We start from the raw sequence: 55192 nt of genomic DNA, 5'->3' as shown, positions 1-55192 counted from the left end.
TTGGACCAGCTTGGTCAGGTCGTACTCGATGAAGCGCTCGCGATCCGGCTGAAAGAACGCGATCGTCTGCTTGTCGTCGGTCGAGTTGGAGCCGGCGAGGCCGAAATAGACCTGCTCGCCGCCATCGTCCAGCGGCACGCCTTGGAGGCCGGCCGCGGTCGCCTGGTCCTCGACCTCGGAATAGGGTTGCGGATCAAGCAGTTCCAGGTTGATCTTGCCGTGCGCATCGGCGGCATATTCCTGCAACAGCTCGCGCACCCGCTGGGCATAGACGCCGAAGCTCGGCACCTGGTCGCCCAATTCCTTGGAGTAGAACAGCTTGAGCGTGATCGGCTCATCGATCTTGCTCAAGACCGCCTTGGTGCCGTCGGACAGCGTATAGAGATGCTGGTCGGTCAGATCAAACCGGTCGCCGCCGAAGAGCTTGCCCGACAGCGCGTTGATCGAGATCAGCAGGACCGCGGCGAGGCCCAGCCCCGCCAAGGTCATTCCGGTAGCGGAACGGCTCATGGAAGACCTCCTCAATCCGCTTTCTTGAGCTCGACCAGGACCGTGTTCGCAAACAGGAACAGGCCGATGACCGAGCCGAAGAAGATGACGTCGCGCAAGTCGACCACACCGCGCGTGATCGCCGCGAAATGCGACAGGAAGCTCATCGATGCGATGGTCTCGATCACGCCGCCCGGGACCCAGGCCGTGACCGGCCCCAGCACCAAGGGCGAACCGGACGCGGTGAAGAGGAAGCAGACGACGGCGCTCACGACGAAGGCGATGACCTGGTTCTTGGTCACGGCCGAGATCGCCGAGCCGATCGCGAGGAACGCGCCGGCCATCAGGAAGCTGCCGATGTAACTCGCCAGGATCACGCCATTGTCGGGCTGGCCCAGGTAGTTGACCGTGATCCAGAACGGAAAGGTCAGGGCGAGCGCGATGCCGGTGAAGGCCCAGGCTGCCAGGAACTTGCCCACGACCGCCTCGGCCGTGGTGATCGGCAGGGTCAGGAACAGCTCGATCGTGCCGGTCTTGCGCTCCTCCGCCCAGAGCCGCATGGAGAGCGCCGGGATCAGGAACAGGTAGAGCCAGGGATGGAAGTTGAAGAACACCTGGAGATCTGCCTGCCCGCGCTCGAAGAAGCCGCCGACGTAGAAGGTGAGCGCACCGGCCATCACCAGGAAGATCACGATGAAAACGTAGGCGAGCGGCGTTGCGAAGTAGCTGACCAGCTCACGACGGAACACGACACCGACAGTGCCCATAGGTTCAAGTCTCCCCGAACGCGTTTCTAGTTCTTGGCGGCGGTGATGTCGCGGAACACGCCGTCGAGCCGACCGCGCTCGAGCCGGAGTTCGGCAACGGGGATCCCGTGCTCGGCCATCGCCTCCCGCACGGCCGGCAACAGATCGGCGCCGTTCTGGGCCAGCACGTAGAGCCCGGCCGCATCGGATCGCCCACCCGGCTCGACCGCCGCGACGCCGGGCAATGCCGCGAGCGCGCCCACGATCCCGTCGCCGAATGGTGCTGCTCCCCTCACGAAGACCGCGTTGTGATAGCGTGAGCGCGCCTCGAGCTCGCCGGGCGTGCCGTCCGCCAGCACCGTGCCGTGTGCGATCACCATGGCGCGGGTGCATACCGCGTCGACCTCTTCCAGGATATGGGTCGAGATGATGATCGCCTTGTCGCGCGCCATGCCGTGGATCAGTTCGCGAACCTGGTGCTTCTGGTTCGGGTCGAGCCCGTCCGTCGGCTCGTCGAGGATCAGCACCTCGGGATCGTGCAGCAGCGCCTGGGCCAAGCCGACACGGCGCTTGAAGCCCTTCGAGAGCGTCTCGATCGGCTGGTACATGACGCCGCCGAGTTCCAGCCGCTCCGCCGCCTCTGCGACCCGCCGCCGCGCCTCGGCGCCGCGGTAGCCGCGCACCTGCGCGATGAAGGAGAGGAAGCCCGCAGTCGTCATGTCGGGATAGGCTGGTGCTCCCTCCGGCAGATAGCCGAGCTTGCGCTTGGCGGCGAGCGGCTCCTTCTCGACGTCGTGGCCGCAGATGATCGCCCGTCCGGCGCTGGGGGCGAGGAAGCCCGCCGCCATCTTCATGGTCGTCGATTTGCCGGCGCCGTTCGGGCCAAGGAAACCCAGGACCTCGCCACGATCGACCGTGAAACTGATGCCTTTGACCGCCTCGATTGGTCCGAAATTTTTGACGAGGCCATGAATTTCAATGAGATGAGTCACCGGCTCGACACCTCCCTCGACCTTGGGTAGCCGGGTTACCAGAAACCTTATGGCTTGGGAACCTCTCGCTTAAAGCGCTACCGCGCGACCGAAGGTCGCGAGATCGCAGCCGGTCGGCCGGGTCCTGCCGAGCCGGTGGCCGCGACCGGATGTGCATGATAGGTTCCGGCATGAAATGCCCCGCGCACGAGTCTTTTGGGGCGAGTCCTTTCCGGACATCTCTTGGATCAGCGCGAGGAAGCTCACCGGTGCTCACGCCGCAGCGCATTAACAAGGCGCGGCTCTCTAGCGGGCTCGTGCTGTTCACCTACGTCACGATCCACCTGATCAACCATTCGCTGGGCCTGATCTCGGTCGCGGCGATGCAGGCCATGCTCGACGTGGTCGAGAACATCTGGGAGAGCATTCCCGGCACCATCGTGCTCTACGGCGCGTTCCTGCTGCATATCGCGCTTGCCCTGTTCGCACTCTATCGCCGGCGTGCGCTGCGCATGCCGGGGCCCGAAGCTGCCCAGCTGTGCCTGGGCTTCCTCATCCCGTTCCTGCTCGCCCAGCATCTCGCCGCGACTCGCCTGCTCTACAGCCTCTACGACGGCGACGACACCTATCGGGCCGAACTGCTCCGGCTCTACACGCTCGCCCCGTCGCGGGGCATGCTACAGCTCATTCTGCTGGTCGCCGCCTGGATTCATGGCTCGATCGGGCTCAACTATTCGCTCCGGCTCCGGTCCTGGTATCCGACGCTGAAGCCGCTCCTGTTCGCAGTCGCCGTGCTGATTCCGATCCTGGCGATCCTGGGCTTTGTCGAGGGCGGCCGCGAGATCGCCGAGCTGGCGCGGGATCCCGACTGGCTGTCGCGCCAACTCGCCCATCATGCGATCACGCCCCAGGCCCAGGCACACCTTGACCGGTTGCGCGACTGGATGCGCGGCACCATGACGGTGCTCATCCTGCTGGTGCTGGCCCTCCGTCTCATCCGCAGGCAATGGGAACGGCGCCGCGGCACCTTCCGCGTGACCTATCCCGACGGCCGGCGGATCGAGGCGCTCAACGGCATGAGCGTGCTCGAGGTGAGCCGGCTCGCCCGCATCCCTCATGCCTCGGTCTGCGGCGGCCGCGGCCGCTGCTCGACCTGCCGCATCCGCGTCGTAGGCCCGGCGAGCGCGCTGCCGGACCTGTCCGATGCCGAGATGAAGGTGCTGCATCGGCTGTCGGCGCCGCCCAATGTGCGACTCGCCTGCCAGCTGCGCCCGACGGGCGACATCGCTGCGACGCCGCTGCTGCCGCCGACGATCGCGGCCAGCGACAAGCTCGTGCGCTCGACGCACATGACCGGCAGCGAACGCGAGATCGCGATCCTGTTCGCCGACATCCGCGCCTTCACCGAGCTCGCCGAGCACAAGCTGCCCTATGACGTCGTCTTCCTGCTCAATCGCTATTTCGAGGAGATGGGCCGCGCGATCGAGGGGGCCGGCGGCCAGGTCGACAAGTTCATCGGCGACGGCATCATGGCGCTGTTCGGCGTCGAGAGCAGCATCGAGGAGGGCTGCCGTGCCGCCCTTGCCGCCGCGGCCGCCATGTCCGAACGGCTCGTCCACCTGAACCAGATGCTGAGCGCCGACCTCGCCCGCCCGCTCAGGATCGGCATCGGCATCCATGCCGGCCCTACGATCATCGGCGAGATGGGCTTCGGCCGGACCGTGTCGGTGACCGCGATCGGCGATGCGGTCAACACCGCGAGCCGGCTCGAAGCCATGACCAAGGAAGCTGGCGTCGAACTGATCGTGTCCGAGATCGTGGCACGCCACGCGGCGACCGACCTCGACCGGTTCCCAGCCCTGGAGATCATGGTGCGCGGCCGCGCCCAGCCGCTGACCATCCGCAGCATTCCTTTGGGGAGCGATCTGGCCCAATAGGCTTTCGCCCTTGCCCCCGCGTGCGTCGCACGGCTAGCCTGACTTTGGTTGCAGTGGAAACGGAGCAAGCGACCGGATTGCGGCGGAGCGTACCTTGATCGAAACCGATCAGAGTTTTCAGAGCATCCCGTTCCGCCTGCCGCCGGTCTGGCCCCCGAACCTGCTCTCGCTGCTTGGCGGCGTCGTGATCGGCGCCTTCTTCGCCGTGTCGGCCATGTCAGAGTCATGGCCGCGCGGCTGGGACGTTCCGGCCAGTTTGGGCATCGCCCTTGCCGCCATCACCGTGCTCATGCTCGGGCGACAGGCCTATCACCGGGCAAAGGGCGGGCCGCCGCCGATTTCCTTCGAGCGGGACGGCCTGTCGGTCCCGCGCAACGTGAATTCGCACCGAAGCCTCAAGATCCCCTATGCGGACGTGCTCTCGGCCGTGATCGTCGGCAGGGGGCGGCGCGCCAGCGTGATCCTGGATACGCGGAGGCGCACCTACGTCTTTCCGGTGCGGGAATTTGCCGAGGCCGACGCGGTCCCTCGGCTGGTGAGGCTGGTGAGCGAACACGTCTCGAGGCAGAGCGACGGCGCGGTGCTCGTCGCCCGCATGGCCGCGCGCGAGGCCGTGGCGGTACAGTTCGGGCGCGCCAGGCCCCGGGCGACCCGGAGCCTGGTCGGCTTCCTGGTCCTGGTCTTCCTCGGCCAGTCGCTTTGGCTGAGCCAGGCCGACCCGCTGGGCATGCTCGACCTGGGCGCCAACGCCTCGTCGCTCGTGGTGCAGGGCGAATGGTTTCGCCTGATCACCGCCAACCTGCTGCATGCCAACGCCCTGCACCTCCTCAGCAACGGCTTCTTCGCCCTGGTCGTGGGCACGATCGTCGAGCGGCAGCTTGGCATCCGCCGGTTCATGATCCTGGTGCTCGCGACGGGCATTGTCAGCCAGGGGGCATCGGCGCTCGCGGCTGAGCTCGGCTGGCTTTCGAGCAACCTGATGTCGGTCGGTTTCTCCGGCGTCCTGTTCGGCATGCTGGGTGCCCAGGCCGTGCTGAACCGCCGGTTCGGCGCGCAGCTGCCGGGCGGCTACCGGTTTGCCCCGCGGGTGTGGTGGATCCTGCTGGGCGTGAATTTCGTCCTCCTGCCGCTCGTGATCCCGGCACTCGACGTCTCCGCCCATGTGGGCGGCCTGCTGTCGGGCATCGCCGTCGGCTGGCTGCTCGTGCGCGGCCAGGGCGACATCACCCGCCTGCCGCCGCGGAGCCTCGCCGGCAGCGGCGTGCTCGCCGCGCTGGGGATCGTCTGGCTCGCCGGCATCACGCTCGCCATTGTCCATAGCGCGGATACCGCCGCCAGGAGGGCCGACCGCGCCCTGCTGACCAAAGCCATCGCCGCCAGGACGCATACCCCGCCCGACATCGACAACGACCTCGCCTGGCTCGTCGCCATCTCGGCCACCCCGACGCCGGACGAGTTGGCCGATGCCGAGATCATGGCGCGCCGCGCGCTCGGCCGGACCATCCAGACCGAAGGGACTGCCAGCGGAAACAGCGTGCGGATCACCGACACGCTCGCAACAGTGCTCTATCGGCGCGGCGACGTTGCGGGGGCGATTGCGACTGAGCGGCCGGTGGCGAAGCGGGATGCGCTTTTCGCGAGCCAGCAGGCCCGTTTCATGGCCGCCGCGGTCGCCCAGCAGGGTGGCCGGCCGCTTGGCAACCCCGCACCATTGCCGACGGTGACGCTCGAGCCGGTTGAGGCCGCGGCTCCCAGCGTCGGCATCGCGCTGCAGCTGGCCGAACCGGTGCCCCTGGGTGCCGCGTTCACCGCCGTGCTCGAGCAGGACGGGAAGCCCCGGGCTGTCCTGCAGATCGACTTTCCGGCCGGGGCGCGGCAATCAGACCACGTCAACCTCCGTCTCACGCCGGCGAGCAAGCTCACGAGTGCGGATCTGCAGGACGCGACGGTACGCGTCCTGCAGTTCGACACCAGCGGCTGCGCCTGCACGGCCAAACGGACCTACGTCCGACTGTTCCCCTATGCCCCGCGGGTCGCAGGTCTGCCCTGAGGGCCTGCTCTACCCCCTCAGCGCCGCCTCGATCGCACCCACCAGTTCCGGCGCGTCCGGGGTCGTACGGGAGCCGAAGCTCGTGATCGCGCCGTCGCGGCCGACCAGGTACTTGTGGAAGTTCCACTTGGGCGCCGCATCGGCACCGAGCTCGGTGACCGCCCACTGGTAGAACGGGTGAGCCGCCGAGCCCACGACCGGCTCCTTGGCGGTCATCGGGAAGTCGACCGCGAAGCGGGTCGTGCAGAATTCCTGGATCTCGGCCTCGGTCCCCGGCTCCTGCGCGCCGAAATCGTTGGCCGGCACGCCGATCACGACGAGGCCCTGGTCGCGATATTGGCGCGACAGCGCCTCGAGCCCCTCGTACTGCGGCGTCAGCCCACAATAAGACGCGACATTCACGACCAGCAGCACCTTGCCGCGATATGCTGCGAGCGGCATCGGCCGGCCGTCGATCGAGATGAACGAGAAATCGAAGGCGCTCATGGCGCGGTTCTCCCTTGTTGCTTGAATGCTGCTTAGTCCGAATAGCGTTCCTCGGTCCAGGGATCGCCGTGGCCATGGTAGCCCCGCTCCTCCCAGAAGCCGGGGCGGTCCGCCGCGATGAATTCGATGCGGCTCAGCCATTTGGCGCTCTTCCACAGGTAAAGCTTCGGCACGAGCGCCCGCACGGGGCCGCCGTGCTCGCGCGTCAGCGGCTCGCCCTGCCACTGGTGGACCAGGAACACATCGTCATCGTCGAAATCGGCGAGCGGCAGGTTCGTCGTGTAGCCGTCATACGAGTGGAATACGACGAAGCGCGCCTCGGGCTTGGGCCGCACCACCGACAGCAAGTACTTCGCCGACACGCCGCGCCAACGGTTGTCGAAGCGCGACCAGGCGGTGACGCAATGCATGTCCGACACGTCGTCGCTCTGCGGCTGGGCCAGGAATTGCTGCCAGTCCCAGACGACCGGGTTCTCGACCAGGCCATAGACGCGCAGATGCCAGCGGTCGAGCCGCACGTCGGGCTGGACGCCCAGGTCCAGGACCGGCCAGTTCTTGACCTCGCGCTGGCCCGGCGGCAGCCTCTCCACGCCCGGCCGTGCGGTCCGGCCGGTCAGGAGCCGTCCCTCGTCGGCCCAGCGCTGCTTCGTCTCGATCAGCTTCTGCCGCGCGCCCTCGATCGGGCCTTCGCTGTCGTCCGCCATCCTGCCGCTCCGGAAATGACACCAGACGCAAGGAAATAGGATGGTGCGTACGGCCCCGCAACGCCGGGCCCGTGCAGAGCGGGTGTGACGAAACCCGCCGCCGGTTGTTGACAGCGGGCAGCCCCCCGCCTATGGCACGGGGTCGGCGGGTATCGTCGCGGGACGGCCCCTATCCTCCTTCATCGCCATCGGAGAGACGCAACATGGTCGCATACAAGACGCTGGATCAGCTCGACGTCGCGGGCAAGCGCGTGCTCGTGCGGGTCGATCTCAACGTCCCGATGCAGGACGGCAAGGTGACCGACGCGACCCGCATCGAGCGCCTGGTGCCGACCATCGAGCAGCTCGCCAAGGCCGGCGCCCGCGTCGTGCTGCTGTCCCATTTCGGCCGGCCCAAGGGCCGGCATGCGCCCGAGGCCTCGCTCGGGCAGCTGGCCGAGCCGCTGTCGGCGGCGCTCGGCGGCCGCAAGATCGCGTTCGGCGACGATTGCATCGGCCCCGAAGCCGAGCGCGTGGTTGACGCCCTGAAGGACGGCGAGGTCGCGCTGCTCGAGAACCTGCGCTTCCACCCGGGCGAGGAGACCAACGACCCGGCCTTCGCCTCGGCGCTGGCGAAGCTCGGCGACCTCTACGTCAACGACGCCTTCTCGGCGGCACACCGCGCCCATGCCTCGACCGAGGCGCTCGCCCATCTGCTGCCGTCGGCGGCCGGCCTCCTGATGCAGGCCGAGCTGGAGGCGCTCGGGGCGGCGCTCGAGCATCCCGAGCGGCCGGTCGCCGCCATCGTCGGCGGCTCCAAGGTCTCGACCAAGCTCGACCTCTTGAACTCGCTCGTCGGCAAGGTCGACCTGTTGGTCATCGGCGGCGCCATGGCCAACACCATGCTGCTGGCGCGCGGCGCGGAAGTCGGCACCTCGCTGGTCGAGCGCGACATGCTCGACACGGCGAGGGCGATCTTCGCCGCGGCCGACAAGGCCGGCTGCACCATCGTCCTGCCGGAGGACGCGGTGGTCGCGGCCAAGCTCACGGCCGGCCAGGCGACGGAGACCGTGGCGATCGACCGGGTACCGGCCGATCTCATGATCCTCGACGCCGGACCGAAGACGGTTGCGGCAATCGTCGCGAAGCTCGAAGGCGCCAAGACCCTGGTGTGGAACGGGCCGGTCGGCGCGTTCGAGTTCCCGCCGTTCGACGAAGGCACCAACGCGATTGCCCAGGAAGTGGCGCGCCTCGTCCAGGCGGGCAAGCTGCTCGCGGTTGCGGGCGGCGGCGACACGGTCTCAGCCATGGCGCATGCCGGCGTCATCGACAAGCTGAGCTACGTCTCGACCGCCGGCGGCGCGTTCCTCGAATGGCTCGAAGGCCGCGAGCTGCCGGGCGTGAAGGCGCTCGCGTCCTGAACTAACCGGATAGGGGCGGCTCCACGGCCGCCCCATCGTCCCACAGATCGAAACGCTCGGCCGGCAGCAGGATTGTGACGGTCGTGCCGCGGTCGAGCTCGCTCTCGATCCGGATCTCGCCGTTGTGCAGCTCGACCATGGCGCGGGTCAGCGGCAATCCCAGGCCCGTGCCCTCGTACTTGCGGCTCAGAGTGCCGTCGACCTGGCCGAACGGCTTCAAGGCGACCGCGATATCCTCGGACGCGATGCCGATGCCGGTATCGATCACGCTGAGGCGCAGGTCGCCGTCCGCCGTGCAGACGGCGTCGACATCGACGGAGCCGCCGGCCGGCGTGAACTTGACCGCGTTCGAGATCAGGTTGAGCAGGATCTGCCGGAGCTTGCGCGGATCCGCCCGGAACGGCGGCAGGCCGGGCGCCACGGTCGTGGAAAGGCGCAGGCCATTGCGCATCGCGCGCTCACGCATCAGGCGCACGACGCCGTCGATGAGGCTCTTCAGGTCCAGCGCTTCTTCGTTGAGGTCGAGCTGGCCCGCCTCGGCCTTGGCGAGATCGAGGATGTCGTTGATGACCTCGAGCAGATGGCGCCCGCTGTTCAGGACGTCCTGCAGATATTCCTTATAGGGCTTGGCGATCGGCCCCATGGTCTCGGCGATGATCAGCTCGGAAAAGCCGATGATCGCGTTCAGCGGGGTGCGGAGCTCGTGGCTGATATTGGCGAGGAATTCCGACTTGGCGCGGTTGGCGCTCTCGGCCACCTCCTTCGCCTCGAACAGCGCGTGCTCACGCCGCTTCAGCTCCGTGATGTCGGTGCGGATGCTGACGATCGATCCGTCGCCGGTCATGCGATCGGTCGCCCGGATCCAGCGCCCGTCCGCCAGCTCGTACTCGATCGAGCCAAGCGCCCGGGCCCGGTCGGTCAGCGTGATCGCCATGAGCCGGCGGGCCGCATCGCTGTCGGCCAGGTCGCCGCATTCGAACGAGGTCTCGACGATGGTCCGGAACGTCTCGCCGACATGGATGCGCTTGGCGCTCCGCGGATACATGGCGAGAAAGCGCTGATTGCACAGCAGCAGCCGCTCGTTGTTGTCGAACAGCGCGAAGCCGTCCGAGATGCTGTCGATCGCCTGGGTCAGCTGGGTGCGCGACTGTGCCACCATGCCGAGCGCCATCGCTTCCGCCGTCACGTCGCGGTTCGTCCCGCGGAAACCGTGGAACCGGCCGGTCTCGGGATCGAACACCGGCAGCCCGGCCATCCGGCAATGACGTTCGGACCCGTTCGCATGGCGCATCAGGAACGGCTTGTCGCGAAATGGTCGCGGCTGCAGCGCCTCGAGCGGGCTCAGCGCCGGCTCGCCCTGGTCGTCGACGAACCGGCCGAGATCGAGCAGATGCCGGCCGATGAGTTCGCGCGGATGAAAGCCCAGGAGCTCGTTGACCCGCGAGGAGACGGCGGTCAGCACCAGATCCGGCCCGGTCTCCCAGATCCAATCGGACACGAGCCGGGCGACGTCGTCGAGCCGGTCTTCCGCCGCGGCCAGCTGTTGCTTCAGCCGGCCGGTCAGGGACGATTCGCTGACCGCGGAAGCGATGCCGACGAGCGTGCCGTCGGCGCGGAAGGCACCCCAATGCTCGGAACAGATCGTCTCGCGACCGGTCGCGGTTTCGATCGCATCCTCACGCAGATGGGTGATCCCACGCGCGAGCCCGCGGATCACCTCGGCGAGCGGCCAGGGTGGCAGCACGGCGGCGTCTGCCCGCGGTACCAGGCGCTGGGCCAGGTCACGCCAGGCGAGGTTGCTCCATAGCACGCGGCCCATGGGATCGGTCACGAGGATGGCGCCGCCGCGCGCGAGGAAATCGAGCCCGACCAGATCGAGCACGTCCCGGCACGCCGCATCGAGCCTGTCCAGCGATTCGGCGGCGGCGGCCACCGGCTCGGCCGGTGCCCTCAGCGGCTTTTCTTCGGCGCGCGGCAAGGACGACACATCGGCACCCCTCGGTCGTCAGTGCCTGGTCGGCGCGCGCTGCGGCTGCTCGATCTGCCAGATGGCCCGCAGGAAGTTCGGATCGCGCTGCCACTTCTTCAGCAGCATGCCCGCCGCATCGTCCTTGATCCGGTCATAGAGGCCGAGGATGCCGGCCATGTCGGCCAGGTGATTGACCGAATCGCGCCCTCGCGCCTTGCGGGTCAGCACATAGATCGAGGCGAAGGTCGACTTGTCGATGCCGCTGCCTTTGCAGGCGATCGCCAGCCCTTCGCCGCCCGGCTCGAACAGCATGCGCTGGACCAGCTGCAGGCGGATGCCGGTGAACTTGCCGAAGAGGGCGGCGAACAACGCCACCTCGCCCTCGCGCAGCGTCTTTACGATCAGCGCGGGCGTGATCTCCTGGCGTGCCGCCAGCTCGTCGGCGAGCTCCACCGCCTTCGGCCGCTGCGCGCCCTCGTTCTCGGTCAGCGCCTTGACCGTCGATTCCATCGTCTCGTCGAGCTCGGCCGGATCGACCTCGTACCGCTCGAGAATATAGGAACGGAGTGCCGCGGAGACCCACCAGTACATGCGCTTGGCGAGCGTCGTCTCGAGATCGGGCCGGCGCAGCAGCGGATTCTGGTACGTGTCGACGCGCTGCGACTGTTCGACCAGATATTCCATCGTCCGCTGCGAGATCCGGGCGTTGTGATTCTCAAGCAGCGTCTTGATGACGTCGACGCTCTCCGTCGCGACCAGCGCGTCGGCAACCTCCTCCGAGAGCGACTTGCGGATACCGATGGCGAGCTGATGCTCGAGCGTACGGTTGCGGATGATCTCGATCAGCTCGAGATCCTGCAGCACGTCGCTGTTGACCAGCAGCGGGTGGGCGACCTCGATCTCGTCGTTCGCGAGCGCCACCACAAGATCGGACGGCGCCAGCGGCTGCTCCGCCAGGCGCTCGGCCAGCGCCCGACGCACCGAGACTTCCACGTCGTGAATCAGCTGCCGCAGGATCTCGGTCATGAGCGACCGCTCGCGGTCGGTCAGGACGTCATGTTGGGAAAAGAACAGATCGCCGATCGTCGCGACCAGCATCCGTCGCCCTGCGACGGTTTTGTCCCGCGCCAGCTCGAAAAGATATTCGAGATCGTCCCGCTCAACCTTCGACATTACGATACCCTGAAGGATTGCCCGTCGGTTCCGGCAATCCTGGAACGAACGTGAACACCAAGGCGACTAGGCCCGCGTAATTTATTCGGCATTCAATGCAATTCATCTGCGCCTATCATCAGTACAATATCCGATCCAGCGGCTTGAGAAAGTGTTAAACGAACGAAAATTGTCGTCCAATGACATAGTCGCCCCGTCCGCGAAACCCCGGTAGGGAGCGCCACTTCTCGTCGCAATCGATCGATGCTATGATCTCGTAGCCCTAACCTGGAACGTTCGATGTCGGTCGCCCTCGCCCATGCGATCCCGCCCCCTCCGCCACAGCCGACCGTGCTGCCGACGCAGGTTCAGGTCGCCCAGGGCTCGGCCGTGCCGGTTCCGGCCATCGCCGTGACCGCGAACGAAAAGGGTGGCAACGCCAAGGAAGCGAAGAACGAGACCGGCAGCAAACCGGAGCAGGACGACCGGCGCCGCGGCAAGCTCGTCGACCTTTACGCCTGACGCCCATCTGAGCACAGCAAATCACCCGTCATCCCCGGGCGTGACGATGCAGGGGCGTTCGCGGGAGAGCTACCCTTCCAATCCCACCAGGCTCCGCGCGAAGGCGGTCGCCTCGAACGGGCGCAGGTCCTCCGCCGTCTCGCCGACGCCGATCGCGTGGACCGGGATGCCGTAGCGCTCGGCGAGGCTGACGAGCACGCCGCCTCGCGCCGTGCCGTCGAGCTTGGTCATGACGATGCCGGTAACGCCGACCATGTCGCGGAACGTCTCGGCCTGGGCATGGGCGTTCTGGCCGACCGTCGCGTCCAGCACCAGGAGCACGCTGTGCGGCGCCGCCGGGTCGCCCTTCTTCAGGACGCGCACGATCTTCTGCAGCTCGGCCATGAGGTCCGTGCGATTCTGCAGCCGCCCGGCGGTGTCGATCAGCAGCAGGTCGGCGCCCTCAGCTTTCGCGGCATTGTAGGCGTCGAGTGCCAGGCCCGCGGCGTCGGCGCCGGTCGGCCGGGTCGTGATCGGGCAACCCGTGCGCTCGGCCCAAATCTTGAGCTGCTCGACCGCCGCGGCGCGGAAGGTGTCGCCGGCCGCCAGATGCACCTTGAGGCCGGCATCGCGATAGGACTTCGCGAACTTGCCGATCGTCGTCGTCTTGCCGCTGCCGTTGACGCCGACGACCAGCACGACGTGCGGCTTGAGCTTGGCATCGATCTTGAGCGGCTTTGCGATCGGGTCAATCAGCTCGACGATGACCTCGGCGAGTGCTGCCCGGATCTCCTCCGGCGTCACTTCCTGGCCGAATCGGGTCTTGCGCAGGCGCGTCGTCACCTCGTCGGCAATCGTGATGCCCATGTCGGCCTGGATCAGCAGTTCCTCGAGCTCGTCCAGCGTCTCGTCATCGAGGCGCCGCTTGGTGAAGATGCCGACGATCCCCTCGCTGAGCTTCGTCGAGGACCGGCCAAGGCCGCGCTTCAACCGTTGCAGCCAGCTGCCGCCTTCGCTCACTCGACTTCTCCCACCAACTGATCTCCATCGACCGCCGTCACCCGTGCCCGGAACAGGTGGCCCACCGCGACCGGCCGGTCGGGCCGGAGCGGCGCGTAGTGGGCGGTATGGCCGATCCCGCCCCGCTCCATCAAGACCTCCGCGACCGTGCCGACGGCACGCGCGAGAAAACCCGCCTGAACCTCGGCGCCCTTGGCGCGGAGCCGGGCCGCACGCTCACGGACCTGGTCGCCCGGCACCGGCGGCATGCGCGCGGCCGGCGTCTCGGCGCGGGCGCTGAACGGAAAGACGTGGAGGTGGGTCAGGCCCGCCTCGTCGACCAGATCGAGCGTGCGCTGGAACGCCGCCTCGCTCTCCGTCGGGAAGCCCGCGATCAGGTCGGCGCCGAGCGCCACACCCGGCCGCGACGCACGCGCCCGGTCGGCGACCTTGAGTACGTCAGCGCGGCCATGCCGGCGCTTCATCCGCTTCAGCACGAGATCGTCGCCGGCCTGGACCGACAGGTGCAGATGCGGCATCAGCCGCGGCTCCTCGGCGACGAGGCGCCACAGATCCTCGTCGATCTCGACCGGATCGAGCGAGGAGAGCCGGAGCCGCGGCAGCGCCGGCACCAGCGCCAGCAGGCGCCGGACCATCTGGCCCAGCGTCGGGCAGCCCGGCAGGTCGGCGCCATAGGCGGTGAGATCGACGCCGGTCAGCACCAGCTCGCGATAGCCGGCTTCGACCAGCGCCTGCGCCTGGGCCACGATCTGGCCGACCGGCACGGACCGGTTCGGCCCGCGCGCCAGCGGAATGATGCAGAAGGTGCAGCGGTGGTCGCAGCCCTGCTGCACCTGCAGGAAGGCGCGGGCATGGCCGTCGAACCCGTCAAGGAGATGGCTTGCCGTCTCGCTCAGCGCCTGGGCATCGCCGACCATCAGCGGCGCGGCACCGGGGTCCCAGGCGGCGGCCGTCAGCTTCTCGCCGTTGCCCAGCACGCGTGCGACCTCGGGCATGGCGGCGAAGCGGTCGGGATGCAGCTGGGCGGCGCAGCCGGTGACGATGATCGGCGCCTCCGGCCGGCGCCGGTGGGCGCGGCGGATCGCCTGGCGCGACTGGCGCTCCGCCTCGGCCGTCACGGCACAGGTGTTGACGATGACCGCATCGGCGAGGCCCGCCTCGCCGGCCAGCCGCCGCATGACCTCGGACTCGTAGATATTGAGCCGACAGCCGAAGGTCAGCAGTTCCAGCCCGGCCCCGGGCAAGCCAGACATGGACCGGTCAGACATGGGCGGATCAGTTGGTCCCGGCGAACAGCGCCGGGTCGAGCGTGCCGGTGAAGCTGGTCGCGACCGGCCCGGTCATCAGCACATGGCCGTCCTCGCGCCACTCGATGACGAGCCGCCCGTGCTTGACCAGGATCTCGGCCTTGCGGCCGGTCAAGCCCCGCCGCGCGGCGGCGACGAGGGTGGCGCAGGCGCCCGACCCACAGGCGAGCGTCAGGCCGGCGCCGCGCTCCCAGACCTGCAGGCGGATACGGCCCGGCGCCACGACTTGGGCGAAGCCGATATTGGCGCGCGCCGGGAACAGCCGGTGATGCTCGAGCTGCGGCCCGAGCCGCGCCATGTCGACGGCGTCGAGATCGGGCACGAAGAAGGTCGCGTGCGGATTGCCCATGGACGAGCACGTGGCATCGCCCAGCTCGGGCAGGCCGACCGGCACGGCAAGCGTGTCCATCGGCTCAGCCAAGGGCACGTCGCGCCAGTCGAGCCGGGCCGGGCCCATGTCGACCGTGATCTCGCCCATGGCCGCGCGCTCGGCCGGCAGCAGGCCCGAGATAGTCTCGATCACGATCCGCTCGCGCCCGCTTTCGCCTAGCACCTTGGAGACGACGCAGCGCGTGGCGTTGCCGCAGGCGCCGGCCTCGCTGCCGTCGGAATTCAAGATGCGCATGAAGACGTCCGCATCCGCGGACTGGGGCGGCTCGAGCACGATCAGCTGGTCGAACCCGACGCCGGTATGGCGATCACCGATCGCCTGCGCCGCCGCCTCGGACACACGGATCGGCCGCACGCGCCCGTCGATCACGACGAAGTCGTTGCCCAATCCGTGCATCTTGGCGAAGGGTACGGGTTCCATGCCCCTCATATAGGGCCGCGCCCAAGCCGCTGTCCACCCGCGCCCGGCGCGGAGCGGCTCCTACTTCAATACACAGGACAGTGTCGCTCGACAAAGCGGGCTTTGATCTAGGAGATTTCTCGCTTGCAAGCCAAAAGCATCATCGTACCAGCAAACAAAACAACCACCACAAGTTTCAAATAACTCCCAAGACGATCTTGTTTAACCTTTTTTAGATCCTGAGGCGACACTCCGCCCCTGACCGCTTGCCCCATTTTGAAGAAGAGGAAAAATCCAACCCCCATCATCAAAACCATCAATGACAGGAACAGAAAAGAACTCTCGACACCTAAGATTGTCAAGTCAATTGCCACAAGAACGGCAATCATCGCGACGTACAAGATCCTATAGTCAAATGGATCCATGCTTGTACTGGCTTCAATGCTTATGTTGCTTATCGAAGGCCGCCTGCTGCTCCGGCTTCGCCTGGCTCTGGTGCTTCGCCTTCCATTCCTCGTAGGGCATGCCGTAGACGATCTCGCGCGCCGCCGGATCGCTGATCGTGATGCCGCGGCTCTCGGCCGCCTCGCGGTACCAGCGCGACAGGCAGTTGCGGCAGAAACCCGCCAGATTCATCAGGTCGATGTTCTGCACGTCGGTGCGCTCCTGCAGGTGCTGCACCAGCCGGCGGAACGCCGCCGCCTCGAGCTCGGTCCTGGTCTTCTCGTCCATCATAGGTCCTTCGTAGTCCGGTCAGCGGAATATAGGCGTCCCGGTCCCGCAAAGTTAGGCCTCAGTCGCCCCGCCCCTTGGACAAAGGGCGGCAGAGGTTCATATTGGTTCAACATGAACCACATTGCAGAAGGCGAGCGATGAGCGCCTTTACCGTTCGACTGCCGGAAGATGTGACCGCCAAGCTCGACGCTCTCGCCGCCAAGCTCGACCGCTCACGTTCCTACGTCGCGGCCCAGGCCATCAGCGATTTCGTGGCGCGTGAGGCGGCGCATCTCGTGGAGATCGAAGCCGGGCTCGACGAGGCCCGGCACGGCGACTTCGCCACGACCGATGATGTCGCTACCGTCCTCGAGAAATACGGCGCCCTCGCTTCGAAGTGAGCGTCGACATTCGTTGGACGCGCCGGGCGCTGCGACGACTGGACGAGATCGGCACTTACATCGGCAAAGACAATCCGATGGCCGCCAACCACGTCGTGATGACGATCGTCGCCGGCGTCCTTCGCCTTCGGGATCGCCCGCTGACGGGCCGACTGGGCCGCGTCGCAGGAACGCGCGAACTGTCGATCGGCGGAACGAACTACATCGTCGCCTATCGCATCGTGCAGGATGACGTGGAGATCCTCACCATCCTGCACGCCGCCCAGGCGTGGCCGGACGTGCTTTAAAGGCTGCCACCGATCATGGCGCCGCCGTCGACGACGATCGTCTCGCCGGTCATGAAATAGCCGGCCTTGGACGCCAGGAACACCGCGGCGCCGGCGATGTCGCGCGGGTCGCCGATGCGGCCCAAGGGCGAGGTCGCCAGCACCTTCTTCAAGGTCGCCGGATCGTCCCAGAGGGCCTTCGCGAAGTCGGTCTTGACGAGGCCGGGCGCGATCGTGTTGACGCGGATGCCCTGCTTGCCCCAGTCGAGCGCCAGGTTGCGCGCCAAGTGCATGTCGGCCGCCTTGGACACGCCATAGGCGCCGATGACGGGCGAGCCCCTGAGGCCCGCGATCGAGCTCAGGAAGATGATCGAGCCCTCGCCCTTCTCGGCCATGCCGGGTGCCACCATCTGCGACAGCCACAGGTTCGAGCGCACGTTGGCGTTCATGATCTTGTCCCAGGCCTCGTCGCCGATGCCGGAGATCGGGCCGTAGTAGGGATTGACGGCCGCGTTGCACACCAGGATGTCGACAGCCCCATGCGCCTTGACCGTGCCGTCGACCAGCGCCTGCAGCTGCGCCTTGTCGTTGACGTTGGCGCCGATGGCGATCGCGGTGCCCCCCTCGGCCTCGATCTCGGCGACCACCTCGTGGCAGGCGTCGAGCTTGCGGCTCGACACGGTCACGCGCGCGCCGTGCCGGGCGAATTCGACGGCGATGGCACGGCCGATGCCGCGGGACGAGCCGGTGACGAGGGCGGTCTTGCCGCTGAGGTCGAAAAGTGAGGGAACGGGCATGGCGCGGGGCTTCCTTCGGAGTTTCCTGGGACCTGGTCGGCGGACGTATTGGACTCGTAAGGTCAACCGCCTGTTTGTTTGGTAATGCTAGCCTGACGCCCGCCGCGTGTGCAACAACACCCGGACTGAACCACCGGCTTCAGCCGTGCTGAGATTTCACCCGATCGACGTTTGACAGGCCGTGCCGGCCGCCCGATCATCGGAATAAGTACGCATTGCAGGGGGAGGAAAACCTGCCATGGTCGACACGAGCGAACGCACGATTCGGCGCGTTGCCTGCATCGGCGGCGGCACGATCGGGGCGAGCTGGGCCGCCTGCTTCATGGCGCGCGGCCTCGACGTCACCATCGCCGACCCGGCCCCCGGTGCCGCCGACGCGGCACGCCGGATCATCGATGGTGCCTGGGTCGCCCTCGAGCGTCTGGGCCTCGCCCCCGGCGCCTCGCCGGATCGCTGGCGCTTCTACAGCGACCCGGTGGCCGCGACCGACGGCGTCGATTTCGTGCAGGAGAGCGCGCCCGAGCGCTACGAGATCAAGCTCGACCTGTTGCGGCGCCTGTCGGCGGCGCTGGAGCGGGATGTGATCATCGCCTCGTCCTCGTCCGGCCTGCTCATCAGCCGCCTGCAGGAGGCTTGCAACTACCCCGAACGCTGCGTGATCGGCCATCCGTTCAACCCGCCGCACATCGTGCCGCTGGTCGAGGTCGTGGGCGGCCTGAAATCGGCGCGCTGGGCGGTCGACGCGGCGATGAATTTCTATCGCGCGATCGGCAAGCACCCGATCGAGATCCGCAAGGAGGTGCCGGGCCATCTCGCCAACCGGCTGCAGGCCGCTCTCTGGCGCGAGGCCATCCATCTGGTGGCCGAAGGTGTCGCGACCGTCGCGGACGTGGATGCGGCGATCAGCGAGGGCCCGGGCCTGCGCTGGGCCTTGATGGGGCCGCACCTGACCTTCCATCTGGCCGGCGGTACCGGCGGCATGGCCCACTACATGGAGCATCTGGCCCCGGCCATGACCGGCTGGTGGCCGCACCTGGGCAGCCCGACGCTGACGCCCGAGCTGCAGCGGCGCATCATCGACGGGCTGACCGAGGAGACCCGCGGCCGCTCGGTCGAGGAACTGGCCCGGCGGCGCGACGAATTCCTGATCCGCGTGCTCGAGGCGCGGCGCCAGGTCGACCCGCCCCCGGTCGACGAGCCGGGGCCGAGCGACGTGCCATCGGCGGACTGAACCGCCGACCGGACGCAAAAATAAAGAAAACATCCAAGGAGTCTTCATGCGCAGCCTGATTTTTCATCGCTTCGGCGAGCCTTCCGACGTGCTGGCGCTCGAAGAGGTGCCGACGCCTGAGCCTGGCCCGGGCGAGGTGCGCGTGCGCCTCGGCGCGCGCTCGATCAACCCTTCGGACGTGCTGACCGTGCGCGGCCAGTACGGCCGCAGGCCGAAGCTGCCGGCGACGCCGGGCTACGAGGGCGCCGGCACGATCGATGCGGTCGGACCAGACGTCACGCACTGGCGGGTCGGCCAGCGCGTCATCCCGCTCGGCGTCGAAGGAACCTGGCAGGAAGCGGTGATCGCGCCTGCAACCGCCGTGATGGCGACGCCCGAGGGCCTGCCCGATCAGATCGCATGCCAGCTCTTGGCCAATCCGCTCACCGCCTGGCTGCTGCTCGAGCTCCTGGATGCGAAGGCCGGCGATTGGGTGGTGCAGACCGCCGCCGGATCAACGCTCGGCCAGCTGATGATCCAGCTGGCGAAGCTCAACGGCATCAATCTCATCAACGTCATCCGCAGCCGGCGCGGCGTCGACGCGCTCAAGGCGGCCGGTGCCGAACATGTCGTCGTGACCGAGGACGAGGATGTCGGTCAGCGCTTTGCCGAGATCGCCGGGCGGACGCCAATCACCAAGGCGGTCGACGCGGTTGCAGGCGAGACCGGCGCCAAGGTTGCGAATGCGCTGGGCTACGGCGCGACGCTCGTCGTCTATGGCGCGCTCTCGATGCAGCCCTTGCCGCTCGACGCCGGCCGGCTGATCTTCCGCGGCCTGACGGTCAGGGGCTTCTGGCTCACCGACTGGTTCCGGACCGTGACGCGAGAGGTGCGCGAGCGGACGCTGGACGAGGTCGGCAAGCTGCTGGCGAGCGGCCGGCTCGCCCCGCCGGTCGAGGCCGAATACGACCTCGCCGACGTGCACGCGGCGATCGCGCATTCGGAGCGGCCGGGGCGCACCGGCAAGATCCTCCTGGTCGGCTGAGCCGCCGCCGTTTCCGCAACGGCGACCTCACGAAAACCACGGACGGTCGAAGCGCAAGCCTGTCACCGGCATGCGCCGTGCGCTACCCTGTTGCCGTTAGGGGCGCCATCGACTGGCGCCCCACCACAACGGGGACGATGTACGTGTTCACATTTTCTGCGCCGCGGACGGCGGCTCTCTCGCTGATCGCCGTCGCCGGCCTTTCACTCGCCAGCACCTTACTCGTCAGCCCCGCGCGGGCGCAAAGCTACGGCGTCGAAAGCGGCACCTGCGACCGTACCTCGCTGTCGCACGCGTTCGACACCTCGACCAACAACATCGTCGGCAGCGCGCTCGGCGCCGCTGCCGGCGGGCTGCTCGGCAGCCAGTTCGGCAAGGGGTCGGGCAAGTCGGTCATGACGATCGCCGGCATCCTGGGTGGCGCCTTGGCCGGCGGCACGGTCGGCCGGTCGATGCAGCCGGTCGACCAAGCCTGCGTCAACCAGACGCTCGAGCACGGCCAGACCGGGCAGACGGTCGCCTGGCAAAATCCAGACAACGGCTCGACCTATCATGTGACGCCGACCCGCACCTATCAGACGAAGAGCGGCACGCCGTGCCGCGAATATACGACAACCGCGGTCATCGACGGCCAGCAGCAGGAAGTCGTCGGCAAGGCCTGCCGCCAGCCGGACGGCACCTGGAAGCAGATGTAACATCGTCGAAGGCCGGGCGCGGGATCACGGCCCTGACGCCTGGCCTCACGCGACCCAATTTCACCCGACCCAATTTCACGCGACCCAAATTCACGCCACTTGGCGGGCCGGCGGCGGGAAGACGAGCCGGACGGTAGTGCCCCGGCCGGGCACGCTGTCGATCGCGAAGCTGCCGCCGTGCAGCTCCATCAGGCGCCTCACGATCGAGAGACCCAGCCCCGTTCCCGCCCCCTCGCGCCGGGCGGTCATGACGCCGAGCTTGCCGAACGGCTCGAGTGCCCCGCGCAGGCCCTCGTCAGTCATGCCGACGCCCGTATCCACCACCTCGACAGCGGCCGCACCGCCGGACGCGGCGGCGATCCGGACGCCGACCCGCCCGCCGGGCGGCGTGAACTTGACGGCATTCGACAGAAGATTGAGCAGCACCTGCCGGAAGGCGAGGTCATCGGCCTCGATCTCGACCGCCGGATCCACGGTGAGCTCGACCGCAATCCGCTTTTCCTCGATCTCGGACTTCATGAGCCTGAGGCAGGAGCGGATCATGTCCGTCCCGTCGATCGGCCCGGGCTCGATCTCGCGCTTGCCCGCCTCGATCTTGGAGAGGTCGAGGATGTTGTTGATGAGGCTCAGCAGCAGATGGCCGCTGCGATGGATGTCCTCGATATATCCCAGGTAGCGGGCATGGCCGAGCGGCCCGAACGACTCGGACAGGATGGTTTCGGAAAAGCCGATAATCGCGTTGAGCGGCGTGCGCAGGTCGTGGCTCATCGCCGCCAGGAACAGCGATTTCACCCGGCTCGCCTCCTCCGCCTGATCGCGGGCGATGGCGAGCTGCGCCGCAATCTTCTGCTTCTCCGCGATCTCGGCTTCGAGCTCGGCATTGGCCCGCGTGAGGTCGGCCGTCCGTTCCATCACGTGCCGCTCGAGCTCGGCATTGAAGCGCACCAGCTCGCTCTCGGTCTGGGCGTGGCTGCGCAGTTCCTCGGACAGGCGCAGGTTGACCCGGTGCAGCTGCACCGGGCTCACGGCCCCGAGCAAGCGAGGCAGCAGCGGCCAGAGCGTCATGGCGGTCACGAGCGATATGATCGCCGTCGCCGCCTTGACCGTCCCCTGCAGCACGTAGACGGGCTCCCAGAACGTCGCGGCCTCGATCACATGGGTCAGGCCGCACAGCAGGATGAAGGCCGAGAACAGCAGGAACGTGCTCGGCAGCGTGATGTCCCTTCGGCGCAGGACCAGAAGCACCAGGAATGCGGGAATCGCGAAATAAGCGACAGCAATCGCAAGATCAGATGTGATGTTGAGCGCGATCACCGCGCTGTTGCCGGTCAGGCAGAACGCATGTGGCAGGAAGCCGTCTGTCTTGAGCAGCCAATCAAGAGCCCCAGAGAGCATGTTAGTGCCTCCGTCAGGACATCGATCGTCCGGCCGAAATGGTCATCAGCGGCGGAAATGTTGGATTTCGATCACCAAACCCGGGCGGCCACCCGTCACAATTTCAACGGACGACACAAGTCTATGGCCCGTCCAGATGGAAATTCAACGATCAATTCTCTCGGAGGGTGCGTTTTAGCGCCAGTCACGCCGGCGTGCATTCGGTGAGCGTCGTCGGCGGCCGCGTCCAGACCTGGCTCTTGCCGAGCCACGGCACGCCGATGAAGCCGCGGACCTTCAGCGTGCCGTCGTCCTGGAGGACCATCCGCGACTTGTAGGTGTCGCCGTCCTCGGGATTGTAGATCCAGCCGTCCTCCCATTCGCCCTGGCCGGTCTTGTTGAAGCCGCCGATCATCGGCAATTGGCAGATCGGCCGGGTCTTGAGCTTGGCGTCCGGATTGTTGGCGTCGACCTTGGGCTTGCCGTCGGGGTTGAGCGGTTCGCGCAGCCAGGCGACCTTGCCGCACAGGTGCTGGCCGCAGGGCTCGATCAGGATGCCGGCGCGCTTGGTCTGATCGAACCACCAGCCGGTGATGTCGTCGCCGGCCGCGCGGGCCGGCATCGACGGCAGAAACACGCCGGCACCCATCGCCAGTGCCAGCCCCAGGATCATCGCGCGAATCGTCGCCTCCGTCTCTGTTAAGCCTCGCTGCGCCGTCGGTTGTTACGCCGTTGGGCGCCTTGCCGCCTGTTCCTTCGCCTCCAGCCGGGCGATCGTGCGCAGATGCACCTCGTCCGGCCCGTCGATGATCTGCAGCGCGCGGCCCCAGGTCCACAGGAACGCGAGCGGCGTATCGGGCGTCAGGCCCGCGGCGCCGAAGGTCTGGATCGCCCGGTTGCAGATCGCCGTCTGCATGCGCGGCACCACGACCTTGATGAGCCCGACCTCCTTGCGCGCCGCCCTCGTGCCATACTTGTCGATGAGCCAGGCCGTCTTCAGCACCAGGAGCCGCGCCTGCTCGATTTCCAGCCGGGACAACGCGATCCATTCCGCAACCGTTCCGTGATCCTGCAGCAGATGGCCGAAGGTCTTGCGGCTGCCGGCGCGCTCGACCATCAGCTCGAGCGCCAGTTCGCACTGGCCGATCGAGCGCATGCAATGGTGGATGCGGCCGGGCCCGAGGCGGGCCTGGGCGATCGCGAAGCCCTCACCCTCCTCGTGGACGAGGTTGGCGACCGGCACGCGCACATTGGTGAAGCGCATCTCGCAATGCCCCTCATGCGCCAGGTGATGCATGATGGTCGGGTTGCGCACGACCTCGACGCCGGGCGTGTCCATCGGCACCAGCACCATGGAATGCCGGCGATGGCTCTCGGTCCGCTCCGGGTTCGAAAGCCCCAGCACGATCAGGATCTTGCAGCGCGGATCGGCTGCATTGGTGATGAACCACTTGCGCCCGTCGATGACGTACTGGTCGCCGTCGCGCCGGATGGTCGTGCGGATGTTGGTCGCGTCCGACGACGCCACGTCCGGCTCGGTCATGGCAAAGGCCGAGCGGATCTCGCCGTTCAAGAGCGGTACCAGCCATTGCCGCTTCTGCTCGGGTGTCCCGAACATGTGCAGCACTTCCATGTTGCCCGTGTCGGGGGCGTTGCAGTTGAACACCTCCGACGACCACAGGTAACGGCCCATGATCTCGGCACAGGGCGCATAGTCGAGGTTCGAGAGCCGCGTGCCCGGCTCGTCGTCCTTCAAGTGCGGCAGGAACAGGTTCCAGAGCCCCGCCGCGCGCGCCTTGGCTTTGAGATCCTCGATGAACGGCGGCGGGAAGATGCCCTGGCGCTCGACGAGCTCATGCCATTCCGGATCGCGCGGCGCCACATGCTCGGCCATGAAGTCGCGGAGCCGCGACTGGACGGCCTTCGACGTCTCGGAAAATTCGAAATCCATCGGTTCGCCCTCCCTAGGGCCGGATCGAATTGCGTGGGATTGCACAGCAATCCCACGCAATTCGTGAATCCGTCCCTAATCAAATAATTAGAGCACCAGCGAACAGGCCTTGTCGGCCAGCACCCGGCCCTTGGCGCCGACCTGCTCGGCCTCAGGGTTGGAGGCGTTGCCGAGCCGCGCGCGCGCCAGCACGCCCTCGGCGATCACCGCCAGGCGGAACATGGCGAAGGCCTGGTGGAACGCGGTGATGCCGTCCGACCGGCCGGCGAGCCGGCAATAGTCGGCGACATGCTCGGCGAGGCCCGGGATGCCTTCGGCGGCAATATCGAGATCGGCGATGCCGCCCATGGTGCCGCTCGGCATGTGATAGGCGATGCAGTTGTAGGCGAGGTCGGCCAGCGGATGGCCGAGCGTCGACAATTCCCAGTCGAGGATGGCGATGACCCGCGGCTCGGTCGGGTGGAACATCAGGTTGTCGAACTTGAAGTCGCCATGGGCGATCACGGTCTCGTCGTCGCCCGGCGGGATATGCGCCGGCAGCCACTGGCAGAGCGCGTCGATCGACGGGTTCTCGCGCACCTTGGAATGGGCCCACTGGTCGGTCCAGCGGCCGATCTGGCGCGCATAATAATTGCCGGGCTTGCCGAAGTCGGCGAGGCCGACCGCGGCGGGATCGACCTTGTGCAGCTGGACCATCGCCTCGGCCATGGCATGGTAGTAGGTCCGCCGCTCCGGCTTCGGCACGTCGGCAAGGGCGGCGGTCCGGAACACGCGGCCTTTGAGGCGCTCCATGACATAGAACGGCGTGCCGATAATGGCGGCGTCAGTCGCGTAATGCAGCATGCGCGGCACCGGCACACCGGTTTGGCTGAGGGCCGCCATGATCCGGTATTCCCGGTCGATCGCATGCGCTGACTTCAGGAGCGGCCCGGGCGGCTGCTTGCGGAGCACATATTCGCCGGCCCCGGTCACGACCAGATAGGTCGGGTTCGACTGGCCGACCGACATCTGGCGGATCTCGGTGATCGGGCCGCTCGAGAGCACCCGGTCCAGATAGGTGCCAAGCTCCGCCTCAGGCAGGCGATGGACGGCACGAACCTCGGTCGTCTCCTGCTGCCCGGCCGGGCGTTCCGGTTCCGTCATGCCGCTCCCCCACAAAGATAACAGTCGTTTGTTTTTCGACGCGCGCAACGATGGCCGATCATAGCCGGCTTGTCCATGCGCCGCATCGACGCCGTGGAATTGGAGGAGGTTAGATGCTGCGACCGGTCGTAATCGGTTTGGAGAGGTCGGTCATGTCAGCGTCCCTCAAGCCGCTTTCGCTGATAGTAGATCTCGTAGCGCTTGTCCGCTCGGCGGTTCTTGTCGAGCCACGACCGCACCTCTTCTTCAGTCCTGAAGCGCGGGCCATGCTCGCCGCTGATCCGAACCTCATACGGATTTGGATCTTCATCCGGTTCGATGCGCCGGTCGTCGTCCTCGTGGTGTGACATAGTCGCTATCGCCTCCCTTTCTTGCCGAACGCTGGCGTTTCGCGCTCGCCGAGCTGGCAGTAAAGCGTCGGTTTCGGGTCCGTTATGTCACAGATCCTCAGGCCCCGTTTGGGGTTCGGGCCACTCCTCTTCGTCATTGTTATAGCGATAGAGTGTACGCTCTGAGATTGAGCCGAGGCGTGTTTGCTGCCTAATGCCGCAGATCCGCCAGTTCCAGGAATACTGGGACGCGCTCCTGGAGGGCAATCTCGCCGCCCGGCGCCACACGCGCTTCGTGCCGGGCGGCTTGAAGTACCAGCCGGTGCGCGACGTGCCGTTGAAGGACGAGTTCGACGAGTGGCTGGCGCGCGTCGTGTGCTTCGCGTTCTCGATCCCGCCGACCGCGTTCGCCCGGCAGACCAACCGGGCGACGGCCGAGACGGCGCAGGGCGCGGCCTTGGCCGAGGGGCTGCAGCCGCTCCTCGGCTGGGTCAAGGGCCTGATCGACCGCATCCTGGGCCAGGTCTTGGGCTGGCCGGATCTGGAGTTCGCCTGGGCCGACCAAACGGCGACCGAGCCGCAGGCGCAGGCGACGATCGCGGCCGCTTACGTCGCGGCCGGCATCAAGACCAGGAACGAGGTCAGGGCCGAGCTCCGCCTCGATCCCGTCCCCGGCGGCGACACGCTCACCACCACCACCCCGGCAAGCCCGTTGCCCGGAGCGCCATCACCTGAGCCCATAGCCAAGGCCGGGTTCGATCCGGACCAGCCGCGCGACACAGACGGCCGAGGGACAACGACCGGCGCGAGTCGCGATTGCACGGATGTATTGATGGGCGCCGTCGATCTCGACACCGGACTGAACGGCTTCGAGACCGCGCAAAATCTCCGGAACCTGGCTTGGCTTATGGGACCAGAAAGCCCCGTCGGCATGGCACCAGGCGGGGGTTTGGCGTGGCTGCCGTTCTCACCGGAGCTGGCGGCAGTCGGAGAATTCGCCGGAGTACTTGGTGAAGTCGGAGTGGCGGGCGAAGCCGGCGCCGGACAGTTCTCGTTGCTCCGGCCGACATGGCTCCAATCCGAGATAGATGTGGAACGTGATCTTGGACCAACCGCACGCGCACAGGTCAGCTTCAAAGGCGGGATCGAGGTACCGTGGGGCACTCCAGGTAGCATGAGGGTCGATTTCGTGCTGGATAATATCGGCACATTCGAGGTTAAGAACTATGATATCACCAATAACGCCGCAGCATTGATCAGGAATGTCACGAACCAAGCGATCGAGCGCGCGAATCATCTGCCGAATCGGCTCACCCAAAATATTGTCATCGACATACGCGGGCAAAGCGTCACGGCAGAACAACGCAGCGATCTCGTGGAGCAAATAGTTCAAAAATCCAGAGGCATAATCGACGCCACATCGATCAGCTTTAAGGAATAGATTCAATGCCAAACGTTGGGTTTTTTGGCGGGCATACGGTCCATGAACTTGGCCCAGCTGCAGATATGCAAGCCTTCTTCGCATGTGTAAATATAGCCGCGTCGCGCCTCCACCTCGATCCCGCCAGCTTGTCGCTTATCGATCGCCTCTATCGGCGATACGTTAGACTTGAGGAGCTTCAAGCTACCGCCCTCGTCATCGAGCGAATTCGCGCGGTCATGGCGGCCATCCCGCCGCAAAATGTCGACTGGAATTCGATCACGCCGCCTTATGGCGCAACAAAATTGGATATCTCGAAACCCAACCTCGCCGACCTGTTCAGCAGGTACTTTCTAGCCCTCGATGACGCAACAAAATCCGCCGAGTCGTTTTACAAAAAATTTGGGAAATACAGACCGGTTCTCACAATAATTTCAGACATGCCGCGTTTCGTAATTGATGAAAAACGACCCATGTCGGACTATGATACTCTTCAAGGAGAACCGATCTGGCTTCGATAACAGCTAAGAATCTGTAATCTCTGAAATATATTCCAGAAAGACGCCGCATATTAGCAAGAAAGGTAGCCATGCAGTCTTGCAGCATAATGACATTGCTGGAGATGGTCCAGAATCTCGGCACTCTCGACGAAACAAATACGATTTATGCAGTCGAGCCATGGACCACTGAATCAAAGGCTGTGGCTCTTCCCGAGCCGGATAATGGTACCTTGCCTGCCAAGGCGAAGCGATTAAACGCCACTTATTTTCTCGAAGTATTTATCGCTTGCGATCTTCTCAAAGATTTTCCGACATCCTCTATACTGGAAGACAAATGCGTGCGGCTGATTAGGTACGCCATAGACGACGCCTAAAATTCAAGCGCTACACCGATGGACGAAGTGGCATCGCACTGGTCTGCGACATTGCGCCTCGCGGAATAAGCGGATGTCGCGCAGCGTCCCATGTGGCAAGGTTCGGCCGCCGGGTAACCCGGCACGCGGGATGAACAGGACGTGATGGCGCGACGGCGCGGATATCGGCGAGGAGAGACGGGACGGGGCCGCATCGGGCGGTTCGGCTTCCTGCTTGCCTTGCTGGCACTCCTCTGCCAGGGCTTGGCGCTCTCGCCGCAGGCGACGATGGCGATGCCGATGCCGGCGTCGACGGCCCTGCCGGCGGATGCGGCGCTCTTCGCCGGTGGCTATATCCTGTGCCAGGACGACGACGGCTCGCCGGCGTCCGACTCCAGCCCGGACAAGGCACCCTGCCAGCATTGCGGCGATTGCCTGCTGTGCCAGGCGTTCCACGCTTCCGGCGGGCTGGTGCCGCCGCCCCTGCCCGTCCTGCCGGCGCCGACCGTCGAAGCCGCGACGTTCGTCGCCGTGCCGATCGCCGATCGGCCGTTCCGCCTCGCCGCCACCGCCCACCAGCCCCGCGCGCCGCCTTCGGTCACGAGCCTCTGACTGCTCCGGCCGGCCACCCTGGCCAGTCTCCGACCCTTGACCGAAGGAATTTTCCATGTCGCGCCTTACTCGCGTGGCCACCCCGCTGTTCGGGGCCGGCCTTGCTATCCTTACCGCCGGACCGACGGCGGCCCATGCCCACGGCATCGCCGGCGATCGGCTGTTCCCGGCCACTCTCAGCATCGACGACCCGGCGGTCGGCGACGAGCTGTCGGCACCGACCTTCACCTATCAGCCACAGAGCGGCAGCAACGGCAGCCCTGAGACCACCCGCTACGGCTACGGCTTCGAGTGGGACAAGACGATCACGAAGAACCTGGGCGTCGCGATCAACGACGGCTATTCCGTGATCCGCCAGCAGGGTGCGAACAGCCTCTATGGCTGGAACGACCTGGTGACGACGCTCAAGTACCAGTTCTTCGAGAGTGACACGCACGAGATCCTGGCCTCGGTCGGGGTGCAACGCGAATGGGGCGGCACCGGCGCGCTCCGGCTAGGTGTGGACGCGACCGGCTGGACCCAGCCGACGCTCTATGCCGGCAAGGGCATGGGCGACCTGCCGGCGAGCGTCGGCCTGCTGCGGCCGTTCGCGCTGACCGGCGAGCTCGGCTACCAGTTCGCCGACGTGCCGACCGCGCACGCGCCGGACGGTGGGGTGAGCCATAGTCCGAACTTCTGGAACATCGGGTTCTCGGTCCAGTACGACATGCATTACCTGCAGGCCCAGGTGAAGGACTATGGCCTGCCGGAATTCGTCAACCACCTGATCCCGCTCGTCGAATTCGCTTACTCGACGCCGGCAACCAATGGCTATGGCGCCACCACGACCGGCACGATCGCGCCGGGCGTCCTCTACGAGGGCGGCGCCTATCAGATCGGCGTCGAGGCGCTCATCCCGGCGACCAAGGCGAGCGGCACGCGCACCGGCGTCATCGCCCAACTGCATTTCTATCTCGACGACCTGCTGCCGACGACGCTCGGCAAGCCTGTGTTCTGAGGAGACGGCCATGACCCGTTCCACCTATTCGACTCGCCCCCACTCGACTCGGCTGGGCGCCTTCGTCCTGGGCCTGCTCCTCGCCTCGACCGGCCCGGCCTTCGCCCACGCCATGCTTGAAACGGCTACGCCCTCGGCCGGCAGCACGGTCGTGAGCCCGAGCGCGATCCGGCTCAGCTTCAGCGAGGCGCTCGAGCCCGCCTTCTCGACGATCAAGCTCACCGGCCCGGACGGCCAGCCGGTGGCCGCACCGAAGGCGGCACCCGACCCGGCCGACGCCAAGGTGCTGGTGCTGCAGCCGGCGGCACCGCTCGCCCCCGGCCACTATCACGTCGCCTGGATCGTCGTGTCGGTCGACACGCATCGGACCCAGGGCGGCTTCGACTTCACGGTCCAGCCGTGACGTCGCCGGAGACCGCCCTCCTGGCCGTCCGCTTCGTCCATTTCTGGGCGGTCTTCGGTCTGTTCGGAACGGTGCTGTTCGGCCTCTATGCCGGCCGCGCCGCCCGTGCTTTCGTGGCGCCCCGGCTCGACGGGCCGGTAGCGCTCATGAGCGGCGCCGTCTTCGTCTCCGGCGTCGCCTGGCTGCTGGTCGAGGCTGCCCATTTCGGCGGCGATTGGGCGGCCGCGGCCGACGCCGGCACCTTGAGCGCCGTCGTCTTCTCGACCGGCTTCGGCAAGCTGTGGCTCTGGCGCCTGCTGCTCGCGGCGGCCCTGCTGCCGGCCGTCACCCTGGAACGCAGCCCCGCGCGCGACGGGCTCCTGATCGCCCTCTCCGCCCTGCTGACCGGCAGCCTCGGCCTCACCGGCCATGCGGCGATGGATACCGGGATGCGCGGCGTGCTCCACCAGGCCTGCCACGCCATCCACCTGCTGTCTGTCGGGCTTTGGCTCGGCGGCCTGGTGCCGCTCGCCCGCCTCCTGGCCGACCGTTGGTCAGACGGTGTGGCGGCCGCCGAAATCCGCGCCGAGGCGCTGCACCGATTCTCGACCGTCGGGATCATGACCGTGGGCGCGATCGTCATCACCGGCATCGCCAACGCGACGCTGATCGCGGGCTCGCCGATCCCCTCGCTCGCGACCGCCTGGGGCCGCACGCTTGCGGTCAAGCTCGTGCTCGTCGCGGTCATGATCGCGGCGGCGCTCGCCAACCGCCTCGTCCTGATGCCGGCGGCGCGCTATGCCGCGATCGGCCGGATCGTGCTCCTGGAACAGGCCCTCGGTCTCGCCGTGCTCGCGACCGTGAGCCTGCTCGGCACCCTGCCGCCTGATGGCGCTATGTAATGGCGTTATGTAGCGGCGTCAGATGACGAATCCGGCGTTATTGCCGGCCACCATTGCCACCCGCCATTGCCACCCGCCATTGCCACCCATGGGCACTTTCGATAACGATTAAGGAAAGGGAACAGATCGGCACATGCATGCCGGTCGGCCCTAACGGGGAAGCGCAACGGGAGGCCTAGGCGAACATGCTGGGCATGATGATGGACCAGCCGCTGCTGATCTCGAGCTTGATCGAGCATGCAGCGCGATTTCATGGCGACACCGAGATCGTGTCGCGCGAGGCCGATCGCAGCATTTTCCGCTACACCTATGCCGAGGCTGCTGCCCGGGCGAAACAGATCGCCAAGGCGATCGCCCGGCTCGGTGCCGAGCCCAGCGACCGTATCGGCACGCTCGCCTGGAACAGCCACCGGCATTTCGAGCTCTATTACGGCATCTCCGGCACCGCGCGGATCCTGCACACGATCAATCCGCGCCTGTTCCCGGAGCAGCTGCGCTACATCATCAACCATGCGGCCGACCGGATCCTGTTCCTCGAGCCGAGCTTCGTCGGCCTGGTCGAGAAGCTGGCGCCGGCGCTCACGACCGTCCGCCACTACGTCATCATGGCGCCCCGGGCGCTGATGCCGCCAACCAGCCTGCCGGATGCGCTCTGCTATGAGGAGCTGATCGAGGCCGAGACGCCGGAGCTCGACTGGCCCATCATCGACGAGCAGACCGCCTCGTCGCTCTGCTACACCTCCGGCACCACCGGCAATCCCAAGGGCGCGCTCTACAGCCACCGCTCGACCGTGCTGCACGCCTTCGGCTCGTGCGCGGCCGACATGCTGGGCGTCAGCGCCGCCGACTGCGTGCTGCCGGTCGTGCCGATGTTCCACGTCAACGCCTGGGGCATCCCCTATTCCTCCGCACTCGCCGGTGCCAAGCTCGTGCTGCCGGGCCAGCATCTCGACGGCGAGAGCCTGTGCACGCTGTTCGATCAGGAGCGCGTGACGCTCTCGCTGGGCGTGCCGACCGTGTGGCTGGGCGCGCTTAAATATGCCGAGGAGACCGGCAAGGGCTTCTCGACCGTGAAGCGCATCGTCATCGGCGGCTCGGCCGCCCCGCCCAGCATGATCGAGGCGTTCGACAAGAAGCACGGCGTGCACGCGGTCCATGCCTGGGGCATGACCGAGATGAGCCCGCTCGGCACGGTCGCCGCCTCGAAGGCAAAGCACGCGACCGCCGCACCGGACGTGATCACCCATGTGCGCTGCAGCCAGGGCCGGCCGTCCTTCATGGTCGATCTCAAGATCACGGACGCCGAGGGCCGGCGCCTGCCGCACGACGGCGTCGCGGTCGGCAATCTCCACGTGCGCGGGCCTTGGGTCGTGCGCGGCTATTACAACGACGCGGAGGCGAGCGCCGAGGCGTTCGACGCCGAAGGCTGGTTCAAGACCGGCGACGTCTGTGCGATCGATCCCGACGGCTATGTCCGCATCACCGACCGCAGCAAGGACGTGATCAAGTCCGGCGGCGAATGGATCAGCTCGATCGACCTCGAGAATGCCGCGGTCGGCCATCCGGACGTGGCGGAGGCCGCGGTCATCGGCCTGCCCCATCCGCGCTGGGACGAGCGGCCGCTCCTGATCGTCGTGCCGAAGCCCGATCATGTCGTCGACAAGCCGGCGATCATGAGCTTCCTTGCCGACAAGGTTGCGAAATGGTGGCTGCCGGACGACATCGTGGTGGTCGACCAACTGCCCCATACCGCGACCGGCAAGCTGCTTAAGACGCAGCTGCGCAAGGATTTCGCCGACTATAAGCTGCCGACGGCATGAGCGGCCCGATGGAGACGACCAACCGCCGTCTTGCCGGCAAATGCTGCTTCATCACCGGGGCAGCCTCAGGCCTGGGCAAAGCCATGGCGACCGCGTTCGCGGGCGAAGGCGCTCAAGTCGCCGTCGCCGACCGCGACGCGGAGGCCGGCCGGGCCGTGGCGGCCTCGCTCGGCAACGGCTTCTACGTGGCGCTCGACGTGACCGACGAAACGCAATGGACCGTGGCGCTCGGCGCGGCCGTGCGCGCCATGGGCCGGCTCGACGTGCTCGTCAACAATGCGGGCGTGGTCGCGGCGAAACCGATCGAGGAAACAACGCTCGCCGAGTGGCGCTTCGTCAATTCGGTCAATGTCGAGGGCACGTTCCTCGGCTGCAAGCATGCGATTCCGCATCTGCGCGCGTCGGGCGGCGGCGCCATTATCAATCTCTCGTCGGTCGCCGGCATTACGGCGGCGCCGATGATGGCCGCCTATAGCGCCAGCAAGGGCGCGGTGCGCGCGCTGACCAAGACGGTCGCGATCGAGCTCGCCCGCAAGGGCGACCAGATCCGCTGCAACTCGATCCATCCGGTGTTCTTCGAAACGCCGATGCTCGACCAGATGGCCGCGACGACGCGCGATCCCGCGCGCTTCCGCACCAACCTCGCCGGCACGGTGCCGCTCGGCCGGTTCGGCCAGCCGGAGGAAGTGGCGGCCCTGGCGGTTTATCTCGCATCCGACGAAGCGCGGTTCATCACCGGCGCCGAGTTCGCGATCGACGGCGGCTTTACTGCAGCGTGAGCGTTAGGCCATGTGCGAGATCATCTTCGACCGCCGACTGCTTCGAGGCGAGCGGCTGCTGTGGTCCGGCGTGCCGGGCCCGGGCCTGCGACTTGCCCCGGGCGATGCCTGGCGGATCCCCGTCAGCCTGCTGTGGTGCGGTGTCGCCGGCTTCGAAGAGGCGTCGGCCGTCGCGGATCCGACCCCCTGGCTCCTGGCACTCTGCGGCGCGCCGTTCGTGCTGGTCGGCCTCTATCTGGCCGCAGGCCGTTTCCTCGTCGATGCCTGGCTGCGCGGCAAGACCCATTACGCGGTCACCGACAAGCGTATCCTGATCCATCGCAAGGCACCGTTCGGCAGCGTGACCCTGCTAAGCCGGGACCTATTGCCGGACCCGCAGCTCATAGAAGAAGCGCACGGCCGCGGTACGATCCGGTTCGGCGAGCCGGCGCCGAGCCTCTCCCGGCGCATCGGCCTCGCCGCATGGATGCCCGCGCTCGACCCGGTGCCGCAGCTGATCGCCATCGAAGACGCCCACGCCGTGTTCGACGAATTGCGAAGGGAGATCCGCCGGGCCGGCTGAGCTTCGTCAGCGGCGGAGAGCCGCCGCCACGTCGGCCGCCGTGACGATCTCGGCGAATTCCTCGTTGAGGTTCGCGAGCGTCATGGCGTGGATCGCCTCGGCCGTGTGATGGTCGCCGTCAGGCCCGGTGCGCTCGAACGTCCAGGTCCCGTCGCGCACCAGCTTCGCGTCGAAGCCCAGGTTGCCGGCCATGCGCGTCGTCGTCTCGACGCAATGGTTCGTGGTGGCGCCGACGATGACGAGCGTGCGGATGCCCTGATCCCGCAGCCGGGCCTCAAGGTCTGTACCGATGAAGCTGCTGTTGACCCGCTTCACCAGCACCGGCTCGCCCGACCGCTCGCGCGCCTCGCCCTTTACCGCATGCCCCGGCAGATCGGGATGGAAACGGCTCGCCGTCGTCCGCCCGGCATGGCGGATGTGGAAGATCGGCGCCGGCACGCCCCTGAAATGGGCGATAAGGTCGGCGATGTGCACCACCGCCTCCGGGTTGTTGCGGCGGAGCCCAGCGGCCTCCCATTCGTCAAAGGCCTTCTGCACGTCGATCACGATGAGCGCGGTCGTGGCGGGATCGAGCGAAATCATGGCGATCTATCCTCGTAGTGGCGCGATGCCGGACTATCGGCCGAGGCGGCCCCTGGTATAAAGGACATCATGTCCTCGTTTCACGCCACGCCCGCCCGGGTGCTCATCCTGGCCTATCCGGACGTGCTGCTGCTCGACGTCGCCGGGCCGGCGCAGGTGTTCGAGCAGGCGAACGACCTCGCGCGCGAGGCGGGGCGGCCCGGACCCTACCGGATCGAGCTGCGCTCGCTCGCCGGCGGCCCGGTCCGCAGCGACATCGGCTTCGCCCTCGAGACCGAGAGCCTCTCGGGCGACGAGGCGCCGATCGATACGCTGCTGATCCCCGGCGGCCCCGGCCTCTGGACGTTCGGTCCGGACGATCCGCTGGTGCGCTGGATCGCGCAGCGGGCGCCTGAGAGCCGGCGGGTCGCCTGCGTCTGCGTCGGCGCGTTCCTCGCCGCCGCGGCCGGCCTGCTCGACGGACGCCGCGCGGTCACCCACTGGCGCCACTGCACCGAGCTCGCCCGCCGCCACCCCACGATTCGCGTCGAGGCCGATCCGATCTTCATCGCCGACGGGCCGGTCTGGACCTCGGCCGGCGTCAGCGCCGGCATCGACCTGGCGCTGGCACTCGTCGAAGCGGACCTCGGCCATGCGACGGCGATGGAGGTGGCGCGCCGACTCGTCGTGTTCCTGAAGCGGCCGGGCGGCCAGGCGCAGTTCAGCGCGACGCTCGCCGCCCAGGCGGCGGGCGGCACCGGCCGATTCGACCGGCTGCACGCCTGGATCGCCGACAATCTTGCGAGCGACCTCCGGATCGAGCGACTGGCCGAGGCGGCCGGCATGAGCCTGCGCAGCTTCGTCCGGGCCTATCCGGCCGCGACCGGCCGTACGCCGGCCAAGGCGGTCGAATGCCTGCGCGTCGAGGCGGCGCAGCGGCTGCTGACCACGACGGCGCTGCCGATCGCGGCGGTCGCGCGCCAGAGCGGCTTCGGCGACGACGAGCGGCTGCGCCGCGCCTTCAAGCGCCATCTCGGCGTCACGGCGGAAGAATATCGCGAACGGTTCGCCGATCACTTGCCGAGCAGGAACCGGGTCATGAGCCGGGCGAGCCCGCCGTAGGGGGCGGCGACCCGGTCGGTCATGTTGAAACGGCCGAGTTCCATGACGGCGCGGGCGTGGGACAGGCGCTCGAATCCCTCGCGCCCGTGATAGGCGCCCATGCCGCTTTCGCCGACGCCGCCGAACGGCAGATCCGCCTGCGCCACATGCAGCAGCGTACCATTCGCCATGGCGCCGCCGGAGCTCGTGCGCTGCAGCACGCCCTCGATCTTGGCGTGGTCGGTCGAGAAGCAATAGAGCGCCAGCGGCTTCGGCCGGGCATTGATCAGCCGGATCGCCTGGTCGAGATCGCCGTAGGTCACAATCGGCAGGATCGGCCCGAAGATCTCCTCCCGCAGCACAGCTGCGTCATCATGCGTCCGCACAAGTACCGTCGGGGGGATCTTGCGCTCGGCCGCGGCCCCCGGATCGCCATGCTGCACGACCCGGGCGCCGCCCGCCCTGGCACCCTCGACCATCGCCGCGAGCCGCTGATAGTGCCGGTCGGAAATGATCGCCGTGTAGTCGGGATTGCCGGCGATGGTCGGGTAAAGCTCGGCCGCGGCCTCGATCACGGCGTCGGCGAAGACGTCGGCAAGGTCGGTCGGCACGAGCGCATAGTCGGGGGCGACGCAGGTCTGGCCGGCATTGAAGAACTTGCCGATCGCGATCTGGCGCGCCGCCTTCTTCAAGGGATAGTCGCGGCACAGCACGACCGGCGACTTGCCGCCCAATTCGAGGGTCACCGGCGTCAGGTGCTGGGCCGCGGCGGCCATGACCTGCCGGCCGATCCGAGACGAGCCGGTGAACAGCAGATGGTCGAAGTCCAGTGCGGAAAATTGCGCCGCGACCTCAGGCCCGCCGGTCACGACCGCAACCCGATCCTCGTCGAACCGCTCGGCCAGCAGGGTCTTCAGCAGTTCGGCCGTGCGCGGCGTCAGTTCGGACGGCTTCAGCATCACGCGGTTGCCGGCGGCGAGCGCGTCGATGAGCGGCCCCAGCGTCAGGTACAGCGGGTAGTTCCAGGGTGCCAGCACGCCGACGACGCCCAGCGGCTGATGGACGACCCGCGCCCCGGCCGGCCGGAACATCCAGCCCGCACGGCGGCGGCGCGGCTTCATCCAGCGCGCGAGATGGCGGCGGACATGCCCGATGCCGTTCGCGAGCGGCAGAAGTTCGCCCAGTTCCGTTTCGGCGACGGAGCGCGTGCCGAAATCCACCGAGACGGCCTCGACGAGCGCGCGCCGATGTTTCTTGATCAGGTCCAGGAGGCCTTCGAGCGCCGCGATCCGCTCCGCGTGCGTCGGCACTCCGTGCTCGGCGACCGCCTGCTTCTGCAGGGTCAGGATCCGCTCCGCCTCGCTCGGCACGGCCGCGAGCGGCACCGGTGACGTCGATGACGCGACCATTTCATCCCCTTCGCTCCAGACCGCGCTTAAGAACGGCGGCGGCACAGGACTGAAGCAGGCGAGACTAGACGCAATGGTGCCATCCGTCCAACTTCACGGAAGGAACAGAAAAACGCGGCGACGATCCCGCAGTTTTGATCAACAAATCGCAAGCAACGGTAAAATGGCCTTTTACCGCACTGCCGAATCGCCTCGCACTGCAAAAACATTCTTCTGCCTATTGGCGAGTGCGGGCGTCTTCCTCTAGGGTGCCGCCGCAGCAAGTTCGTAAAACTGCCGTCCATGGCCGAGCGTTCCTAAGCCGGCTCTCGCGGCAGAATAGATAGTTCTGGGGGCGCCCGCGCCACGCCCGGGCACAAGAAATGGTTGGGAGAGACGACGCTATGAGATTTGTACCGCCTGCGCTCGCTGTTGCCGTCGGCGCGGTCACGACGTTCGCCGCAACGACTGACGGCTGGGCTTCCGGCTTTGCGCTTCGCGAGAATTCCGCGGTCGGCACGGGCGAGTCCTATGCCGGCGCCGTCTCGGGCAATTACGACCTGTCGACGATCTACAACAACCCGGCCGGCATGACGGCCTTCGACGGTATCCAGCAGGGCGCGTCCGCCACGCTCATCGATCCCTCGGGCAATCTCAGCAACGTCCACGGCCACAACATCTACGGCGCCTCGATCACGGACAGCGATGAGCGCGATCCGACTCAGGAAAAGGTCATCCCCGCGGCCTACCTGCTCTGGGCGCCGACCAACGACGTGCGCCTGGGCCTGGCGCTGACCGTACCGTTCGGCCTCATCACCAGCTACAGCGGCACGGAGGCCGTGCGCTATCAGGCGCTCAACTCGGAAATCGAGTCGCTCGACATCAATCCGAACATCGCGTGGAAGGCCAACGACTGGATTTCCGTCGGCGGCGGCTTCACGGTCGAGAAGGTCAAGGCGAAGCTGACGAACGCGCTCGATCTGGGTGGCATCGTCGGCGCCACGCTCGACAGTGCCTTTGGCACCAATACCTTCGGCCCGGCCCTGTCCCAGACCGCCGACGGGCGCTCCGACGTGGTCGGCACGTCCTGGGGCGTCGGTTATGATTTCGGCGTCCAGCTGAAGCCGTGGGGCGACGACACGACGATCGGCCTGTCCTATCGCTCGAACGTGCACCATAGCATCAGCGGCCGCGCCGATTTCACGGTGCCGGCGAGCCTGCGCACGCTGATTGCCGCGACCGGTCAGCTGCAAAAGACCAACGCTTCGGCCGATCTCGTTCTGCCGGGCAACGTCTGGCTCGGCATTACCCACCAGTTCACGCCCGCCTTCGCCGTGGACGCGTCCTACCAGTACACGCGGTGGAGCAGCTTCCAGACGCTCGAGGTCGTCTTCGAGAATCCGAGGCAGGCGCCCGTGATCGATCCGGAGCATTACCGCGATTCGAGTTTCGCCTCGATCGGCGCCAACTATAAGGTCGACGACCGGCTGACGGTTCGCGGCGGCGTCGCCTATGACGAGACGCCGATCCAGGACCATTATCGCGACTATCGCCTGCCCGACGGCGACCGCTATTGGATTTCCGCCGGCGCGACATATCAATTGACGCGCAGCATCGCGATCAGCGGGGCCTATGCCCACCTGTTCATCGACAGCTCGACCGTCAGCCAGACCGACATCAACCCGATCCATGACACGGTCACGGCGCAGTCGAACGTCGCAGCGGACCTCATTTCGCTCTCGGCGACCGTGAAGTTCTGATCGATCATCGTCCGATCGACCGCCGCCGCCCGAACGGGACCGGCGCGCGGCGTCGAGCGAGGATCTTCAATGGAAGGCCGATTCCAGGGAGCGGGCTGCCGCCCCCCCCCGAGGATCGGCCAACCGGTCCGCAGCCGTTACGGGCCCGAGGCCCAAGCGGCGGCGGCTTGCTGTGGGACGTCGCCTGATGCAGTCGAATGGGATCGATTATGTCGTGCCCGCCGCCTACCCCAAGGATGTGTCCTGGTCGGGCCCGCTTGCGATCGGGCCGGTCTGGAGCCTGCTCGACCGATCGGTCGCGCACTATGCCGACAGGCCGTGCCTGGATTTTCTCGACCGCCGCTTCACCTATGCCGAGATCGGCCGTCTGGTCGACCGGACCGCGCGCGGCCTGCAGGACCTGGGCCTGAAGAAGGGTGACCGGGTCGGCCTGTTCCTACCCAACACGCCCTATTCGGTGATCTTCCTGTTCGCCGTGATGAAGGCCGGCGGCACCTGCGTCAATTTCAACCCGCTCTATGTCGAGCACGAGATCAAGCACCAGATCGAGGACTCGGGCACCGAGATCATGGTGACGCTCGACCATGTCGCCACATACCCGAAGCTCGCGCGGATGTTCGGCCAGACCAGGCTCCGAAAGATCATCGTCTGCGCCATGGCGGACATCCTGCCGTTCCCGAAGAACCTGCTCTACCCGCTGGCCAAGCGGTCGGACATCGCGCGCTTCCCGCGTGACGAGCGGCATATCGCGTTCCGCACGCTTGCCGCCAACGACGGCGCCCCGCGCCCGGTCGAGGTCGACCCGCTGAAGGACGTGGCACTGCTGCAATATACCGGCGGCACGACCGGCACGCCCAAGGGCGCCATGCTGACCCATGCCAACATCGTCGCCAACGCCGAGCAGTGCCTGAGTTGGTTCCCGACGGCCCGGCTCGGCCATGAAAAAGTGCTGGCCGTCCTGCCGTTCTTCCATGTGTTCGCGCTGACCGTGGCCGAGACGCTGGCAATCGCCGGCGGCTGCGAGATCATCCTCCTGCCGCGCTTCGACATCGACCAGCTATTGGAGACGATCCATCGCAAGAAGCCGTCGATGTTCCCGGGCGTACCGACGCTTTACACGGCGATCAACCATCACAAGGACATCGCCAAGTACGACCTGTCGTCGATCCGCTATTGCCTGTCGGGCGGGGCGCCCCTGCCGCTCGAGGTCAAGGCGGAGTTCGAGCGGCTGACTGGCGCCACTGTGTGCGAGGGCTACGGCTTGAGCGAGACCTCGCCGGTTGCAACCGCCAATCCGCTCTCCGGCCTCAACAAGGCGGGCTCGATCGGCCTGCCCATGCCGCAGACGGTGATCGAGATCGTCTCGCTCGACGACCCCGACAAGCTCATGCCACAGGGCGAGCGCGGCGAGGTCTGCGTGCGCGGCCCGCAGGTCATGGCCGGCTACTGGAACAATCCGGCGGAGACAGCGAAGGTGCTGAAGGATGGACGGCTTCGCACCGGCGACGTCGGCTATATCGACGAGGACGGCTATATCTTCCTGGTCGACCGGATCAAGGACCTGATCATCGCCGGCGGCTACAATGTCTACCCGCGCAACGTCGAGGAAGCGATCTACCACCATCCGGAAGTGGCGGAATGCGTCGTCATCGGCGTCGCCGACCCGTACCGCGGCCAGACCGTCAAGGCGTTCGTCGTGCGCCGCCCCAACAGCGCCTTGGACGAGGCGACCTTGAAGACCTTCCTCAAGGACAAGCTGTCGCCGATCGAGATGCCCAAGATGATCGAGTTCCGCGACAGCCTGCCCAAGACCCAGGTCGGCAAGCTGTCGAAGAAGGCTTTGCAGGATGAGGAAGCGGCGCGCGCGGCGCCCGCAGCCTGATATCGGCAGCCTGATACAAATCATCGCGCCGCAAGAAAACGAATAGGGCGCAATTTACTTCCAAAACCCCAAGAACATTTTCCTTCGTCTTCGATCGGCCTATTGTCATCTTCCCGGACCAAGGTCGATCGAAGAGAAACCGGGCGGGCGGTGCCTAGCCGATCATCGACCGCCTCTTGACGCCCGCATCACTCTAGTTTACGTAAACGGAAACCAGTTGACGTTAACGTCAAGGACCCCATGGGCACGAACGAGCATGGTGATCTGACCACCGCCCCGCCCAACGAGGCAGAGCGCAGCCATCAGGCGGTCTACTCGATCGGCGACCTCGCCGCCGAGCTGGGCGTGTCGTCCCGCGCCATCCGTTTCTATGAAGACCAGGGCATGCTGTCGCCGCGCCGCGTCGGCGGCAACCGCGTCTATACGCCGAGCGACTTCGCGCGCCTCAAGCTGATCCTGCGCGGCAAGCGGCTGGGCTTTTCCTTGAGCGACATCCGCGAGCTCCTGGATCTCTATTACGTCGACCACGACCATCTGGAGCAGATGCACCAGACGCTGGCCAAAAGCCGCGCCCGCATCACGGAGCTCGAATTGCAGCTGAGCGAGCTCCAGACGACTTTGCACGAATTGCGCGAGCTTGAGTCCCTGCTCGTCAACACTATCAACCAACGTACAGCCGCCGCGGCAAAACGGCGGACGGGAAACGCAGAGGAGTTGCCGACATCATGAAATCCGTCGTGATCGCGGGCTACGCCCGGTCGCCGTTCCATTTCGCCAAGAAGGGCGATCTGACGCGGGTGCGCGCGGACGACCTCGCGGCCCAGGTCGTCGCCGGCCTGGTCGAACGCACCAAGATCGATCCCTCGACTATCGAGGACCTGATCGTCGGCTGCGCCTTCCCCGAGGGCGAGCAGGGCCTGAACGTGGCACGCCTCATCAGCTTCCTCGCCAAGCTGCCGATCTCGGTCGCGGGTGCCACCGTCAACCGCTTCTGCGGCTCGTCGATGCAGTCGATCCACATGGCGGCGGGCGCCATCCAGATGGGTGCCGGCGACGCCTTCATCTGTGCCGGCGTCGAAAGCATGACCCGCGTGCCGATGATGGGCTTCAACCCGATGCCGAACCCGGAACTGGCCAAGGCCTACGCCGGCGCCTACATGTCGATGGGCCAGACCGCCGAGAACGTGGCGAGCCGCTACGGCATCAGCCGCGCCGAGCAGGAGGCCTTCGCGGTCGAAAGCCACAAGAAGGCCGCCGCAGCGCAAGCCGCGGGCAAGCTCGAGGCCGAGATCGTGCCGATCAAGGCGCCCGGCGGCCTCGTCACCAAGGACGGCTGCATCCGCCCGGAAACGACTGCCGAGGGCTTGGCCGGCCTGAAGCCGGCGTTCGACGAGAAGGGTTCGGTCACGGCCGGCACTTCCTCGCCGCTGACCGACGGCGCGTCCGCCACGCTGGTCTGCACCGAGGACTATGCCAAGGCCCACAACCTCGCGATCCTGGCGCGCATCAAGTCGATCGCGGTCGCCGGCTGCGATCCGGAGATCATGGGCATCGGCCCGGTGGCCGCCACCAGGAAGGCGCTGGCCCGCGCCGGCCTCAAGATCGGCGACATCGACGTGATCGAGCTCAATGAGGCCTTCGCGTCCCAGTCGATCGGCTGCATCCGCGACCTCGGCATCGATGTCTCGCGCGTCAACCTCGACGGCGGCGCCATCGCGCTCGGCCATCCGCTGGGCGCCACCGGCGCCCGCATCACCGGCAAGGCTGCCTCGCTCTTGAAGCGCGAGGGCAAGCGCTACGCGCTCTCGACCCAGTGCATCGGCGGCGGTCAGGGCATCGCCACCATCCTGGAAGCCGTCTAAGGCCGATAGAGCGGAAGGGAAACATCCCATGTCCATCCAGAAAGCCGCCGTCCTCGGCGCCGGCGTCATGGGCAGCGGCATCGCCGCCCATATCGCCAATGCCGGCGTGCCGGTCGTCCTGCTCGACATCGTTCCGAAGGGTGCGGAGAACCGCAGCGTCATCGCCGAAGGCGCCGTGCAGAAGCTCCTGAAGGCCGATCCGGCGGCCTTCATGCATCCGCGCAATGCCAAGCTCGTCACAACGGGCAATCTCGAGGACCATCTCGACTTGCTCAAGGATTGCGACCTCATCATCGAGGCCGTGCTGGAGGATCCGCAGGTCAAGCGCGACCTCTATGCCCGGGTCGAGGCGGTGCGCAAGGACGGCTCGATCGTGTCGTCCAACACCTCGACCATCCCGCTCAAGATCCTGACCCAAGGGCTGCCGCAGCGCTTTGCGCGCGACTTCCTCGTCACCCATTTCTTCAATCCGCCGCGCTACATGCGCTTGCTCGAGCTGGTCGCCGGCCCCGAGACGCGCGCCGACGCGGTGAAGGCGGTCGAGGCGTTCGGCGACGAAAAGCTCGGCAAAGGCATCGTCCATTGCAAAGACACGCCGGGCTTCATCGCGAACCGCATCGGCACCTACTGGATCCAGGCCTCAATCAACGCGGCCATGGACCTGGGCCTCACCGTCGAGGAGGCGGACGCGGTCATGGGCAAGCCGTTCGGCATTCCCAAGACCGGCGTGTTCGGCCTCATCGACCTGGTCGGCCTCGACCTGATGCCGCATGTCTCGAAGTCGCTGCAGACGACCCTGCCGGCGAGCGATCCCTACCAGGCGATCTATCGCACGCCCGAACTCTTCAAGCGCATGATCGCAGACGGCTATACCGGCCGCAAAGGCAAGGGCGGCTTCTATCGCCTCAACCGCGAGGCCGGCAAGCGCAAGGAAGCGATCGACCTCAAGACCGGCGAATACCGGCCGCAGCAGAAGGCGGAGCTCGAAAGCGCCAGCCTGAAGCACCCGGCCGAGGTTCTCAGCCATCACGACCGCGGCGGCGCCTATGCCCGGGCCGCGATCGGCGGCACGCTCGCCTATGCCGCCTCGCTGGTACCGGAGATCTGCGACACGGTCGCCGAGCTCGATGCCGGCATGAAGCTCGGCTACAACTGGAAGTATGGGCCGTTCGAGCTCATCGACCGGATCGGCGTCGACCGGGTGATCGAAGCGCTCGAGGTTGCCGGCCAGAAGGTCCCGGCCCTGCTTCTGACGGCAAAGGGCAAGAGCTTCTACCGCGTCGAGAACGGCAAGCTCGAGTATCTGACGGTGGACGGCGCCTACAAGCCGGTCGTGCGGCCGGATGGCGTGCTGCTCCTGGAAGACATCAAGCGCGCTTCGAAACCGCTCGCCAAGAACGGCTCGGCCGCGCTCTGGGACATCGGCGACGGCGTCGCCTGCCTCGAATTCACCAGCAAGATGAATTCGATCGACCCCGAGATCATGGCAATGATCCAGAAGGCGATCGGCATCGTCGGCAAGGGCATGAAGGGGCTCGTCGTCTATAACGAGGGCTCGAACTTCTCGGTCGGCGCCAACCTGGGCCTCGCCATCTTCGCCGCCAACATCGCCATGTGGCCGACCATCGAGGAAAGTGTCGCCGCCGGCCAGGCGACCTACAAGGCCTTGAAGTTCGCGCCCTTCCCGGTCGTGGCGGCGCCGAAGAACATGGCATTGGGCGGCGGCTGCGAGGTCTGCTTGCATTCCGACGCGATCCAGGCCCATGCCGAGCTCTACATCGGCCTGGTCGAGGTCGGCGTCGGCGTCATCCCCGGCTGGGGCGGCTGCAAGGAGTTGACGCTCCGGGCGCTTAACAACAAGAAGCGTCCGGGCGGCCCGATGTCGGCCTTGGCCCAGGTGTTCGAGACGATCTCGACCGCCAAGGTCTCGCGCTCGGCCGAGGACGCCAGGGAGTTGGGCATCCTCCGCCCGGCCGACGGCATCACCATGAATGCCGACCGGCTGCTCGCCGATGCCAAGGCCAAGGTCCTGGCGCTCGCCAAGGACTACAAGGCGCCGGAACCGCAGAAGCTGCGGCTGCCGGGCCCCACGGCCGAGGCCGGCTTCAACCTGGCCGTGGCCGACTTCCATCGCCAGGGCAAGGCAACCAAGCACGACGTCGTCGTGGCAGGCGCGCTGGCCCGCGTGCTGGCCGGCGGCGACACGGACATGGTCGACGAGATCGACGAGGACCGTCTGACCGAGCTCGAGCGCGAAGCGTTCATGAGCCTGATCAAGACCCCCGGCACGCTGGCGCGGATCGAGCACATGCTCGAAACCGGCAAGCCGCTTCGGAATTGAGGAGCAGTTAGATGGCGACCTACAAGGCCCCGCTGCGCGAATACAAGTTCATGCTGCACGAGCTGTTCGGCGTCGAGGAGGTGAGTTCCTGGCCGGGTCTCGAAGACGCGACGCCGGAGATCTTCGACGCCGTGCTCGAGGAAGCGTCGAAGATCTGCGAGAACGTGCTGTTCCCGATCAACCGCTCCGGCGACGAGGAGGGCTGCACGTTCGAGAATGGCGTGGTCCGTACGCCCAAGGGCTTCAAGGAGGCGTACGACGCCTTCCGCGAAGGCGGCTGGACGTCGCTCTCGGCCCATCCGGAATACGGCGGCCAGGGCCTGCCGCATGTGCTGAGTTTCCTGGTCGAGGAGATGATCTGCTCGACCAACATGTCGTTCGGCATGTATCCGGGCCTGTCGGGCGGTGCCTACAACGCGATCGCGGCCCATGCCTCGGATGAGCTCAAGCAGAAATACCTGCCGAAGCTTGCGTCCGGCGAATGGGCCGGCACCATGAACCTGACAGAGCCGCATTGCGGCACGGATCTGGGGCTGATCCGCACCAAGGCGGAGCCGAACGGCGACGGCAGCTATGCCATTACCGGCACCAAGATCTTCATCTCCGCCGGCGAGCATGACCTGACCGAGAACATCGTGCACCTGGTGCTGGCGAAGCTGCCCGACGCGCCGCCGGGCGTGCGCGGCATCAGCCTGTTCATCGTGCCGAAGTACCTGGACGGCGACGGCGGGCCGAAGCGCAACAGCCTCGCCTGCGGCTCGATCGAGCACAAGATGGGCATCAAGGCGTCCTCGACCTGCGTCATGAATTTCGACGGCGCCACGGGCTGGCTGTGCGGCGAGCCGCACAAGGGCCTGAAGGCCATGTTCACCATGATGAACACGGCGCGGCTCGGCGTCGGCATCCAGGGCCTGGGCGTTGCCGAGACCTCGTACCAGTCGGCGCGCGCCTATGCCCAGGACCGGCTGCAGGGCCGGGCCTTGACCGGCACCAAATATCCGGAGAAGCCCGCGGACCCGCTCCTGGTCCATCCGGACGTGCGGCGCATGCTCCTGACCATGAAGAGCCAGGTCGAAGGCGGCCGGGCGCTTGCCGTCTGGATCGGCAAGGAGATCGACAAGGCGAAGCACCATCCCGATCCCGCCGAGCGCGAGGCGGCGGACGATCTGGTCTCGCTCATCACGCCGATCATCAAGGCCTATCTGACCGACATGGGGTCGGAATCCTGCAACACCGGCATGCAGGTGTTCGGCGGCCACGGCTATATCCGCGAATGGGGCATGGAGCAGCTGGTGCGCGACGCCCGCATCGCGCAGATCTATGAAGGCACGAACGGCATCCAGGCGCTCGACCTGGTCGGCCGCAAGATGCCGATGCACATGGGCCGGCTGCTGCGCCGGTTCTTCCATCCGGTCGACGCCTACATCCGGGAGGCCTCGCAGAAGCCCGAGCTGCAGGAATTCATCCTGCCGGTCGCCAAGGCCTTCGCCCGGCTGCAGCAGATCACCGCCTTCATCGCCCAGAAGGGCCTCGCGGACCCGGACGAGGCGGGCGCCGCCGCGACCGACTACCTGCAGCTCTTCGCGCTGGTCGCGGTGGGCTATCTCTGGACGCGCATGGTCGAGGTCTCGCTGCCCAAGGTCGACGGCGAGGACGGGCTCTTCTATCGCGGCAAGATCGCGACGGCACGCTTCTACGTGACCCGCGTGCTGCCGCAGACGAACGCCCATGCCGCCGCGATCATGGCGGGCGCCAAGCCGTTGATGGAAATGGAAGACGCGGCGTTCTGAGACGCCGCACCTGCACGCACCCTCACCCTCCCGCTCCCGCGGGTCCCTCCCTCTCCCGCTTGCGGGAGAGGGTTGGGGTGAGGGCCTCTCAACCGCTCATCTGCCAGAGGTCCCATGAACCTCATCGTCCGGCTGCTGCGCGTGCTGATCTGGGGGCTCCTCGGGCCCCGGATCGATCCGCTCGGCCGGTCGATCGTGTCGTTCCGTGTCTGGCCGAACGACCTCGACATCAACATCCACATGAACAACGGCCGGTACCTGACGCTCATGGACCTGGGACGGCTCGACCTGGTGCTGCGCTCGGGCTTCTGGCGCATCCTGTGGAAGCGGCGCTGGAGCGCCGTGCTCGGCAGCGTCACCATGCGCTATCGCCGGCCGCTGAAGCCGTTCCAGCGCTACGACCTCATTACCCGCGTGCTCGGCTGGGACGAGAAATGGCTGTTCGTCGAGCAGCAGTTCGTCGTCGACGGCCATGCGCATGCCGTGGGCTATGCCAAGGCCATCTTCACCGAGGGCGCCCGCGCACTGCCCATGACCGAGATGCTGGCGGCGATCGGCTATGCCTATCCCTCGCCGCCGCTGCCCGACGGCATCCATTCCTGGCTCGACGCCGAGCGCGACCTCGCCGCCGCCCCGCGCGCCTCAGTCGAGCGGCCGACCATTCATTGAACGAGAAAATCGAAGGGAGAATGCCATGTCCGAAGCCGTGCTGCTGACCATCGACGGGCCGATCGCGACCGTCACCTTCAATCGGCCCGAGGCCTACAACTCGCTGAACGGCGCCATGATCGAGGATCTCAATCGGATCCTGCCCAAGGTCGAGCACGACCCGACGATCAAGGTCATGATCCTGAACTCCAACGGCCCGGCCTTCATGGCCGGCGGCGACATCAAGATGTTCGCCCAGTCCGTGACCATGCCGCAGGAGGAGAAACGCTCGACCTTCGAGCAGACCGTCTACAAGATCCATCCGATCGTGACGGCAATGCGTCGCATGCCGAAGCCGATCGTGGCCCAGGTCCATGGCGCGGTCGCGGGCTTCGGCATGAGCTTGCTTATGGCCTGCGACCTGGCCGTCGCGTCGGAGGAGAGCTACTACACGCTCGCCTACATCCTGATCGGCACCAGCCCGGACGGCGGCTCGACCTATGGGCTGCCGCGCATCGTCGGCATGAAGAAGGCGATGGAGATCGCGCTCCTGGGCGACCGGTTCGACGCCGCGACGGCGGAACGCCTCGGCTTTGTCAACCGCGTCGTGCCGGCGGCCGAGCTCGCCCAAGCCACCATGAAGCTCGCGCAGCGCCTGGCCGCCGGCCCGGGCCTGGCATATGCCGGCACCAAGCGGCTCTTGCAGCAATCCTTGAACAGCACGCTCGAGACCCAGTTGCAAGCCGAGGCCGAGAGCTTCGCGCGCTGTGCGGCGGGCGACGATTTCCGGGAGGGTGTCACGGCCTTCGTCGAGAAGCGCCCGCCGCACTTCACCGGCAAGTGACGGGAGGTCTGATCATGGCATCGCTCAAGGGCAAGACCCTGTTCATCACCGGCGGCAGCCGCGGCATCGGCCTCGCGATCGCGCTCAAGGCGGCGCGCGACGGCGCCAATATCGCGATCGCCGCCAAGACGGCCGAACCGAACCCGAAACTGCCCGGCACGATCTTTAGTGCAGCGGAAGAAATCGAAGCGGCCGGCGGCAAGGCGCTGCCGCTGCAGGTCGACATCCGCGACGAGAACGCGGTCGCCGCCGCCGTCGCCAAGACGGCCGAGACGTTCGGCGGCATCGACATCTGCATCAACAACGCGAGCGCCATCAGCCTGACCGGCACGCTCGAGACGGAACCGAAGCGCTTCGACCTGATGATGGGCATCAACACGCGCGGCACGTTTGTCACCACGCGCGCCTGCCTGCCGTTTTTGCGGAAATCCTCGAACCCGCACGTACTGACCCTGTCGCCGCCCTTGAGCCTTGAGCCGCGCTGGTTCAAGAACCATGTCGCCTATTCGATTGCGAAATACGGCATGAGTCTGTGCGTGCTGGGCATGGCCGAGGAATTCCGCGACGAGGGCATCGCGGTGAACGCGCTCTGGCCGAGGACCGTGATCCTGACCGCCGCCTTGAAGATGATCCCGGGCCTCGACCATGCCTGCACGCGCAAGCCCGAGATCATGGCCGACGCGGCCCATGCGATCCTGACCCGCCCCGCGCGCGCGCGGACTGGCCAGTTCCTGATCGACGACGAGGTCCTGAAGGAAGCGGGCGTGACCGACTTCGAGCAATACGCCACCGAGCCGGGCCGACCGCTGATCCCGGATTTCTTCGTGGATTGAGCCAACACCTCGTCGTCCCCGCGTAGGCGGGGATCCAGAGCCACGCGCTCGGTGGTGAAAGCCTTTACGGCAATCCTGGGTCCCCGCCTGCGCCGGGACGACGGAAGTGTCAAGCCGCGACGGCCGATCGTTCCGGCGCAGTGGCCGCCTTGTCCGCCCTTGCCGCATAGCGGCGGGCGAGTGCCGCGCAAGCCATCAGCTGGATCTGGTGGAACAGCATCAGCGGCAGCACGATGAGGCCTACCGCTTGCCCCGCGAACAGAACGTTCGCCATCGGCACGCCGGTCGCGAGACTCTTCTTCGAGCCGCAGAACACGATGGCGATCTCATCCTCCTTGCCGAAGCCGAAGGCGCGGCTCGCGACCGTCGTGATCATCAGCACGAGCGCCAGGAGTGCGGCGTCGACCGCGACCATGACGAGGAGATCGGCCGGCGGCAGTTGGTGCCAGATGCCGCCGACCACAGCCTCGCTGAAGGCGCCGTAGACGACGAGCAGGATCGAGCCGCGGTCGGTGTAGCTCAGCACCTTCTTGCGCCGGTCGGCCCAGGCGCCGAGCCAGGGCCGGAGCGCCTGGCCGGCGGCGAACGGCAGGAACAGTTGGGCCGCGATCGCCTCGACCGCATGCAGGGACAGGCCGCCGCCGTGGGCGCTCAAGAGCAGCCCGACCATGAGCGGCGTCAACACCATGCCGATCAGGTTGGAGGCGGACGCGCTGCAGATCGCCGCCGCGACATTGCCGCGCGCGATCGAGGTGAAGGCAATCGACGACTGCACGGTCGAGGGCAGCACCGCCAGATAGACGATGCCAACATAGAGGTCGTTCGAGAGATATGTGGGCACCAGCACCTTGGCGCCGAACGCCAGGATGGGGAACAGCACGAAAGTGCTGAGCAGCACCAGGAGATGCAGGCGCCAGTGGGTCAGGCCCGCGACCACGGCCTCGCGCGGCAGGCGCGCGCCGTAGAGGAAGAACATGACGCCGATCGCGATGTCGGTCACGACACCGAGCGCGTCGGCGCTGAAGCCGCGCACCGGGAAGAGCGACGCGGTCGCAACCACGGTCAAGAGCGCCATGGTGAAGGGATCGAGGCGCAGGCGGGCGACAAGGGCAGCTGGAGACATGGCGCGAACCTTCGGCGATTCGAAATCCCCCGAAAGATCGCGTCGATCGCGCTCATTGTGAACTGCGCTTGGCAAACTTACTATCATTGCAAATCGCAATGACGGAGACCGCCATGTACGACCCGGTCCTGCTCAAGAGCTTCCTCGCCGTCGCCCGTGCCAGGAGCTTCACCGAAGCGGGCCATCGGCTGGGATTCCAGCAGCCGACGGTGAGCCAGCACATCCGCAAGCTCGAAGCCGAGACCGGCCGCCGGCTGTTCGTGCGCGATACCCATTCGGTGACGCTCACGGTCGACGGCGATGCCATGGTCGATTTCGCCCAGGGCATCCTCGAGGCCAATGAGCGGGCCCAGCGCTATTTCGCCGGCACGGAGCTGCGCGGACGGTTGCGCTTCGGCGCGTCGGAAGATTACGTGCTATCGCGCCTGCCCGAGGTGTTGCGTGCGTTCCAGAGCCGCCACCCCTCGGTCGACCTGGAGCTGACCGTGGGCCTGAGCGGCGCTCTCTATGAAAAGCTCGATGCAGGCGAGCTCGACCTGCTGTTCGCGAAACGCCGGGCCAACGACCCGCGCGGCCAGGTCGTCTGGCGCGAGCGCCTGGTCTGGTCCGGCGCCGACCCGTGGCGGCCCGATCCGGACCGGCCGGTGCCGCTCATCCTGTTCCAGCCGCCCAGCATCACGCGCACGGCTGCGATCGAGGCGCTGGAGCGCGCCGGCCGGCCGTGGCGCATCGCCTGCACCAGCGGCTCCTTGAGCGGGCTGCGCGCCGCGGCACTCGCCGGTCTCGGCATCATCGCGCAGTCGCGCAACCTGGCGGTCGGCGGCTTGCACGAACTGCCGGCCACCTCAGGCCTGCCGGAGTTGGGCGAGACCGAATTCGTCGTGGTCGGCGCCGGCCCGCGGCTCCTGGGTCCGGCCGCCGCCCTCGGCGAAGCGCTCATCGCCAACGGTGACCGGTTCCGGGCACGATGACGAGCGCACGATGACGGGTGTACGATGACGGGGCGTAAGGAATTTGCGTTTCGATTGAGCGAGTTCTGGTAAAGGTTCGGGGTAAACTCGTTCGCGTGCCTCCGGAGCCCTTCCCCGATGCGTCTTTCCCCTCTCCTCCCGGTCCTCACCTGCCTGGCTTCCGCCGGTTGCTCCACGGTGAGCCTGAGCCCGACCCTGTCGACCGACGTCTGGCTGTGCGCCTATCAGCTGGGCGACCGCTATCGGGACGAGGCGGCGAAGCCGGACGTGATCAAGTACGACCTGAAAGTGGTGCCGCCCGTACGGCAGATCGAGCTCACCTATCTGCTGCCGGTCGAGGGCCGGCCGCCGGAGCAGCATACCATGGCCTGCGAGGCCGCCCCCTGGGGCTTCGGCGTCGTCGTCCTCGACGGCTTCAAGCTGGCCCGGCCGCAGCCCGACGCCTATCCGGGCGACGCCTCCGAGACGCCGGAGCTTCAGGGCCGCACCTCGGACAAGGTGCGCGACGCCGTGCGCGAAACCGGCCTGCATGTCCACATCCCCGGCGTGCCCAGCTTCTGAGGCATCACGGCGTCGAAACCCCGGCATCAGACCAGCAGTAAAGGGTTCCTCAACCAGCCACACCATAATGTTCAGCATCGTGCGCAGAGCTCCCGGCGCCGGCCTCTCCGCACATGCCGCAATTCGCTCCGTCCGTCCCGCTCATTTCTTTTCATGGATTGCGCTCATGCCGAAATGCAAGATCGCTGGCTGCGGCCAGGATGCTCTGGTTGCGAAGCGTTCGCCCTATTGCTTCAGGCACGTCGTCTTGCAGGCGAACGTGGTGACCCCGCCCGAGCCGATGAAAACCCAGGTGATGAGCGCGCTGGAGTGGGAGCGCGAGGAAGCGGCGATGCAGACGCGCGGCCGGTCCTCGGCCGTGACGCGGCGGGTACCGGACCAGGGGCCGCAGAGTGCCAATTTCTACGGCCGCATGCGCATTGCGCACGCCGCCGCACTGGCCGCGAAAAAGACCGAACCCGAGCTCTTGAAGCCCGTGCTGGCGGCGTTCAACGACGTGAAGAGCACCGCCACGTTCGACAAATATCTCGGCGAAGAGACGACCTGGAAAAGCCTGGATTATTTCGTGCGCGCCGCGGCCCCGGCCATCATGATGCGTCCGATCGCCGAGGAGGTGAGAGATGCGCTGCGCGAGAAAGCCCTGCTCGCCGGCAAGTCGGATCACCCGTTCGCCGATCGCTATTTCTTCGAGCTGTCGCTCTATTGCGACGCCTTCATCCAGAAGCAGGATATCGATTTCGTCTTCAGCCAGGCGTCGCTCGTGCTGGGACCGCTGCTGGCGCCGGTCTACGCTGCCGCGGCCGTGGCAGGCCCCGTCGTCCAGCATGGCGTGAAGAGCGCACCGAGCGCCGTCAAGTTCGGCGTGAAGAAGGCGGTCGAGACCAAGCCCGAGACCATGGCCAGTGTGCAGTTGCCCCAAGCGACCGGTGCCATGGCTAGCATCGGACGGGCCCTTGGGCAGGTGAAACGCGTCGATCCCATGCGCTTCACGATCGCCTGGCTCAACTTCGTGACCCGAGAAAGCGAGCCAGCCGCCCCGATCACGACGATCGTCACGGAATTCGGCGGCACGCAAGCCTGCGTCACGCTGCGCGACTGGTTGAAATCGCAGCTGATCTAGAGGCCGATCGCCTGCCCCGTGCCGATTGCCGGCAGGCCCAGATGAACCAGCACTGTCTCGCCGATGTCGGCGAAGCTTTGGCGCAGGCCCTGGGCGCCGCCGGTGATGCCGGGGCCGAAGCCCACGACCGGCACGCATTCGCGCGTATGGTCGGTGCCGGTCCAGGTCGGGTCGCAGCCGTGGTCGGCGGTCAGGATGACGAGGTCGCCGGGCCGGAGCGCCGCCTCGAGCGACGGCAGCCAGCGGTCGAACTCGACCAAGGCTCCGGCATAGCCCGCCGGGTCGCGGCGATGGCCGTAGAGCGTGTCGAAATCAACCAGGTTGACGAAGCCAAGGCCGCCGTCGGGCGCCGTTGCGACCAGCTCCAGGCTCTTCGCCATCAAAGCCGCATTGCTCTCGCCCTTGACGATCGTGCCGGTGGCGCGATGGGCGAAGATGTCGCCGATCTTGCCGAGCGAGATCACGCTGCGGCCGGCGGCGGCGAGCCGGTCGAGCATCGTGTCGGCCGGCGGCGGCACGGCATAGTCGCGCCGGTTGGCCGTGCGTTTGAAGCTGCCGGGTGCCCCCACGAACGGCCGGGCGATGACCCGGCCGATATTGTAGGGATCGCACCGCACCCGCGCCTGCTCGCAGAGGGTCAGCAGCCGGTCGAGCCCGAAATGGCTCTCGTGCGCCGCAATCTGCAGCACGCTGTCGGCCGAGGTGTAGAGGATCGGCTTGCCGGTCGCGATATGCTCCGCGCCCAGCTCCTCGATGATCGCCGTGCCCGAGGCCGCCTTGTTGCCGAGGATGCCCGGCAGACCGCCGTCGCGGATGAGCGCATCGGTCAGCTCAGCCGGAAAGCTTGGGAATCCAGCCGGGAAATAGCCCCAGTCGAAATGGACCGGACAGCCGGCGATCTCCCAATGGCCGGTCGGCGTGTCCTTGCCGCGGCTGGCCTCGGCCGCGGCGGCCCAGAAGCCGGCACCGGCGCCAGGTGTTGCGAAGCCGCGCGGCACGCGGCCGGTCGCGATCGCGGCGGCCGCACCGAGGCCGAGCCGCGCCAGGTTCGGCAGCTCCGGCGCCACGCGCTCGGCGATGTGGCCCAGCGTGTCGGAACCGGCATCGCCGAAGCGGTCAGCATCCGGCGCGCCGCCGATGCCGAGGGAATCGAGCACGATCACGAAGGCGCGGGCCATGTCAGCTCTCCAGCCGATCGAGGATCAGGGGGCGGGCCGCGGGCGCCCTGTCGCCGATGACCGCGGCCGCCTGCAGCGCGGCGATCGCCACTTGGGCCGCGGCCTCGGTGCGGGCATGGACGAGCGCCAGCGGCCGGTCCGGCCCAACAGCGTCGCCGATATGGGCGCAGCGGCTGAAGCCTACGGCATAGTCGATCGGGTCTGCCGGCGCATTGCGTCCGCCGCCAAGCGCCAGCACGGCGAGCCCGACCCGGCGCGCGTCGAGTGCCGCAAGCACGCCGGGCCATGCCGGCAGCACGGGTCGCACGACCGGCGCCGCCGGCAGATGGGCCCTCGCCTTGGCCATGAAATCAGAGGGACCACCGAGCGACGCGACCATCCGGCCGAACGTCTCGGCCGCGGCACCCGAGGCGAGTAATTGCTCGACGCACGCCGCACCCTCTGCTTCATCGCCGGCCAGGCCGGCGCGCCGCAGCATCTCGACCGCGAGCCCGCGGGTGACGGCATCGAGCCGCGGCTCACGCCGGACGCCGGTCAGATACTCAACCGCCTCGAGCACTTCGAGTGCATTGCCGGCGCTGTCACCCAGCACCTCGTTCATGTCGGTCAAGAGCGCCGTGACCGCGAGGCCGGCGCCATCGCCGACCTCGACCAGGCACTGCGCCAGCGCGCGCGCCTGCTCGGGCCGGGCCATGAAGGCGCCGGAGCCGTATTTGACGTCGAGCACCAGACCTTGGAGCCCGGCCGCGAGCTTCTTCGACAAGATCGATGCCGTGATAAGCGGTATCGATTCGACCGTCCCGGTCGTATCGCGGATGGCGTAGAGCCGCTTGTCGGCCGGCGCCAGGTCATCGGTCTGACCGACCATCGCAGCGCCGGTTTCGGCCATCGCGGCGCGGATGCGGTCGAGCGGCGGCCGGGTCTGATAACCGGGGATCGCGTCGAGCTTGTCGAGCGTACCGCCGGTGTGACCCAAGCCGCGGCCGCTGATCATCGGCACCGCCGCGCCCGCCGCCGCGAGGATCGGCGCCAACATCAGGCTGGTCTTGTCGCCGACGCCGCCGGTCGAATGCTTGTCGACGACCGGCTTGCCGAGGTCGCGCCAGTCGAGCACCCGGCCGGAGCGCGTCATGGCGTCTGTCAGCGCCACGCGTTCCGCACGCTCCATCCCGCGGCAGCACACCGCCATGGCGAAGGCCGCGACCTGGCCTTCGGTCAGGCTGCCGTCGGTGATACCGCCGACCAGGAACGCGATCTCGTCAGCGGCGAGCGCGGCGCCGTCGCGTTTGCGGGCGAGCAGCTCCTTCGCGATCACGCGTCGAGACCGAGGCAGATCAGCACGTCGTCGAGCAGCGCCGAAGCACCGACCCGGAACGTGGCGGCACTGGCGAAGCCGTCGCCCAACATGCGGTCGGCGAGCGCCAGATAGGCCTGCGCCTCCGACACGGTGCGCAC

56 protein-coding genes (2 of these 56 cut by a window edge) are annotated in these 55192 nt (G+C 67.0%); 32 read left to right on the top strand and 24 right to left on the bottom strand.

Features of this window, described 5'->3' with window-relative positions:
* The 3 genes in view from IEY58_RS15095 to IEY58_RS15085 are tightly spaced (at most 26 nt apart) and all read right to left on the bottom strand, a layout consistent with a single transcriptional unit that may run on beyond the window.
* Window positions 1-510 carry the 5' portion of a GldG family protein gene (locus tag IEY58_RS15095; protein WP_189047161.1) on the bottom strand. It extends 1461 nt beyond the left edge of the window, so the window shows 510 of its 1971 coding nt (coding positions 1-510); its start codon is at window positions 508-510; its stop codon lies off the left edge, out of view.
* A gap of 11 nt (window positions 511-521) precedes the next feature.
* Window positions 522-1256: an ABC transporter permease subunit gene (locus IEY58_RS15090; protein WP_189047159.1), complete on the bottom strand. Its 735-nt coding sequence runs from the start codon at window positions 1254-1256 to the stop codon at window positions 522-524.
* A gap of 26 nt (window positions 1257-1282) precedes the next feature.
* A complete protein-coding gene (locus IEY58_RS15085) occupies window positions 1283-2227 on the bottom strand; it encodes an ABC transporter ATP-binding protein (protein ID WP_189047157.1) in 945 nt (314 codons plus the stop codon).
* Window positions 2228-2475: 248 nt separating this feature from the next.
* Between IEY58_RS15085 and IEY58_RS15080 the strand changes: the two genes are divergently transcribed.
* Window positions 2476-4143, top strand: a complete 1668-nt coding sequence (locus IEY58_RS15080) for an adenylate/guanylate cyclase domain-containing protein (protein WP_189047155.1) — start codon at window positions 2476-2478, stop codon at window positions 4141-4143.
* Window positions 4144-4237: 94 nt separating this feature from the next.
* Window positions 4238-6193, top strand: coding sequence for a rhomboid family intramembrane serine protease (locus IEY58_RS15075; protein ID WP_189047154.1), 1956 nt, complete (start codon window positions 4238-4240; stop codon window positions 6191-6193).
* A gap of 9 nt (window positions 6194-6202) precedes the next feature.
* On the opposite strand, the gene IEY58_RS15070 is transcribed toward IEY58_RS15075, so the two are convergent.
* Window positions 6203-6679: a glutathione peroxidase gene (locus IEY58_RS15070; RefSeq protein WP_189047152.1), complete on the bottom strand. Its 477-nt coding sequence runs from the start codon at window positions 6677-6679 to the stop codon at window positions 6203-6205.
* A gap of 32 nt (window positions 6680-6711) precedes the next feature.
* On the bottom strand, window positions 6712-7383 hold the full coding sequence (locus tag IEY58_RS15065; RefSeq protein WP_189047150.1) for a sulfite oxidase-like oxidoreductase: 672 nt from the start codon (window positions 7381-7383) through the stop codon (window positions 6712-6714).
* 203 nt (window positions 7384-7586) lie between these two features.
* On the opposite strand from IEY58_RS15065, the gene IEY58_RS15060 reads away from it, so the two are divergent.
* Window positions 7587-8783, top strand: coding sequence for a phosphoglycerate kinase (locus tag IEY58_RS15060; RefSeq protein WP_189047148.1), 1197 nt, complete (start codon window positions 7587-7589; stop codon window positions 8781-8783).
* A gap of 1 nt (window position 8784) precedes the next feature.
* On the opposite strand, the gene IEY58_RS15055 is transcribed toward IEY58_RS15060, so the two are convergent.
* On the bottom strand, window positions 8785-10770 hold the full coding sequence (locus tag IEY58_RS15055; RefSeq protein ID WP_189047146.1) for a PAS domain-containing sensor histidine kinase: 1986 nt from the start codon (window positions 10768-10770) through the stop codon (window positions 8785-8787).
* A gap of 18 nt (window positions 10771-10788) precedes the next feature.
* Window positions 10789-11925, bottom strand: coding sequence for a DUF2336 domain-containing protein (locus IEY58_RS15050; RefSeq protein ID WP_189047144.1), 1137 nt, complete (start codon window positions 11923-11925; stop codon window positions 10789-10791).
* Window positions 11926-12204: 279 nt separating this feature from the next.
* On the opposite strand from IEY58_RS15050, the gene IEY58_RS15045 reads away from it, so the two are divergent.
* Window positions 12205-12426 carry a hypothetical protein gene (locus IEY58_RS15045; protein WP_189047142.1) on the top strand — a complete coding sequence of 74 codons (222 nt, stop codon included), beginning with the start codon at window positions 12205-12207 and terminating at the stop codon, window positions 12424-12426.
* A gap of 69 nt (window positions 12427-12495) precedes the next feature.
* Here IEY58_RS15045 and ftsY read toward each other — a convergent pair whose 3' ends face one another.
* The 5 genes from ftsY to IEY58_RS15020 all read right to left on the bottom strand — a co-directional run bounded on the left by ftsY (window position 12496) and on the right by IEY58_RS15020 (window position 16254).
* The gene (gene ftsY / locus IEY58_RS15040) at window positions 12496-13425 is read right to left on the bottom strand and encodes a signal recognition particle-docking protein FtsY (RefSeq protein ID WP_189047140.1); all 930 of its coding nucleotides are present in this window, start codon (window positions 13423-13425) and stop codon (window positions 12496-12498) included.
* The gene (gene mtaB / locus IEY58_RS15035) at window positions 13422-14678 is read right to left on the bottom strand and encodes a tRNA (N(6)-L-threonylcarbamoyladenosine(37)-C(2))-methylthiotransferase MtaB (protein ID WP_229743737.1); all 1257 of its coding nucleotides are present in this window, start codon (window positions 14676-14678) and stop codon (window positions 13422-13424) included. Before mtaB ends, ftsY begins: the two co-directional genes overlap by 4 nt.
* A gap of 22 nt (window positions 14679-14700) precedes the next feature.
* Window positions 14701-15543, bottom strand: a complete 843-nt coding sequence (gene dapF / locus IEY58_RS15030; RefSeq protein ID WP_189047136.1) for a diaminopimelate epimerase — start codon at window positions 15541-15543, stop codon at window positions 14701-14703.
* Window positions 15544-15650: 107 nt separating this feature from the next.
* A complete protein-coding gene (locus IEY58_RS15025) occupies window positions 15651-15911 on the bottom strand; it encodes a hypothetical protein (protein ID WP_189047134.1) in 261 nt (86 codons plus the stop codon).
* Window positions 15912-15960: 49 nt separating this feature from the next.
* Window positions 15961-16254, bottom strand: a complete 294-nt coding sequence (locus IEY58_RS15020) for a DUF1244 domain-containing protein (RefSeq protein WP_189047377.1) — start codon at window positions 16252-16254, stop codon at window positions 15961-15963.
* Window positions 16255-16394: 140 nt separating this feature from the next.
* Here IEY58_RS15020 and IEY58_RS15015 point away from each other — a divergent pair, with 140 nt between their 5' ends.
* Together IEY58_RS15015 and IEY58_RS15010 are read left to right on the top strand one after the other, a co-directional pair.
* Window positions 16395-16637, top strand: a complete 243-nt coding sequence (locus IEY58_RS15015; RefSeq protein ID WP_189047132.1) for a CopG family ribbon-helix-helix protein — start codon at window positions 16395-16397, stop codon at window positions 16635-16637.
* On the top strand, window positions 16634-16924 hold the full coding sequence (locus IEY58_RS15010; protein WP_189047130.1) for a type II toxin-antitoxin system RelE/ParE family toxin: 291 nt from the start codon (window positions 16634-16636) through the stop codon (window positions 16922-16924). Before IEY58_RS15015 ends, IEY58_RS15010 begins: the two co-directional genes overlap by 4 nt.
* Here IEY58_RS15010 and IEY58_RS15005 read toward each other — a convergent pair.
* Window positions 16921-17700, bottom strand: a complete 780-nt coding sequence (locus IEY58_RS15005) for an SDR family NAD(P)-dependent oxidoreductase (protein WP_189047128.1) — start codon at window positions 17698-17700, stop codon at window positions 16921-16923. The genes IEY58_RS15010 and IEY58_RS15005 overlap by 4 nt on opposite strands.
* 238 nt (window positions 17701-17938) lie before the next feature.
* On the opposite strand from IEY58_RS15005, the gene IEY58_RS15000 reads away from it, so the two are divergent.
* The 3 genes from IEY58_RS15000 (at window position 17939) to IEY58_RS14990 (ending at window position 20650) form a co-directional block, all read left to right on the top strand.
* Entirely contained in the window at window positions 17939-18931 is a 993-nt protein-coding gene (locus tag IEY58_RS15000; protein WP_189047126.1) for a 3-hydroxyacyl-CoA dehydrogenase NAD-binding domain-containing protein, read from the top strand.
* A 46-nt stretch (window positions 18932-18977) separates the two neighbouring features.
* Window positions 18978-19955 (top strand): zinc-dependent alcohol dehydrogenase family protein, encoded by a 978-nt coding sequence (locus IEY58_RS14995; RefSeq protein WP_189047124.1) that lies wholly within the window; start codon window positions 18978-18980, stop codon window positions 19953-19955.
* A 143-nt stretch (window positions 19956-20098) separates the two neighbouring features.
* Window positions 20099-20650: an RT0821/Lpp0805 family surface protein gene (locus IEY58_RS14990; protein ID WP_229743736.1), complete on the top strand. Its 552-nt coding sequence runs from the start codon at window positions 20099-20101 to the stop codon at window positions 20648-20650.
* Between the two features lie 90 nt (window positions 20651-20740).
* Here IEY58_RS14990 and IEY58_RS14985 read toward each other — a convergent pair whose 3' ends face one another.
* The 5 genes from IEY58_RS14985 to IEY58_RS14965 form a co-directional block, all read right to left on the bottom strand.
* A complete protein-coding gene (locus tag IEY58_RS14985; RefSeq protein ID WP_189047120.1) occupies window positions 20741-22045 on the bottom strand; it encodes a sensor histidine kinase in 1305 nt (434 codons plus the stop codon).
* Window positions 22046-22229: 184 nt separating this feature from the next.
* Complete coding sequence (locus IEY58_RS14980) at window positions 22230-22697, bottom strand: DUF2147 domain-containing protein (protein ID WP_189047118.1); 468 nt, start codon at window positions 22695-22697, stop codon at window positions 22230-22232.
* Window positions 22698-22748: 51 nt separating this feature from the next.
* On the bottom strand, window positions 22749-23975 hold the full coding sequence (locus tag IEY58_RS14975) for an acyl-CoA dehydrogenase family protein (RefSeq protein WP_189047116.1): 1227 nt from the start codon (window positions 23973-23975) through the stop codon (window positions 22749-22751).
* An 87-nt stretch (window positions 23976-24062) separates the two neighbouring features.
* A complete protein-coding gene (locus tag IEY58_RS14970) occupies window positions 24063-25118 on the bottom strand; it encodes a phosphotransferase family protein (protein WP_189047114.1) in 1056 nt (351 codons plus the stop codon).
* Between the two features lie 155 nt (window positions 25119-25273).
* Window positions 25274-25468 carry a hypothetical protein gene (locus IEY58_RS14965; protein ID WP_189047112.1) on the bottom strand — a complete coding sequence of 65 codons (195 nt, stop codon included), beginning with the start codon at window positions 25466-25468 and terminating at the stop codon, window positions 25274-25276.
* Window positions 25469-25661: 193 nt separating this feature from the next.
* Between IEY58_RS14965 and IEY58_RS14960 the strand changes: the two genes are divergently transcribed.
* The 10 genes from IEY58_RS14960 to IEY58_RS14915 all read left to right on the top strand — a co-directional run bounded on the left by IEY58_RS14960 (window position 25662) and on the right by IEY58_RS14915 (window position 33774).
* Window positions 25662-26888 carry a phage portal protein gene (locus tag IEY58_RS14960; protein WP_189047110.1) on the top strand — a complete coding sequence of 409 codons (1227 nt, stop codon included), beginning with the start codon at window positions 25662-25664 and terminating at the stop codon, window positions 26886-26888.
* A gap of 5 nt (window positions 26889-26893) precedes the next feature.
* On the top strand, window positions 26894-27388 hold the full coding sequence (locus tag IEY58_RS14955) for a hypothetical protein (protein WP_189047108.1): 495 nt from the start codon (window positions 26894-26896) through the stop codon (window positions 27386-27388).
* Window positions 27389-27489: 101 nt separating this feature from the next.
* Window positions 27490-27741, top strand: a complete 252-nt coding sequence (locus tag IEY58_RS14950; protein ID WP_189047106.1) for a hypothetical protein — start codon at window positions 27490-27492, stop codon at window positions 27739-27741.
* Between the two features lie 144 nt (window positions 27742-27885).
* On the top strand, window positions 27886-28332 hold the full coding sequence (locus IEY58_RS14945; protein WP_189047104.1) for a DUF2946 family protein: 447 nt from the start codon (window positions 27886-27888) through the stop codon (window positions 28330-28332).
* Window positions 28333-28387: 55 nt separating this feature from the next.
* On the top strand, window positions 28388-29329 hold the full coding sequence (locus IEY58_RS14940; RefSeq protein WP_189047102.1) for a hypothetical protein: 942 nt from the start codon (window positions 28388-28390) through the stop codon (window positions 29327-29329).
* 10 nt (window positions 29330-29339) lie between these two features.
* Window positions 29340-29732, top strand: a complete 393-nt coding sequence (gene copC / locus IEY58_RS14935; RefSeq protein WP_189047100.1) for a copper homeostasis periplasmic binding protein CopC — start codon at window positions 29340-29342, stop codon at window positions 29730-29732.
* Window positions 29729-30613 (top strand): copper homeostasis membrane protein CopD, encoded by an 885-nt coding sequence (gene copD, locus IEY58_RS14930; protein ID WP_189047098.1) that lies wholly within the window; start codon window positions 29729-29731, stop codon window positions 30611-30613. Before copC ends, copD begins: the two co-directional genes overlap by 4 nt.
* A 185-nt stretch (window positions 30614-30798) precedes the next feature.
* Complete coding sequence (locus tag IEY58_RS14925; RefSeq protein ID WP_189047096.1) at window positions 30799-32433, top strand: 3-(methylthio)propionyl-CoA ligase; 1635 nt, start codon at window positions 30799-30801, stop codon at window positions 32431-32433.
* Window positions 32434-32441: 8 nt separating this feature from the next.
* A complete protein-coding gene (locus IEY58_RS14920; RefSeq protein ID WP_189047094.1) occupies window positions 32442-33212 on the top strand; it encodes an SDR family NAD(P)-dependent oxidoreductase in 771 nt (256 codons plus the stop codon).
* Window positions 33213-33222: 10 nt separating this feature from the next.
* Window positions 33223-33774, top strand: coding sequence for a PH domain-containing protein (locus tag IEY58_RS14915; protein ID WP_189047092.1), 552 nt, complete (start codon window positions 33223-33225; stop codon window positions 33772-33774).
* Window positions 33775-33780: 6 nt separating this feature from the next.
* Here IEY58_RS14915 and IEY58_RS14910 read toward each other — a convergent pair whose 3' ends face one another.
* Window positions 33781-34356, bottom strand: a complete 576-nt coding sequence (locus tag IEY58_RS14910) for a cysteine hydrolase family protein (RefSeq protein WP_189047090.1) — start codon at window positions 34354-34356, stop codon at window positions 33781-33783.
* A gap of 69 nt (window positions 34357-34425) precedes the next feature.
* Here IEY58_RS14910 and IEY58_RS14905 point away from each other — a divergent pair, with 69 nt between their 5' ends.
* Entirely contained in the window at window positions 34426-35457 is a 1032-nt protein-coding gene (locus tag IEY58_RS14905; protein WP_189047088.1) for a GlxA family transcriptional regulator, read from the top strand.
* Here the strand turns inward: IEY58_RS14905 and IEY58_RS14900 are convergent.
* Window positions 35409-36845, bottom strand: a complete 1437-nt coding sequence (locus IEY58_RS14900; protein WP_189047086.1) for a coniferyl aldehyde dehydrogenase — start codon at window positions 36843-36845, stop codon at window positions 35409-35411. The genes IEY58_RS14905 and IEY58_RS14900 overlap by 49 nt on opposite strands.
* A gap of 383 nt (window positions 36846-37228) precedes the next feature.
* Here IEY58_RS14900 and IEY58_RS14895 point away from each other — a divergent pair, with 383 nt between their 5' ends.
* The 9 genes from IEY58_RS14895 to IEY58_RS14855 all read left to right on the top strand — a co-directional run bounded on the left by IEY58_RS14895 (window position 37229) and on the right by IEY58_RS14855 (window position 48784).
* The gene (locus tag IEY58_RS14895; protein ID WP_189047084.1) at window positions 37229-38584 is read left to right on the top strand and encodes an OmpP1/FadL family transporter; all 1356 of its coding nucleotides are present in this window, start codon (window positions 37229-37231) and stop codon (window positions 38582-38584) included.
* Window positions 38585-38771: 187 nt separating this feature from the next.
* Window positions 38772-40466, top strand: coding sequence for a long-chain-fatty-acid--CoA ligase (locus IEY58_RS14890; protein WP_189047082.1), 1695 nt, complete (start codon window positions 38772-38774; stop codon window positions 40464-40466).
* A gap of 240 nt (window positions 40467-40706) precedes the next feature.
* Window positions 40707-41195 carry a MerR family transcriptional regulator gene (locus tag IEY58_RS34635; RefSeq protein ID WP_189047080.1) on the top strand — a complete coding sequence of 163 codons (489 nt, stop codon included), beginning with the start codon at window positions 40707-40709 and terminating at the stop codon, window positions 41193-41195.
* Window positions 41192-42328 carry a thiolase family protein gene (locus IEY58_RS14880; protein WP_189047078.1) on the top strand — a complete coding sequence of 379 codons (1137 nt, stop codon included), beginning with the start codon at window positions 41192-41194 and terminating at the stop codon, window positions 42326-42328. The genes IEY58_RS34635 and IEY58_RS14880 overlap by 4 nt, the downstream gene beginning before the upstream one ends.
* A gap of 28 nt (window positions 42329-42356) precedes the next feature.
* Window positions 42357-44669: a 3-hydroxyacyl-CoA dehydrogenase/enoyl-CoA hydratase family protein gene (locus tag IEY58_RS14875; protein ID WP_189047076.1), complete on the top strand. Its 2313-nt coding sequence runs from the start codon at window positions 42357-42359 to the stop codon at window positions 44667-44669.
* Window positions 44670-44680: 11 nt separating this feature from the next.
* Entirely contained in the window at window positions 44681-46459 is a 1779-nt protein-coding gene (locus IEY58_RS14870; protein WP_189047074.1) for an acyl-CoA dehydrogenase C-terminal domain-containing protein, read from the top strand.
* Between the two features lie 114 nt (window positions 46460-46573).
* Window positions 46574-47128 (top strand): thioesterase family protein, encoded by a 555-nt coding sequence (locus tag IEY58_RS14865; RefSeq protein WP_189047072.1) that lies wholly within the window; start codon window positions 46574-46576, stop codon window positions 47126-47128.
* A gap of 25 nt (window positions 47129-47153) precedes the next feature.
* Window positions 47154-47951 (top strand): enoyl-CoA hydratase/isomerase family protein, encoded by a 798-nt coding sequence (locus tag IEY58_RS14860; protein WP_189047070.1) that lies wholly within the window; start codon window positions 47154-47156, stop codon window positions 47949-47951.
* 14 nt (window positions 47952-47965) lie between these two features.
* Window positions 47966-48784: an SDR family oxidoreductase gene (locus IEY58_RS14855; RefSeq protein WP_189047068.1), complete on the top strand. Its 819-nt coding sequence runs from the start codon at window positions 47966-47968 to the stop codon at window positions 48782-48784.
* 109 nt (window positions 48785-48893) lie between these two features.
* Here IEY58_RS14855 and IEY58_RS14850 read toward each other — a convergent pair whose 3' ends face one another.
* Window positions 48894-49907, bottom strand: a complete 1014-nt coding sequence (locus IEY58_RS14850; RefSeq protein WP_189047066.1) for a bile acid:sodium symporter family protein — start codon at window positions 49905-49907, stop codon at window positions 48894-48896.
* A 113-nt stretch (window positions 49908-50020) separates the two neighbouring features.
* Here IEY58_RS14850 and IEY58_RS14845 point away from each other — a divergent pair, with 113 nt between their 5' ends.
* The 3 genes from IEY58_RS14845 (at window position 50021) to IEY58_RS14835 (ending at window position 52559) form a co-directional block, all read left to right on the top strand.
* Window positions 50021-50878: a LysR substrate-binding domain-containing protein gene (locus tag IEY58_RS14845; RefSeq protein ID WP_189047064.1), complete on the top strand. Its 858-nt coding sequence runs from the start codon at window positions 50021-50023 to the stop codon at window positions 50876-50878.
* Between the two features lie 117 nt (window positions 50879-50995).
* Window positions 50996-51439, top strand: a complete 444-nt coding sequence (locus IEY58_RS14840; RefSeq protein WP_189047062.1) for a hypothetical protein — start codon at window positions 50996-50998, stop codon at window positions 51437-51439.
* 166 nt (window positions 51440-51605) lie between these two features.
* Window positions 51606-52559 (top strand): hypothetical protein, encoded by a 954-nt coding sequence (locus tag IEY58_RS14835; RefSeq protein ID WP_189047060.1) that lies wholly within the window; start codon window positions 51606-51608, stop codon window positions 52557-52559.
* Here the strand turns inward: IEY58_RS14835 and IEY58_RS14830 are convergent.
* The 3 genes in view from IEY58_RS14830 to deoC are tightly spaced (at most 1 nt apart) and all read right to left on the bottom strand, a layout consistent with a single transcriptional unit that may run on beyond the window.
* Window positions 52556-53737 carry a phosphopentomutase gene (locus tag IEY58_RS14830; RefSeq protein WP_189047058.1) on the bottom strand — a complete coding sequence of 394 codons (1182 nt, stop codon included), beginning with the start codon at window positions 53735-53737 and terminating at the stop codon, window positions 52556-52558. The two genes, IEY58_RS14835 and IEY58_RS14830, sit on opposite strands and share 4 nt — an antisense overlap.
* A gap of 1 nt (window position 53738) precedes the next feature.
* Window positions 53739-55052, bottom strand: a complete 1314-nt coding sequence (gene deoA / locus IEY58_RS14825) for a thymidine phosphorylase (RefSeq protein ID WP_189047056.1) — start codon at window positions 55050-55052, stop codon at window positions 53739-53741.
* On the bottom strand, window positions 55049-55192 hold the final stretch of the coding sequence (deoC, locus tag IEY58_RS14820; protein WP_189047054.1) for a deoxyribose-phosphate aldolase. It continues 627 nt past the right edge of the window; 144 of the gene's 771 nt are visible here — the last part of the coding sequence; the start codon falls outside the window, past its right edge — the gene reads right to left on this strand; it ends in the stop codon at window positions 55049-55051. The genes deoA and deoC overlap by 4 nt, the downstream gene beginning before the upstream one ends.

The organism is Aliidongia dinghuensis (assembly GCF_014643535.1).
In the GTDB taxonomy this organism is placed as follows: domain Bacteria; phylum Pseudomonadota; class Alphaproteobacteria; order ATCC43930; family CGMCC-115725; genus Aliidongia; species Aliidongia dinghuensis.
The sequence above is the reverse complement of the archived record's forward strand: the minus strand, read 5'-3'. Positions and strand labels throughout refer to the sequence as shown.

What these genes read in the sequence shown, in the direction of transcription:
- IEY58_RS15020 (WP_189047377.1), bottom strand. Translation starts at nt 16,254, where the DNA reads ATGGACGAGAAGACCAGGACCGAGCTCGAGGCGGCGGCGTTCCGCCGG.
- IEY58_RS14985 (WP_189047120.1), bottom strand. Translation starts at nt 22,045, where the DNA reads ATGCTCTCTGGGGCTCTTGATTGGCTGCTCAAGACAGACGGCTTCCTG.
- IEY58_RS14875 (WP_189047076.1), top strand. Translation starts at nt 42,357, where the DNA reads ATGTCCATCCAGAAAGCCGCCGTCCTCGGCGCCGGCGTCATGGGCAGC.
- IEY58_RS14950 (WP_189047106.1), top strand. Translation starts at nt 27,490, where the DNA reads ATGGTCCAGAATCTCGGCACTCTCGACGAAACAAATACGATTTATGCA.
- IEY58_RS14910 (WP_189047090.1), bottom strand. Translation starts at nt 34,356, where the DNA reads ATGATTTCGCTCGATCCCGCCACGACCGCGCTCATCGTGATCGACGTG.
- IEY58_RS14865 (WP_189047072.1), top strand. Translation starts at nt 46,574, where the DNA reads ATGAACCTCATCGTCCGGCTGCTGCGCGTGCTGATCTGGGGGCTCCTC.
- IEY58_RS15050 (WP_189047144.1), bottom strand. Translation starts at nt 11,925, where the DNA reads ATGTCGAAGGTTGAGCGGGACGATCTCGAATATCTTTTCGAGCTGGCG.
- IEY58_RS14975 (WP_189047116.1), bottom strand. Translation starts at nt 23,975, where the DNA reads ATGGATTTCGAATTTTCCGAGACGTCGAAGGCCGTCCAGTCGCGGCTC.
- IEY58_RS15060 (WP_189047148.1), top strand. Translation starts at nt 7,587, where the DNA reads ATGGTCGCATACAAGACGCTGGATCAGCTCGACGTCGCGGGCAAGCGC.
- IEY58_RS14940 (WP_189047102.1), top strand. Translation starts at nt 28,388, where the DNA reads ATGTCGCGCCTTACTCGCGTGGCCACCCCGCTGTTCGGGGCCGGCCTT.
- IEY58_RS14830 (WP_189047058.1), bottom strand. Translation starts at nt 53,737, where the DNA reads ATGGCCCGCGCCTTCGTGATCGTGCTCGATTCCCTCGGCATCGGCGGC.
- IEY58_RS14900 (WP_189047086.1), bottom strand. Translation starts at nt 36,845, where the DNA reads ATGGTCGCGTCATCGACGTCACCGGTGCCGCTCGCGGCCGTGCCGAGC.
- IEY58_RS14845 (WP_189047064.1), top strand. Translation starts at nt 50,021, where the DNA reads ATGTACGACCCGGTCCTGCTCAAGAGCTTCCTCGCCGTCGCCCGTGCC.
- IEY58_RS14960 (WP_189047110.1), top strand. Translation starts at nt 25,662, where the DNA reads ATGCCGCAGATCCGCCAGTTCCAGGAATACTGGGACGCGCTCCTGGAG.
- mtaB (WP_229743737.1), bottom strand. Translation starts at nt 14,678, where the DNA reads ATGTCTGGCTTGCCCGGGGCCGGGCTGGAACTGCTGACCTTCGGCTGT.
- IEY58_RS14835 (WP_189047060.1), top strand. Translation starts at nt 51,606, where the DNA reads ATGCCGAAATGCAAGATCGCTGGCTGCGGCCAGGATGCTCTGGTTGCG.
- IEY58_RS15045 (WP_189047142.1), top strand. Translation starts at nt 12,205, where the DNA reads ATGTCGGTCGCCCTCGCCCATGCGATCCCGCCCCCTCCGCCACAGCCG.
- IEY58_RS14980 (WP_189047118.1), bottom strand. Translation starts at nt 22,697, where the DNA reads ATGATCCTGGGGCTGGCACTGGCGATGGGTGCCGGCGTGTTTCTGCCG.
- IEY58_RS14880 (WP_189047078.1), top strand. Translation starts at nt 41,192, where the DNA reads ATGAAATCCGTCGTGATCGCGGGCTACGCCCGGTCGCCGTTCCATTTC.
- IEY58_RS14890 (WP_189047082.1), top strand. Translation starts at nt 38,772, where the DNA reads ATGCAGTCGAATGGGATCGATTATGTCGTGCCCGCCGCCTACCCCAAG.
- IEY58_RS14945 (WP_189047104.1), top strand. Translation starts at nt 27,886, where the DNA reads ATGGCGCGACGGCGCGGATATCGGCGAGGAGAGACGGGACGGGGCCGC.
- IEY58_RS14920 (WP_189047094.1), top strand. Translation starts at nt 32,442, where the DNA reads ATGGAGACGACCAACCGCCGTCTTGCCGGCAAATGCTGCTTCATCACC.
- IEY58_RS14850 (WP_189047066.1), bottom strand. Translation starts at nt 49,907, where the DNA reads ATGTCTCCAGCTGCCCTTGTCGCCCGCCTGCGCCTCGATCCCTTCACC.
- IEY58_RS15065 (WP_189047150.1), bottom strand. Translation starts at nt 7,383, where the DNA reads ATGGCGGACGACAGCGAAGGCCCGATCGAGGGCGCGCGGCAGAAGCTG.
- IEY58_RS14965 (WP_189047112.1), bottom strand. Translation starts at nt 25,468, where the DNA reads ATGTCACACCACGAGGACGACGACCGGCGCATCGAACCGGATGAAGAT.
- IEY58_RS14925 (WP_189047096.1), top strand. Translation starts at nt 30,799, where the DNA reads ATGCTGGGCATGATGATGGACCAGCCGCTGCTGATCTCGAGCTTGATC.
- IEY58_RS14855 (WP_189047068.1), top strand. Translation starts at nt 47,966, where the DNA reads ATGGCATCGCTCAAGGGCAAGACCCTGTTCATCACCGGCGGCAGCCGC.
- IEY58_RS34635 (WP_189047080.1), top strand. Translation starts at nt 40,707, where the DNA reads ATGGGCACGAACGAGCATGGTGATCTGACCACCGCCCCGCCCAACGAG.
- IEY58_RS14915 (WP_189047092.1), top strand. Translation starts at nt 33,223, where the DNA reads ATGTGCGAGATCATCTTCGACCGCCGACTGCTTCGAGGCGAGCGGCTG.
- IEY58_RS14870 (WP_189047074.1), top strand. Translation starts at nt 44,681, where the DNA reads ATGGCGACCTACAAGGCCCCGCTGCGCGAATACAAGTTCATGCTGCAC.
- IEY58_RS14970 (WP_189047114.1), bottom strand. Translation starts at nt 25,118, where the DNA reads ATGACGGAACCGGAACGCCCGGCCGGGCAGCAGGAGACGACCGAGGTT.
- IEY58_RS14905 (WP_189047088.1), top strand. Translation starts at nt 34,426, where the DNA reads ATGTCCTCGTTTCACGCCACGCCCGCCCGGGTGCTCATCCTGGCCTAT.
- IEY58_RS14840 (WP_189047062.1), top strand. Translation starts at nt 50,996, where the DNA reads ATGCGTCTTTCCCCTCTCCTCCCGGTCCTCACCTGCCTGGCTTCCGCC.
- IEY58_RS15000 (WP_189047126.1), top strand. Translation starts at nt 17,939, where the DNA reads ATGGTCGACACGAGCGAACGCACGATTCGGCGCGTTGCCTGCATCGGC.
- IEY58_RS15090 (WP_189047159.1), bottom strand. Translation starts at nt 1,256, where the DNA reads ATGGGCACTGTCGGTGTCGTGTTCCGTCGTGAGCTGGTCAGCTACTTC.
- IEY58_RS14895 (WP_189047084.1), top strand. Translation starts at nt 37,229, where the DNA reads ATGAGATTTGTACCGCCTGCGCTCGCTGTTGCCGTCGGCGCGGTCACG.
- IEY58_RS14860 (WP_189047070.1), top strand. Translation starts at nt 47,154, where the DNA reads ATGTCCGAAGCCGTGCTGCTGACCATCGACGGGCCGATCGCGACCGTC.
- IEY58_RS15070 (WP_189047152.1), bottom strand. Translation starts at nt 6,679, where the DNA reads ATGAGCGCCTTCGATTTCTCGTTCATCTCGATCGACGGCCGGCCGATG.
- IEY58_RS15025 (WP_189047134.1), bottom strand. Translation starts at nt 15,911, where the DNA reads ATGATTGCCGTTCTTGTGGCAATTGACTTGACAATCTTAGGTGTCGAG.
- IEY58_RS14955 (WP_189047108.1), top strand. Translation starts at nt 26,894, where the DNA reads ATGCCAAACGTTGGGTTTTTTGGCGGGCATACGGTCCATGAACTTGGC.
- copC (WP_189047100.1), top strand. Translation starts at nt 29,340, where the DNA reads ATGACCCGTTCCACCTATTCGACTCGCCCCCACTCGACTCGGCTGGGC.
- IEY58_RS14995 (WP_189047124.1), top strand. Translation starts at nt 18,978, where the DNA reads ATGCGCAGCCTGATTTTTCATCGCTTCGGCGAGCCTTCCGACGTGCTG.
- dapF (WP_189047136.1), bottom strand. Translation starts at nt 15,543, where the DNA reads ATGGAACCCGTACCCTTCGCCAAGATGCACGGATTGGGCAACGACTTC.
- IEY58_RS15005 (WP_189047128.1), bottom strand. Translation starts at nt 17,700, where the DNA reads ATGCCCGTTCCCTCACTTTTCGACCTCAGCGGCAAGACCGCCCTCGTC.
- IEY58_RS15015 (WP_189047132.1), top strand. Translation starts at nt 16,395, where the DNA reads ATGAGCGCCTTTACCGTTCGACTGCCGGAAGATGTGACCGCCAAGCTC.